Source organism: Caballeronia sp. LZ034LL (assembly GCF_031451215.1).
Taxonomy (GTDB): Bacteria; Pseudomonadota; Gammaproteobacteria; order Burkholderiales; family Burkholderiaceae; genus Caballeronia.
Window position 1 is genome coordinate 982,886 of record NZ_JARUXR010000001.1, and the last position, 56,005, is coordinate 1,038,890.

At 64.5% G+C, this 56,005-nt stretch carries 52 protein-coding genes, 1 tRNA gene, 1 pseudogene and 1 riboswitch (1 of these 55 only partly in view); of the genes and pseudogenes, 29 read left to right on the top strand and 25 right to left on the bottom strand.

Translation table 11 applies throughout. The annotated features are described in order from the left end of the window. Positions 1-154: pseudogene (locus QCE83_RS04500) on the top strand (IS30 family transposase); the annotation flags it as partial. Between the two features lie 197 nt (positions 155-351). On the opposite strand, the gene QCE83_RS04505 reads toward QCE83_RS04500, so the two are convergent. Genes QCE83_RS04505 through QCE83_RS04515 form a run of 3 tightly spaced genes read right to left on the bottom strand, consistent with a single transcriptional unit; the run spans position 352 to position 1,651 of the window. After that, on the bottom strand, positions 352-660 hold the full coding sequence (locus QCE83_RS04505; protein WP_309807865.1) for a hypothetical protein: 309 nt from the start codon (positions 658-660) through the stop codon (positions 352-354). Continuing rightward, the gene (locus QCE83_RS04510) at positions 657-1,139 is read right to left on the bottom strand and encodes a DUF2778 domain-containing protein (protein WP_309807866.1); all 483 of its coding nucleotides are present in this window, start codon (positions 1,137-1,139) and stop codon (positions 657-659) included. Before QCE83_RS04510 ends, QCE83_RS04505 begins: the two co-directional genes overlap by 4 nt. 35 nt (positions 1,140-1,174) lie before the next feature. Further along, positions 1,175-1,651: a type VI secretion system tube protein Hcp gene (locus QCE83_RS04515; protein ID WP_309807867.1), complete on the bottom strand. Its 477-nt coding sequence runs from the start codon at positions 1,649-1,651 to the stop codon at positions 1,175-1,177. Positions 1,652-2,027: 376 nt separating this feature from the next. Between QCE83_RS04515 and arfB the strand changes: the two genes are divergently transcribed. Next, positions 2,028-2,441 carry an alternative ribosome rescue aminoacyl-tRNA hydrolase ArfB gene (gene arfB, locus QCE83_RS04520; RefSeq protein WP_309807868.1) on the top strand — a complete coding sequence of 138 codons (414 nt, stop codon included), beginning with the start codon at positions 2,028-2,030 and terminating at the stop codon, positions 2,439-2,441. A gap of 26 nt (positions 2,442-2,467) precedes the next feature. On the opposite strand, the gene QCE83_RS04525 is transcribed toward arfB, so the two are convergent. The 7 genes from QCE83_RS04525 to thiC form a co-directional block, all read right to left on the bottom strand. After that, on the bottom strand, positions 2,468-2,995 hold the full coding sequence (locus tag QCE83_RS04525) for a hypothetical protein (protein WP_309807869.1): 528 nt from the start codon (positions 2,993-2,995) through the stop codon (positions 2,468-2,470). An 85-nt stretch (positions 2,996-3,080) separates the two neighbouring features. Then, positions 3,081-4,028 carry a DMT family transporter gene (locus QCE83_RS04530; RefSeq protein WP_309807871.1) on the bottom strand — a complete coding sequence of 316 codons (948 nt, stop codon included), beginning with the start codon at positions 4,026-4,028 and terminating at the stop codon, positions 3,081-3,083. A 143-nt stretch (positions 4,029-4,171) separates the two neighbouring features. Then, positions 4,172-5,773: an L-lactate permease gene (locus QCE83_RS04535; protein WP_309807872.1), complete on the bottom strand. Its 1,602-nt coding sequence runs from the start codon at positions 5,771-5,773 to the stop codon at positions 4,172-4,174. 279 nt (positions 5,774-6,052) lie between these two features. Beyond that, positions 6,053-6,178 (bottom strand): hypothetical protein, encoded by a 126-nt coding sequence (locus QCE83_RS04540; RefSeq protein WP_309807874.1) that lies wholly within the window; start codon positions 6,176-6,178, stop codon positions 6,053-6,055. Positions 6,179-6,439: 261 nt separating this feature from the next. Continuing rightward, a complete protein-coding gene (locus tag QCE83_RS04545) occupies positions 6,440-6,958 on the bottom strand; it encodes a hypothetical protein (protein ID WP_309807875.1) in 519 nt (172 codons plus the stop codon). A gap of 206 nt (positions 6,959-7,164) precedes the next feature. Then, positions 7,165-7,377 (bottom strand): glycine zipper 2TM domain-containing protein, encoded by a 213-nt coding sequence (locus QCE83_RS04550; RefSeq protein ID WP_309807876.1) that lies wholly within the window; start codon positions 7,375-7,377, stop codon positions 7,165-7,167. Positions 7,378-7,611: 234 nt separating this feature from the next. Next, the gene (thiC, locus tag QCE83_RS04555; RefSeq protein WP_309807877.1) at positions 7,612-9,543 is read right to left on the bottom strand and encodes a phosphomethylpyrimidine synthase ThiC; all 1,932 of its coding nucleotides are present in this window, start codon (positions 9,541-9,543) and stop codon (positions 7,612-7,614) included. A 180-nt stretch (positions 9,544-9,723) separates the two neighbouring features. Next, positions 9,724-9,865: riboswitch (TPP riboswitch) on the bottom strand. Between the two features lie 262 nt (positions 9,866-10,127). Between thiC and QCE83_RS04560 the strand changes: the two genes are divergently transcribed. The 3 genes from QCE83_RS04560 (at position 10,128) to QCE83_RS04570 (ending at position 13,742) form a co-directional block, all read left to right on the top strand. Next, a complete protein-coding gene (locus QCE83_RS04560) occupies positions 10,128-11,069 on the top strand; it encodes an EamA family transporter (RefSeq protein WP_309807878.1) in 942 nt (313 codons plus the stop codon). A gap of 342 nt (positions 11,070-11,411) precedes the next feature. Further along, a complete protein-coding gene (locus tag QCE83_RS04565) occupies positions 11,412-12,194 on the top strand; it encodes a DUF4397 domain-containing protein (RefSeq protein WP_309807879.1) in 783 nt (260 codons plus the stop codon). Between the two features lie 183 nt (positions 12,195-12,377). Beyond that, a complete protein-coding gene (locus tag QCE83_RS04570; RefSeq protein ID WP_309807880.1) occupies positions 12,378-13,742 on the top strand; it encodes a Fic family protein in 1,365 nt (454 codons plus the stop codon). Positions 13,743-13,879: 137 nt separating this feature from the next. On the opposite strand, the gene QCE83_RS04575 is transcribed toward QCE83_RS04570, so the two are convergent. Both QCE83_RS04575 and QCE83_RS04580 read right to left on the bottom strand, forming a co-directional pair. Beyond that, positions 13,880-14,014, bottom strand: coding sequence for an entericidin A/B family lipoprotein (locus QCE83_RS04575; protein ID WP_309807881.1), 135 nt, complete (start codon positions 14,012-14,014; stop codon positions 13,880-13,882). Positions 14,015-14,251: 237 nt separating this feature from the next. After that, entirely contained in the window at positions 14,252-15,778 is a 1,527-nt protein-coding gene (locus QCE83_RS04580; protein ID WP_309807882.1) for a sensor histidine kinase, read from the bottom strand. A 147-nt stretch (positions 15,779-15,925) separates the two neighbouring features. Between QCE83_RS04580 and QCE83_RS04585 the strand changes: the two genes are divergently transcribed. From QCE83_RS04585 to QCE83_RS04605, 5 genes are all read left to right on the top strand, one after another. Continuing rightward, the gene (locus QCE83_RS04585; RefSeq protein WP_309807883.1) at positions 15,926-16,102 is read left to right on the top strand and encodes a DUF1328 domain-containing protein; all 177 of its coding nucleotides are present in this window, start codon (positions 15,926-15,928) and stop codon (positions 16,100-16,102) included. Between the two features lie 60 nt (positions 16,103-16,162). Then, positions 16,163-16,324 (top strand): DUF1328 family protein, encoded by a 162-nt coding sequence (locus QCE83_RS04590; RefSeq protein WP_016344888.1) that lies wholly within the window; start codon positions 16,163-16,165, stop codon positions 16,322-16,324. A 182-nt stretch (positions 16,325-16,506) separates the two neighbouring features. Then, positions 16,507-17,082 carry a ferritin-like domain-containing protein gene (locus QCE83_RS04595; RefSeq protein ID WP_309807884.1) on the top strand — a complete coding sequence of 192 codons (576 nt, stop codon included), beginning with the start codon at positions 16,507-16,509 and terminating at the stop codon, positions 17,080-17,082. A gap of 136 nt (positions 17,083-17,218) precedes the next feature. After that, positions 17,219-17,851, top strand: coding sequence for a response regulator transcription factor (locus QCE83_RS04600; RefSeq protein ID WP_309807885.1), 633 nt, complete (start codon positions 17,219-17,221; stop codon positions 17,849-17,851). A gap of 90 nt (positions 17,852-17,941) precedes the next feature. Next, positions 17,942-18,388, top strand: a complete 447-nt coding sequence (locus QCE83_RS04605) for a response regulator (RefSeq protein ID WP_309807886.1) — start codon at positions 17,942-17,944, stop codon at positions 18,386-18,388. A gap of 8 nt (positions 18,389-18,396) precedes the next feature. Here the strand turns inward: QCE83_RS04605 and QCE83_RS04610 are convergent, their stop codons facing one another. The 3 genes from QCE83_RS04610 to QCE83_RS04620 all read right to left on the bottom strand — a co-directional run bounded on the left by QCE83_RS04610 (position 18,397) and on the right by QCE83_RS04620 (position 20,892). Next, a complete protein-coding gene (locus QCE83_RS04610; protein WP_309807887.1) occupies positions 18,397-19,590 on the bottom strand; it encodes an MFS transporter in 1,194 nt (397 codons plus the stop codon). 65 nt (positions 19,591-19,655) lie between these two features. Further along, positions 19,656-20,456 carry a phosphodiesterase gene (locus QCE83_RS04615; protein WP_309807888.1) on the bottom strand — a complete coding sequence of 267 codons (801 nt, stop codon included), beginning with the start codon at positions 20,454-20,456 and terminating at the stop codon, positions 19,656-19,658. Positions 20,457-20,526: 70 nt separating this feature from the next. Then, entirely contained in the window at positions 20,527-20,892 is a 366-nt protein-coding gene (locus tag QCE83_RS04620; protein WP_309807890.1) for a hypothetical protein, read from the bottom strand. Positions 20,893-21,124: 232 nt separating this feature from the next. Between QCE83_RS04620 and QCE83_RS04625 the strand changes: the two genes are divergently transcribed. From QCE83_RS04625 to QCE83_RS04635, 3 genes are all read left to right on the top strand, one after another. Next, a complete protein-coding gene (locus QCE83_RS04625; RefSeq protein WP_309807891.1) occupies positions 21,125-21,415 on the top strand; it encodes a hypothetical protein in 291 nt (96 codons plus the stop codon). 123 nt (positions 21,416-21,538) lie between these two features. After that, entirely contained in the window at positions 21,539-21,763 is a 225-nt protein-coding gene (locus tag QCE83_RS04630; RefSeq protein WP_309807892.1) for a hypothetical protein, read from the top strand. A 185-nt stretch (positions 21,764-21,948) separates the two neighbouring features. Beyond that, positions 21,949-23,436, top strand: a complete 1,488-nt coding sequence (locus QCE83_RS04635) for a hypothetical protein (RefSeq protein ID WP_309807893.1) — start codon at positions 21,949-21,951, stop codon at positions 23,434-23,436. A gap of 148 nt (positions 23,437-23,584) precedes the next feature. Here QCE83_RS04635 and QCE83_RS04640 read toward each other — a convergent pair whose 3' ends face one another. From QCE83_RS04640 to QCE83_RS04655, 4 genes are all read right to left on the bottom strand, one after another. Further along, positions 23,585-24,007: a DUF4279 domain-containing protein gene (locus QCE83_RS04640; protein WP_309807894.1), complete on the bottom strand. Its 423-nt coding sequence runs from the start codon at positions 24,005-24,007 to the stop codon at positions 23,585-23,587. Between the two features lie 179 nt (positions 24,008-24,186). Further along, on the bottom strand, positions 24,187-24,645 hold the full coding sequence (locus QCE83_RS04645; protein WP_309807895.1) for a DUF4279 domain-containing protein: 459 nt from the start codon (positions 24,643-24,645) through the stop codon (positions 24,187-24,189). After that, the gene (locus QCE83_RS04650; RefSeq protein WP_309807896.1) at positions 24,617-25,363 is read right to left on the bottom strand and encodes a hypothetical protein; all 747 of its coding nucleotides are present in this window, start codon (positions 25,361-25,363) and stop codon (positions 24,617-24,619) included. The genes QCE83_RS04645 and QCE83_RS04650 overlap by 29 nt, the downstream gene beginning before the upstream one ends. Before the next feature lie 200 nt (positions 25,364-25,563). Continuing rightward, positions 25,564-25,648 (bottom strand) — tRNA-Leu (locus QCE83_RS04655). Positions 25,649-25,811: 163 nt separating this feature from the next. On the opposite strand from QCE83_RS04655, the gene QCE83_RS04660 reads away from it, so the two are divergent. Then, on the top strand, positions 25,812-26,276 hold the full coding sequence (locus QCE83_RS04660) for a metallophosphoesterase family protein (RefSeq protein WP_309807897.1): 465 nt from the start codon (positions 25,812-25,814) through the stop codon (positions 26,274-26,276). A gap of 65 nt (positions 26,277-26,341) precedes the next feature. On the opposite strand, the gene proP is transcribed toward QCE83_RS04660, so the two are convergent. The 3 genes from proP to argA form a co-directional block, all read right to left on the bottom strand. Continuing rightward, the gene (gene proP, locus QCE83_RS04665; protein WP_309807898.1) at positions 26,342-27,817 is read right to left on the bottom strand and encodes a glycine betaine/L-proline transporter ProP; all 1,476 of its coding nucleotides are present in this window, start codon (positions 27,815-27,817) and stop codon (positions 26,342-26,344) included. Positions 27,818-28,534: 717 nt separating this feature from the next. Further along, a complete protein-coding gene (locus QCE83_RS04670; RefSeq protein WP_050327995.1) occupies positions 28,535-28,807 on the bottom strand; it encodes an oxidative damage protection protein in 273 nt (90 codons plus the stop codon). Positions 28,808-28,868: 61 nt separating this feature from the next. Further along, positions 28,869-30,251, bottom strand: coding sequence for an amino-acid N-acetyltransferase (gene argA / locus QCE83_RS04675; protein ID WP_309807899.1), 1,383 nt, complete (start codon positions 30,249-30,251; stop codon positions 28,869-28,871). A gap of 586 nt (positions 30,252-30,837) precedes the next feature. Here argA and hrpA point away from each other — a divergent pair. The 6 genes from hrpA to QCE83_RS04705 all read left to right on the top strand — a co-directional run bounded on the left by hrpA (position 30,838) and on the right by QCE83_RS04705 (position 39,635). Beyond that, positions 30,838-34,908, top strand: a complete 4,071-nt coding sequence (gene hrpA, locus QCE83_RS04680) for an ATP-dependent RNA helicase HrpA (RefSeq protein ID WP_404984723.1) — start codon at positions 30,838-30,840, stop codon at positions 34,906-34,908. A 125-nt stretch (positions 34,909-35,033) separates the two neighbouring features. Further along, on the top strand, positions 35,034-36,059 hold the full coding sequence (locus QCE83_RS04685; RefSeq protein WP_309807901.1) for a beta-propeller fold lactonase family protein: 1,026 nt from the start codon (positions 35,034-35,036) through the stop codon (positions 36,057-36,059). Positions 36,060-36,150: 91 nt separating this feature from the next. Further along, positions 36,151-37,161: a sterol desaturase family protein gene (locus tag QCE83_RS04690; protein ID WP_309807902.1), complete on the top strand. Its 1,011-nt coding sequence runs from the start codon at positions 36,151-36,153 to the stop codon at positions 37,159-37,161. Between the two features lie 80 nt (positions 37,162-37,241). Further along, positions 37,242-38,102, top strand: coding sequence for an EI24 domain-containing protein (locus QCE83_RS04695; protein ID WP_309807903.1), 861 nt, complete (start codon positions 37,242-37,244; stop codon positions 38,100-38,102). Positions 38,103-38,121: 19 nt separating this feature from the next. Next, positions 38,122-38,940, top strand: a complete 819-nt coding sequence (locus QCE83_RS04700; RefSeq protein ID WP_309807904.1) for a molybdopterin-binding protein — start codon at positions 38,122-38,124, stop codon at positions 38,938-38,940. Continuing rightward, positions 38,937-39,635, top strand: coding sequence for a copper homeostasis protein CutC (locus tag QCE83_RS04705; RefSeq protein ID WP_309807905.1), 699 nt, complete (start codon positions 38,937-38,939; stop codon positions 39,633-39,635). Before QCE83_RS04700 ends, QCE83_RS04705 begins: the two co-directional genes overlap by 4 nt. Positions 39,636-39,685: 50 nt before the next feature. Here the strand turns inward: QCE83_RS04705 and QCE83_RS04710 are convergent, their stop codons facing one another. Further along, the gene (locus tag QCE83_RS04710; RefSeq protein WP_309807906.1) at positions 39,686-40,150 is read right to left on the bottom strand and encodes a rhodanese-like domain-containing protein; all 465 of its coding nucleotides are present in this window, start codon (positions 40,148-40,150) and stop codon (positions 39,686-39,688) included. Positions 40,151-40,511: 361 nt separating this feature from the next. Between QCE83_RS04710 and glnA the strand changes: the two genes are divergently transcribed. The 3 genes from glnA (at position 40,512) to ntrC (ending at position 44,863) form a co-directional block, all read left to right on the top strand. After that, a complete protein-coding gene (gene glnA / locus QCE83_RS04715) occupies positions 40,512-41,927 on the top strand; it encodes a type I glutamate--ammonia ligase (protein ID WP_309807907.1) in 1,416 nt (471 codons plus the stop codon). A 161-nt stretch (positions 41,928-42,088) separates the two neighbouring features. After that, the gene (gene glnL / locus QCE83_RS04720) at positions 42,089-43,231 is read left to right on the top strand and encodes a nitrogen regulation protein NR(II) (RefSeq protein WP_309807908.1); all 1,143 of its coding nucleotides are present in this window, start codon (positions 42,089-42,091) and stop codon (positions 43,229-43,231) included. 138 nt (positions 43,232-43,369) lie between these two features. Beyond that, on the top strand, positions 43,370-44,863 hold the full coding sequence (ntrC, locus tag QCE83_RS04725; RefSeq protein WP_309807909.1) for a nitrogen regulation protein NR(I): 1,494 nt from the start codon (positions 43,370-43,372) through the stop codon (positions 44,861-44,863). Positions 44,864-44,885: 22 nt separating this feature from the next. On the opposite strand, the gene xth is transcribed toward ntrC, so the two are convergent. Then, complete coding sequence (gene xth / locus QCE83_RS04730; protein ID WP_309807910.1) at positions 44,886-45,668, bottom strand: exodeoxyribonuclease III; 783 nt, start codon at positions 45,666-45,668, stop codon at positions 44,886-44,888. 89 nt (positions 45,669-45,757) lie between these two features. Beyond that, positions 45,758-47,323, bottom strand: coding sequence for an integrase (locus QCE83_RS04735; RefSeq protein WP_309807911.1), 1,566 nt, complete (start codon positions 47,321-47,323; stop codon positions 45,758-45,760). Between the two features lie 497 nt (positions 47,324-47,820). On the opposite strand from QCE83_RS04735, the gene QCE83_RS04740 reads away from it, so the two are divergent. The 6 genes from QCE83_RS04740 to QCE83_RS04765 form a co-directional block, all read left to right on the top strand. Further along, positions 47,821-48,372 (top strand): glycosyl hydrolase 108 family protein, encoded by a 552-nt coding sequence (locus tag QCE83_RS04740; protein WP_309807912.1) that lies wholly within the window; start codon positions 47,821-47,823, stop codon positions 48,370-48,372. Positions 48,373-48,618: 246 nt separating this feature from the next. Beyond that, on the top strand, positions 48,619-48,714 hold the full coding sequence (locus QCE83_RS04745) for a potassium-transporting ATPase subunit F (RefSeq protein WP_309807913.1): 96 nt from the start codon (positions 48,619-48,621) through the stop codon (positions 48,712-48,714). Next, on the top strand, positions 48,711-50,519 hold the full coding sequence (gene kdpA / locus QCE83_RS04750) for a potassium-transporting ATPase subunit KdpA (protein ID WP_309807914.1): 1,809 nt from the start codon (positions 48,711-48,713) through the stop codon (positions 50,517-50,519). Before QCE83_RS04745 ends, kdpA begins: the two co-directional genes overlap by 4 nt. Positions 50,520-50,604: 85 nt before the next feature. Further along, positions 50,605-52,662, top strand: a complete 2,058-nt coding sequence (gene kdpB / locus QCE83_RS04755; protein ID WP_309811455.1) for a potassium-transporting ATPase subunit KdpB — start codon at positions 50,605-50,607, stop codon at positions 52,660-52,662. 27 nt (positions 52,663-52,689) lie between these two features. Then, positions 52,690-53,286, top strand: coding sequence for a potassium-transporting ATPase subunit KdpC (kdpC, locus tag QCE83_RS04760; RefSeq protein WP_309811457.1), 597 nt, complete (start codon positions 52,690-52,692; stop codon positions 53,284-53,286). 25 nt (positions 53,287-53,311) lie between these two features. Continuing rightward, a protein-coding gene (locus QCE83_RS04765; protein WP_309807915.1) for a sensor histidine kinase KdpD crosses the window boundary here: on the top strand, positions 53,312-56,005 show its 5' portion. Its footprint extends 111 nt past the window's final position; only the first 2,694 of its 2,805 coding nucleotides appear in the window; it begins with the start codon at positions 53,312-53,314; the stop codon falls past the right edge of the window.

Consider the following 56,005-nt stretch of genomic DNA (forward strand, 5'->3'; position numbering starts at 1 on the left):
GTACTTTCCAAAGGGCCAGCCTGTGGATCAATACTCGCAGGCTCAATTGAATGCAGTGGCCAAGCGACTGAATCAACGGCCTCGTCAGACGTTGGGCTTCATGAATCCAGCGGAAAAGCTAGCCGAAACGTTAGGGGTTGCGTTGACCGGTTGAATCCGCCAGCGTTGGGTTGGTGCAGCGAGATGGATGCGTCAGCAAGCGGGCACGGGCAGCCCGATTGACCAATCGGCGCGCGTAGCGCTGCGCGGGAATTTTCAGGGCACCTGTCCGTTCAATGGCGCGGTTGCACAGCGGATCCACGACCCAAGCCCAGTGGGAAGATCCTTCATGCCGGGCGCAAGAATAGGCATTCAGCGGGAATCGGTGGCAGGGCGCGCACAACCGCGCCGAATCAGCACGAATGAAACGATCGCAAAGACAATCAAGCCGAGCCAGCACATCAGAAACAAGCCAAGGAGATATAAGGCTTCGATGTCGTCCGGTTCGACGATCATCGGCGCAAAATGATTGCGAAACCAGAGCACAGCATCAAATAGCCAAGTGATGCTGCCCGGCGCAATCAGAACGTCATTGATCCAGTGCGCCAGGTGGAAGGCGCCATAGTAGGAGCCGATCAGAATTGTCACGATCAGGGCCACACGACGAACGACCCCATTCATTTGACTTCGACCACGCCATAGGACATCAGCGTGGTTCCGGGAACCGGCATTCTCGGTGGGGCAGTGCGAATAAAGCGCTGCAATCGTTCGAATCCGGCGGAATCGGAAACCGTGATGCAGCCTTCGCTTATGCGAGCGGGACCCTCCGGATGCAAGCGAAAATGCCCGCGTTTTACACCATTGATCATCGTGAAGTCGCCCGTGCGCGGATTCCACAACATGAACCATTTCGCTTTGTCCGTCGTGCCGTAACCATTCTGGCTCCACCAGTCACGCACGGAGCCCAGCACTCCGCCAGACTGACGATCGACAAGGTAATAGACGCCACGTGGTATGGGCCCCAATCCTGTTATTGCGACAGCGTCCGGATTGTCCCGTCCGTCGTTGTGCCCTGAGTAGGCCTCCACGTCCCCAAAACCTCCGCAGGAGAGTTTCGAAGTCTTCTCCCGGTTCAACAGGAAAGTACAGTTCACGGGCATGAGAGATCCTGTGCGAATCGGTCGCGCGTTTTCTGCTATGCAGCTCTGTTTTGCCGGATATCGATCAACGCAGTGACCGCGCCCATGTTCCCGCCCATGGCGTTCTGCACAAAATACTCTTGCTTCATGCTCGCAAACGACAGTCCCACAGTTTCGATCGGATTCGCGCCGTCCACGGAAGGCCACACGCGGGTCACCATGACGTCGTTCATCGTGATTCGGTAGTACTGAAACGGCACACCTCCTGCCTTACGCATGATGAGCTTCGCCTCCGGAATATGCCTCCCGGTATGGCAGTACACCGCAAGATTGGGCGAAGCGCGATCCAGGTCATGACGAAACACCAGGTCCGACACGGAGGCCTTGCCCGCGCCACCTCCGGATCCGGAGTGCTGGCTTGAAGCTTGTTTTATCTCGAATTCCCAATGCAGAACCTGGATTGCCTTGGCGAATTCCGAATCCTGAGATTCGCCGTCGATGCCCTGTATCTGAACGAAGATGTCTGATGCCACTGTTATCAGCCTCATCGATGGCTGGATTTGCGATCCAGCATGAATGCGCAATTGACGCTGTCGTCAAAAGCAAAGTAACGACAGCCGCTTCCGCGAAATGAATTGGCTAACGATATCGTTTCCAGATGCCCCAAACGCATCGATTTAAGTCACAAATCGTGACTGTCTGCTGATTGACAGATATGTGCCGATCCAGGTCGACGGGAAGCAAAGAAGCTCGGCGTCGTTACCTCCATGCAGCGATGCCCATCCATCCAGCTTCTCGCCTCAAAGCCTGCTTTGCTATGCTGGCGCTGAACTGCACATCAACTGAATGCGCTATCCGAAACACCCGCCCCCAACCCCGCCCAAACAACCGCCCGACAGGAGCGGACCCATGCCGATGATCGGAAGTCTCGCCGTGCCGCCGAACGAAGTCGAACTCACCGCCGTGCGTGCCCAGGGCGCGGGCGGCCAGAACGTCAACAAGGTATCGAGCGCGATTCACCTGCGCTTCGACATCCGCGCCTCATCGCTGCCGGAACACATCAAAACGCGACTCCTCGCACTCTCCGACAGCCGCATCACGCGTGAAGGCGTCATCGTCATCAAGTCGCAGGAACATCGCACGCAGGACATGAATCGGGCGGCGGCGCTCGCCCGGCTCGACGAACTCATCCACAGTGTCAGCGTCACGCGCCGCACACGCATCGCGACGAAGCCGACGCGCGGGTCGCAACTGCGGCGCGTCGAAGGCAAGGTGAAGCGCGGCGCGATCAAGGCGGGACGCGGACCCGTGCGCGGCGAATAAGACCGTCGATACAGCCCAGGCACATCTCAGCCCCGCCGCAACCCAGGCGGCTGCCCCACGCGCGGACCCAGAAAATAGCGCTTCATCGTGTCGCCGCCCAGCACCCGGGCGAGCTCGGCAAAGACACAGTAATTGCCGATCATCAGCACGAGCAGGATTTGCACCGCCCAGAACTGCGGCCAGTTGATCTGCCCGATCAATTCATGATGCGCAGCGCCCAGACTGTGCGTCTCCTTCCAGAACTCGAACAGACGTTCGAGGTAATGCAGCAGCCCCGCGACGACCGTATAGATGAGCGTCTTCCACGCGGCATTCCAGATCAAGGGCCGCTCCGGATAGCGATTGATGAACGGCAGCATGTTGGCGAGCAACACCGCCTTGCCGAGAATCAGCGACGCAACGATGACCGAGAACGAGGTCGGCAGCGAGATGCCGGTGCCCCTCACCATCAGCGCGCGGACGAGGATCACCACATGCAGCAGCACGAAGAAAAAGACGGTGGGCGGCACCATCTTGAGCATCTCGTGCTTGATTCCGGCGAACGACATTCCCATGGCGGCAGCTCCGGGCGCAAGGCGCGAAGGATGACGCAGGCTCGCACGTATCCCGACGAGCCGCGCGTCACAGGAAAAGTCTAGTTCACCGCGCGAGCTTGCGTCGGCGCAACGGCAAGCGTCCGAGCGCGCCGGTGGCGAGCGCGGTGCCCGCTAGCACAATCCCGCAGCCGGCGATCATCGCGAGCGAGACCGGTTCGCCGAGAAACCATGCGCCCCACAGGATGCCGAAGAGCGGAATCACGAAGGTCACCGTCATCGCGCGGGCGGGACCGGCAACGGCAACCAGATGGAAGTAGATGAAGTACGCGATACCCGTGCAGCCGATGCCCAGCGCCAGCACCGCGCCCCATGCCTGTCCGGATACCGGCGCCGCGGGCCACGTGAGACACGCGAGCGGCGCCAGCGTGAGGGTCGCGCCGAGCATGCTGCCGGCGGCGTTGGTGAGTGCATCGACGTCCATCAGATAGCGCTTGGCGAAGTTGCCCGCCACGCCGTAGAGCGCAGCCGCCGCCAGCGCCGCGCCCGCCGCGAGCAGGCCGGGCACCGGCACCACGGCAGCGATGCCGGCACCCGCGCCGCCCGGCGCCGACGCCGGCGCAATCTGGTTCCACACGAGCACCAGCACGCCCGCGAAACCGATCGCCATGCCGATGGTGCGAACAGGCGTCAGGCGATCCCTGAGCCACAGATAGGCCACCAGCGCGCCCCATAAGGGCGTGGTCGCGTTGATGACGGAAGTCGCGCCGGCCGAGAGCGTCAGTTCGGCATAGGCGAACAGGCAGAACGGCGCGGCAGAGTTGAGAATCCCGACGATCAGCAACGGCAGCCAGCGGCGGCGCAGCGTCGCAAGAGTGGCGTCTAGTGGACGTCGGGCGAGCAGCATCGCCACGAGAAACAGCGCGCCGATGCCGACGCGCAGCGCCATCAGCGGCGCGACACCCAACTCGACGACCCCCACGCGGATAAAGAGAAACGACGCGCCCCACAGGGCGGCCAGCACGATCAGTTGCAGCAGGTTGGCGAGGGACATGGCAGGGCGGACGTCGGGAATGCAACGAAAGTCCGCGCATGCTAACACCGGCTCGTATCGCTCCGGTCATCCTCCGGAAGAGAGCGCAAGAACCGGTAGAATCCGCCCCCGCCGCGCGTCGTCAATCGGCCGTCAATCGGTCGTCAATGCGGCGGAATCATCCACGTCAGCACGTTCTGCTGCAGCCACACGAGCACGCCCAGCAGCACCGTGAGCAGGATCGAATGCCAGAAGGTGCGCGCGAACACGAGACCCTCGCGTCCCTTGAGTTCGGTCGTGGCGACGCCCGTCGCAATGTTCTGCGGCGAGATCATCTTGCCCATCACCCCGCCCGACGAATTGGTCGCCGCCATCAGCACCGGATTGAGATTCAGCTGGTTCGCCGCCACCACCTGCAGGTTGCCGAACAGCGCGTTGCCCGAGGTATCGCTGCCCGACAGGAATACCGCCACCCAGCCGAGGAACGCCGAGACCAGCGGAAAGAACGCACCCACCGACGCCACGCCCAGTCCGAGCGTGTAGTTCATCCCGGAGTAGTTCATCAGGTAAGCCAGTCCGACGATGGTCGCCACCGTAAGGATCGCGATGCGTGTCTGCACCCAGGTATCGCCGATCGCCGCGGTGAAGTCGCGCGCGGGCAGTTTCACCAGCAGCGCGGTGATGATCGCCGCGACGAGGATCGCCGTGCCGGTAGCGAGCGGCTGGAAGTCCCAGATGGCGCCATAGGGCTGGTTGTACAGCGTGATGAACACGGCCTTGTCGAGACCCGGCCAGGGAATCTTGACGTCGCCGATCAGGAAGATCTTGAGCACCGTCCATACGATCACCACCACCGACACGACGATCCACGGCACCCAGCCGTGGCCGCCCGAGAGCGTCGCGCGCGTGTCGGACAGGCGGTCGACGTTGACGGCGAAGCGCTCGTCCGCGACCGGCTTCCACACGCGCAGGAACGCGATCGTCAGGATCAGCGAGACGAGCGAGGACAGCACGTCGGTCAGCGCGTAGCTGATGAAGTTGGAGGTCACGAACTGGGTCAGCGCGAAGCTGCCGCCCGAGACGAGCAGCACCGGCCAGATGCGCAGCATGTTGCGAAAGCCCGCGTACACGCCGATTACATAGAACGGCAGGAACAGCGCGAACAGCGGCAACTGGCGGCCGACCATTTTTGCGAGGGCGTCGGTGGGCAGGTGCGTGACCGCGCCGAGCACCGTGATCGGCACGCCCAGCGCGCCGAAGGCGACCGGCGCGGTGTTGAAGATCAGCGTGAAGGTGAGGGCTTCGAGCGTCGGGAAGCCGAGCAGGATCAGCAGCGAACTCGTGATGGCGATCGGCGTGCCGAAACCGGAGATGCCTTCGAGCAACGCGCCGAACGAGAAGCCGATCACGACGAGGACGATGCGCCGGTCGTTCGGCAGGTTATCGACCATCCACAGGCGGAAGGCCTCGAAGCGTCCCGAGCGTTGCGCGATGTTGTACAGCAGGATGGCGGCGAACACGATCCACATGACCGGCCAGAGCGCGAAGACGGCGCCTGCCGCGACCGAATCGAGCGCGAGCGCGACCGGGAAATGCCAGCCCGCGACCGCGATGATCAGCCCGAGCACGAGACCCGCGAGCGAGGCCTGCCAGGCCGGGCGGCGCGCCCAGCCGAGCAGGACGAGCACGAGGACGATAGGCAGCGCAGCGACGATGAACGATGCGAACAGCGAATGGGCGATCGGCGTGAGGATCTGATGGAACATCGCGTCTCCTTGCGGACATGAGCGGGAGCGGCGAGCTGGCTCGCCGCCGTGCGCGTCCCATCGATGCAGAAGCTGCGGGCGTCCGCGCTGCGGGCGTATCGATGCCGGATTGACGCTGGATCGAAGCCTTAAGCGGACGCATAACGCGCACACTAAGAATAGGGCGCGATCCGTTTGCGTCAAGGCGTGAATGCCCGCGCATTGCGGCGTGGCGGGCATCTGTGTGCCCTGACGCGCGCGCTGGACGATGGCTCAAGCGACGCCAACGACGTCGGGCGTTTAGCCCTCGGCGACGCTTGGCACGGTTTCGTCGCGGCGCACGGCAGGTGTCTGACGGAATACCCAGACGGTCAGCAGGCCGAGCGAAGCCAGCATCCAAAGCAGAAAAAATACGAAGGCCATCATGTCCGACTCCCCGAGAACCGATGTTGTCGCAACGTTGATCCGCGTTGCGCGACGGCAAATGAGGGACACGATTAGCCAGTTTCGTGCCAAAGGTCTGGCGATATCCGCCAAGTCTTTGACGGAAAAGGAAAGTGGTCCAGCGCACGCAGGCGGCTCGTGCGCTCGTGCGAGCTAAACGCCCGGAAAATGTTGCAGGTTTGTTACTGGCCGGCAGAATCGGCACGGCGCGCCAGCGTGTTGCCGGGTCCGGGCGTCCGCGATCTAGTGACCGTGTCCGCCGCCACCGTGCCAACCGCCGCCGCCTTGCCATCCGTGGCCATATCCGCCGCCGCCGTGCCAGCCGCCGCCACCGTGCCAGTCATGGCCGTAGTAGCCGCCGCCACGCCAGCCGCGACCCCAGCAGCAACCGCCGCCGCCCCAGTAGCCGAAGCTGAATGAAACCGGCGCGTAGCCGTAGCCGTAATACGCGGGGTAGCCGCCATAGGCGGGGTAATAGGGGTAGCCGGCGTACGGATAAGGATAGGTCTGGTAGTAGTTCGAGTAGTTCGGATCGGGGGCGCCGACCGCGTATTCATACTGCGGCGGCAAGGTCGCCGAGGGAACGGTGGCCACCGTCGCGCCGGACGCCGGCACGGTGAACTCGCGCTGCGTGTAGGCGGTGTTGACAACCGGGTAGGAAGGGTAGGCCGGGTAACCGTAGTAGCACCCGCCGAGAAGTGTTGCAGCGGCCGTACCCGCGATGACGGCCGACCTGCGGAGAACGAGACGAGCGAATTCCATGATGCTGCTCCTGACGGTGTGTAACGCCCGGTGTAGATCGATGATGAAGCGTTGCTGCCGGGCGGGTCCGTCATGAAACAGCTTACTCGGACGGCGGCGCTGCGGTCGGCCGGCGGTCTTGGGTGAGATGACCGGTGTGGCCGTTTGTGTCAGTTCTGAAACGTGGCGGCGAAACGACTGCGTTTCGCCGTACCGGGCAGGCCGGATTACTTCCCGACCTGATTGCCGATGATGCCGCCGACGGCCGCGCCGCCGAGCGTCGACAGTCCGCTGCCGCCGATGGCGGCGCCACCCGCCGCGCCGACGCCTGCGCCGATCGCGGTATCCCGTTGACGCGTGCTCATGTCGCCGCAGGCAGTGAGGCCCGCAAGCAGTGCCACGACCGTTGCAGCGACGCCGATCTGTTTGATGTTTTTCATGTCGACTCTCCGAATACGATGTTGAGCGAAGCGACGGCGGGGCGGCTTCCAGGCATCCGCAGGAGCCGCGACCGTCCCGACCGCTTCGTCGCTTGATCAGCAGGAAAAGTGCCTGATTCGTCTGGAGAGGCTCAAGCCTTATGGAACAAGGCCGGCGCCGGATGCGTCAGGAAAAACGGCCCGACGCACATGAAGCGCGTCAGGCCGTTGTAAGCGAATGAAAGCCGTCAGGCATCAGGTCGGCTGATAGATCTCCGAACCCTTCTTCACGAATTCGATCGCCTTGGTTTCCATGCCTTTCGCCAGCGCGTCCTGTTCGCTGAGACCCTGTTTCGCCGCGAAGTCGCGCACGTCCTGCGTGATCTTCATCGAGCAGAAATGCGGACCGCACATCGAGCAGAAGTGCGCAACCTTGGCCGAATCCTTCGGCAGGGTTTCATCGTGGAATTCGCGCGCCTTGTCCGGGTCCAGGCCCAGGTTGAACTGGTCTTCCCAGCGGAACTCGAAACGCGCCTTCGACAGCGCGTTGTCGCGCACCTGCGCGCCCGGATGCCCCTTGGCCAGATCGGCCGCGTGCGCCGCGAGCTTGTAGGTGATGATGCCTTCCTTGACGTCGTCCTTGTTCGGCAGGCCGAGATGCTCCTTCGGCGTGACGTAGCACAGCATCGCCGTGCCGAACCAGCCGATCATCGCTGCGCCGATGCCCGATGTGATGTGGTCGTAGCCCGGCGCGATGTCGGTCGTCAGCGGCCCGAGCGTGTAGAACGGCGCTTCGTCGCACCATTGCAGCTGGAGATCCATGTTCTCCTTGATGAGCTGCATCGGCACGTGGCCCGGACCTTCGATCATCACCTGCACGTCGTGCTTCCACGCCACCTGCGTGAGTTCGCCGAGCGTCTTCAGTTCGCCGAGCTGGGCTTCGTCGTTGGCGTCGTAGATCGAGCCGGGACGCAGGCCGTCGCCGAGCGAGAACGAGACGTCGTACTGCTTCATGATTTCGCAGATGTCTTCGAAGTGCTCGTAGATGAAGCTCTCGCGATGATGCGCGAGACACCATTTCGCCATGATCGAGCCGCCGCGCGACACGATGCCCGTCATCCGGTTCGCGGTCAGCGGCACGTATTGCAGGCGCACGCCGGCGTGGATCGTGAAATAGTCGACGCCCTGTTCCGCCTGCTCGATGAGCGTGTCGCGGAAGATTTCCCAGGTCAGGTCCTCGGCCTTGCCGTTGACCTTTTCGAGCGCCTGGTAGATGGGCACCGTGCCGATCGGCACCGGCGAATTGCGGATGATCCACTCGCGCGTTTCGTGAATGTGCTTGCCGGTGGAGAGGTCCATCACCGTGTCGCCGCCCCAGCGGATCGCCCAGGTCATCTTGTCGACTTCTTCGCCGATCGACGACGTCACCGCCGAATTGCCGATATTCGCGTTGATCTTCACGAGGAAGTTGCGGCCGATGATCATCGGCTCGCTTTCCGGGTGGTTGATGTTCGCCGGGATGATGGCGCGCCCGCGGGCCACTTCGTCACGCACGAACTCGGGCGTGATCGCCTTCAGCGCGTCCTTGCCGAACGCCGCTGCACCGAAGGCCTGGCCCGGATGCTGGCGGCCCATCATGGCGGCGAGCTTCTCGCCGTTCGGGCCGCTCTGCTTCAGGCTTTCGAGGTATTCGGCGCGCCGCTGGTTTTCGCGGATCGCGATGTATTCCATCTCCGGCGTGATGATGCCGGCGCGCGCGTAGTGCATCTGCGACACGTTCTTGCCGGCGAGCGCGCGGCGCGGCTTGCGATGCAGGCCGGGGAAACGCAGTTCGGCGGTCTTGGCGTCGGCGGCGCGCTCGCGGCCGAAGTCGCTGGAGAGGCCGGTGAGTTCCTCAGTGTCGCCGCGCTCTTCGATCCATGCGCCGCGCAGCGCGGGCAAGCCCGAACGGATGTCGATCTTCGCATCCGGATCCGTGTACGGGCCGGACGTGTCGTACACGTAGACCGGCGGATTCTTCTCGCCGCCGAAGCCGTCGGGGGTATCGGACTGGGTGATTTCGCGCATCGGGACGCGGATGTCAGGCGTCGAGCCGGTGACGTAGACCTTGCGCGAGTTCGGCAGCGGCGCGATGGCGGCGGCGTCGACGACGGCGTTTTCGGACAGGAACTTGGGATTGGCATTCATGTGCTGTTTCTCCTTGCGACAGAAGTGAGCGCGTGGGCGCTTGCTTCCGTCCCATGCGAAGCAATAGGGACGATATTTTTTCAGCACGAGCGATGACGCCGCCCGAACTGACTCAGGAGCTAAACAGGAGGAACGAGATGGAAAGGTACGGGCTCGGAAGAGGTGGCCGGATGCGGCAGGCCATGGAGCCCGAACGCTTCCCTGCGCTGGCATTATCCAGATCAGGTTCAAAGGGTATTTCTCACCCACGCCGCACGAAGCGGTTCGGCCATGTCAGGCCGGCCAAACCGCGATGCGCAACGCAGGACCCCCGCGTTAGCAGCCGTGACATTACACCGCGGCGTGGCGTCTTGGCAACCATCGGCGAAATCCTTCGAATGCGCAGGGCGCTTACTGCATAATGGCGGGCGCCGCGAATTCCGGGTTTTCCCGGGGCGCTTGCGGCTCACCTTGCAGCCCCTCCCGCGTACCCCGTTTATCCCGCATTTCCTCGTTCCGCCATGCCGTTGAGTCTGGTTTTTGCCGCAGCGTTTTCGCCTGTTCTTGTCTCATCGATCCGGCGCGCAGCCGTCGCGGAGTAATGCATGTCCGCACTCCCGCCGCCGCGCCTGCCATTCAGTTTTCCCGATCGTTTTCCGTTTCGTGCACCGCGTTCCTTCAAGGGACAGGTGGCGCTCGCGCTCGCCGTCGTCTACCTCGTCTGGGGTTCGACGTATCTCGGCATTCATCTCGCGCTCGAATCGTTTCCGCCGCTGCTGCTCGGCGGCCTGCGTAATTTGTGCGCGGGCATCGGGCTGTTCGCGCTCGCCGTGCATCGCAAGGCCGTGTGGCCGAGCGCGCGGGAAGTGCGCAATGCGGCGATTGTCGGCACCCTGCTCGAAGGGTTGTCGAGCGGAATGATGGCCTACGGTATGGGCACCGTCGGCACCGGCACGGCCGCCGTGATGGTCGCCACCGTGCCGCTCTTTGCGACCATCTTCACCGCGCTGTCGGGCCGGGGCGTCGCGCGCGGCGAATGGTTCGCGGTGGCGCTCGGGTTGATCGGCATCGTGTTGCTGAACCACGGCGATCCGTCGCCGAGTTCAACGGTCGGCACGCTCGCCATCCTGTGCGCCGCGATCTTCTGGGCAGGCGGCGCGCATCTGGCGGGGCGTCTGCTGCAGCCGTCCGATTTGCTGATGTCCACGGCGCTGCAGATCGGACTGGGCGGGCTCATTGCGACGGGCATCGCATTCGCCGCCGGTGAACGCCTGACGCAAGTCAGCCTCGGCGCGGGCGTGTCGTTCCTGTACCTGATGCTGATCGGTTCGATGGCCGCCTATGTCGCCTACAACTTCCTGATCCGCCATACCAGCACGATCGTCGCAACGAGTTGCCTGTATGTGAATCCGGTGGTCGCCGTGCTGCTCGGTGCGCTGCTGCTGGGCGAGATCGTCACGCGCTGGACCGTCATCGCGACGGTCGTGATCCTGCTGTCTGTCGGCCTGTCTTTCTGGTTCGATCACCGCCGGCGCGGGCTGCTCTGAGCGCTTTCCTTTTGTAAAAATCTCCGTTTTGCGCGCGGCGACAGCGGTATGCAGTCGGTGCGCGTCGGTTCTCTTCCGGCTTCCTTGAGCAATTCCTCTAACTAATTCAGAAGCCCTGCTGCATAAGGCTTCGCGACGTGCGGGCCGGTCGTGCGCACCGGCGCGGGGCATGTGCATTGCTCAATGCAGGCACCGGAATCCACGGCTTCGCTTGCGGGGCCGAAACCGGCAAGGAAGGAAAACAGAAGGTCGGTCCGCGAGCTGGAAGGGGTAGACATCTGGACGTTCGCGCGTACCGGTCCGCGTAACGAGGTGGTCGAATACAACAAGGAAGGTGGAAACATGAAGCTCATCCGCACCGCAGCCGCGCTCGCCGCTGTTGCCTCCGTGCTGTCCGCTTGCGGCGGCAGTTCGGACGATCTGGGCAAGGAGATCGGCGTCACGCAGCCCCAGGTCCATTTCGTTCACGCGCTCCCTGGCGGGCCGAACGTCGACTTCTACGACAACGGCAAGATCCTCCAGTCGAATCTCGCCTATCCGACGGCGACCAACTTCGCCAACATCGACACGGGCCAGCACAACTTCTCGTATGCGGCCATCAACACGACGACGCAGCTCGCCACCGACACCAGCATCAACAACGCGGCAAAGGGTCACGAATACACGGTGATCGCGCTGCCGGACGCGGGCTTCCTGCCGTCGATCGCGGTAATCGACGATCCCTTCGACAAGGGTCTGCTCTCGGGCAGCGCGCGCGTGCGGGCCTTCAACGCATCGACGAACGCGCCGAACCTGGACCTCTATCTGATTGCGCCGGGCGCGAGCATCGCGAACGTCAGCCCGACCATGGCAGGCGTGTCCTACAAGAACGCCGTGCCGGCGACGAAGCAGGACTCGATCTACGTGTCGGGCGGCACGTACCAGCTGATCGCGACGCTGCCGGGTTCGAAGACGCCGGTTTATACGTCGGCTTCGTTCGATCTGGTCAACAACGCGGACTGGCTGATCACGACGCTTCCTTCGGGCAATGCGGCTTCGCAGCTCATTCCGGAGAAGATCCGTTTGCTGGTGGCGCAGGGCGGGAATACGCAGCAGCCGGTGCGGGAGTTGCCGGATACGCAGTAAGGCGCTTCGTGGCAGCTATCGAAAACCGGCCTTTGGGCCGGTTTTCTTTTGGTTAAAGAAATCTGCTCAAGAAAAGCCGAAATCTGCTCAAGTTCGGGGAATCTGCTCAGTATCTGCTCAAATCCGGTGAATCTGCTCATTTTTCGCTAGAATCTGCTCAAGTGAGCAGATTCTGGATTGGACATGGACAAGTTGATCGAGACAGCAGTGCTGGACGCCGTTCGTGATCTGGCTCGAGCGGGCCATGCCGAAGTGACTTCAACCGAGATATTCGAGACCGCGAAGGGCAGTTACGCCAGCATTCGCCGCGCGCTGGACACGCTGTGCGCCGATGGCCGTCTCATCCGCAGCGGCCGAGCCCGGGCAACGCGATATCGCTTGACGGAAGCCGCCGCGAACGACACCAGCCGGGACACGGGCTCCGCGGAACAGACTCATTCCGATGCCCATCCGCTGTGGTCTCACGCGGCCGTCGAACTGGGTCGCAAGCTGGAACTGCCGCTTGCGGCGCGCGATCCCGTGACTTATCAGCGCGCGTTCGTCGACGACTACGTTCCCAACGAAAGCTGGCTCATGCCGCAGGAAGTTGCCGAGGCGCTTTATCGCGACGGCAGGTTGCGTGACCAGCAGCCTGTGGCAACCTACGCGCGCAAGGTGCTGGAGCAACTCCTCATTGACCTGTCGTGGTCGTCCTCGCGCCTGGAAGGCAACCGCTATAGCCTGCTGGCGACGGAGCAATTGTTCAAACGCGGAACGGCAGATGGCGATGCGGACGCGGTGATGCTGCTCAATCACAGGGCGGCCATCGAGTTTCTGGTTGAAGCGGTACCGATGCAAGGGCTCTCCACGGCGCTCGTGCGCAATCTGCATGCGGTGTTGATGCAGGATCTGCTCGCAGATACCGATTCGCTGGGCGCGATACGCACCAAGCTAGTCCATATCAGCGACACGGTATATGTGCCGACCCAGGTTCCGGCCTTGCTCGAGGACATGCTGGTCACCATTCTCGGCAAGGCAAGACTGATCAAGAACCCTGTCGAGAGCGCCTTCTTTCTGTGGGTCAATCTGGCTTATCTGCAACCGTTCGAAGACGGCAACAAACGAACCAGCCGCCTGGCGGCGAACATCCCATTGATGCTCTACAACTGCTCGCCTTTGTCGTTTCTGGACGTCGATCCTCACGACTACGCTTGCGCGATGCTGGGCGTATATGAGTTTCTGGATGTCTCGCGCGCCGTGGATCTTTTCGTGTGGACGTATCGGCGTTCGATGAAGAAATATGCGGTCGTGGTGGAATCGTTGGGAGCGCCTGATCCGCTCAGACTGCGCTACCGGGAGCATCTGACTGAGGCCGTGGGACTCGTGGTCCGGGACGGACGCACGGCGCAGCAGGCCATTGATGAACTGGGCCTCACCGAGGAGCAGGCGCCTGGCTTCCGTGCGATGTTGCTCGACGAACTGAAGAAGCTGGAAGTCTATAACTGCGCGCGTTACCGGCTGACAATGGCGGCGACGCAGACATGGATCCATGCTGGCAGACCACACTGAGCGGCTCGCGCGCGTTCATTAGCGCCCAGAAAAAATCCCGCCACGACAACGCGGCGGGAAGACAGGGAACACGATCAACGCTATGGAACCTGCTGAGGCGGGCGCCGCACTGCGGCGGCGCTCCGCGCGTCTTGCATTTACTTGTGTTCTTCGGCGGAATTGCTGATGGCCTGGCCGCCCTTGGAGATGTCCTGGCCAGCGCCCGAAACCGTGTTGCAGCCCGCGAGCAGCGCCGTGCCGGCGAGCAGAAAAAGTGCGATAAGTCGAGTCATGTGTATTCCCCTTGAAGTTGAAATGCGTGACAGGAATCGCAATCGCGCATCGTGTCGGGTGGTAAGGCGCCCGTCTGGCCAGTGGCAATCCTCACAAGTTCGTGAGGCAGGTGCACCCAGCAATTTCAGCGCCCGACCCGCCGGTACAAACAATCATAAAAAAGGCGCAGCAGACCGGCTGTAGGCAGAGCCGGGATTCTCCTGTAGTCCCGTTCCGCATTTCGCGTGGGAATCGTCCTACGCGAGCGGCGTCATGCCGATGGCCGGATCCACCGCCCCCGCACTCCGTTCACGCGGCATCGACACGCTGATGATCGTGCCGCGCGGACTCGCGCGCTCAATCTCCAGGCGCCCGCCGCGCGCCGACACGCGCTGACGCATGCCCACCAGCCCATGAGTCTGGGTGCGCTTCAGGTCTTGCGGCCGGATGCCGATGCCGTCGTCGCCGATCGAGAGCGACACCGTCTCTTCGTCGAGCGCGAGCGCCACGCGGATGCCGCTGGCATGCGCGTACTTGGCGGCATTGGTGAGACTTTCCTGCGCGACGCGGAACAGCGCGATCTCGACTGCTTCGCCGAGCTTCACGTCCTCGCCGGGCAGCGCCAGTTCGAGGCTCCAGCCGTTGCGTTGCGCGGCTTCGTCGGCGAGCGAGCGCAGGGCGGTCACGAGCCCGAAGTTGGCCAGCACGGTCGGCCGCATGTCCTCGATGATGCGACGCTTCAGCGCAATGCCCTGATCCAGATTGCCGAGCGCGCGCGTGAGCTTGTCGGCCATCGCGGGCTCGGCGTCGCGGAGCTTGCCGCGCACCCAGGCCACGTCCATCTTGCTGGCCGTGAGGATCGAGCCGAGTTCGTCGTGCAGTTCGCGCGCGAGCTCGGTCTTTTCGTTTTCGCTGACGGATTGCAAATGCCACGCCAGCGCTTCCAGCTGTCGCGTGCGCGCGAAGACCAGCTGATCGAGTTCTTCCTGCTGCGTGATGAGCGCTTTCTGCACGCGCGCCTGCTTGTCGAGCTGGATGCCGAGATTGCGGAACAGCAACAGGAACAACACGATGTTCAGCGCGCAGAGCGCCCCGACGCACAGCGTGGAGATGCGCTGGTCGGCGCGGCTGGCATCGAGCGCGTGCTGCGCCCGCTGGTCCTCGTTGAGACGCAGCAGGGCCAGCGCGGCGTCGAGTGTCGCGCTGGTGTCGGGCGGCGGCAGCGCGAGCGTGTTCGCGCGCGCCGCGTCTTTCGACGAATCGGCGAGCCGCGCGCTGCCTTGTGCGATCTCATCGACGGCGGCGGCGCGGACTTGCGCGAAGCTCGCGAGCGCGGTGTCGTCGCCGATGCGCCGGTAGTACGCGTCCAGCGAGGCGAGCGTGCGCTGCATGCGGCCGGCGGTTTCCCGGAAATGCGTCTGGAAGACGGCGGCCGGATCGAGGGCGAAGCCGCGTTCGTCGGCGACGAGCGTCGCGATATCGGCGGCCAGCGTCGATAGTTGCGCTGTCGCGCCCTTCGCGTCGAGCGCCGTCTCGTATTCGGCGGCAATGCGCATGCGTCCCGACTCGAGGATCACGAGGCCGCCTACGGTGATGACGATCGCCACCGTCATCGCCACCGCCCAGCTGTAGCGGCGCATCCATTCATTGACGCGCGCGGCGCGGCGCGCCAGTCCGACGGGCGCAGTCTTGTCGGGCGCACCGGATGCGTCGGACCGGGCGGTGGCGAGCGGCGCCTTGTCTTCCAGAACTTCGGACGGCAGGGCGGGCGGGACTTGGCTCATGGCGTAATCAAAAAAATCGGGACGAATACGAAGACCGTTGAAAGCGTGTGTCGGTGGATTCCCACAGCAAAAAAGGAGCCAGCCCGAGTGCGCGGCCCCGGCGCCGCGACTAGCATGGTCCGGTCATCACTCATACGGGGAACGATCATGCTGAAGTGGGCCTTGTTTTTCGCGATCGTGGCCGTGATTGCCGGTTTGCTCGGTTTCACGGGCGTCGCCGCCGGCGCTGCCGCCATCGCCAAATTTATCTTCGTGTTGTTCCTGATCCTCTGCGTCGTGTTCCTGGTGCTGGGGTTCGTCGTCACGAAAAAAGTCGTCGACTAGCGGCGCGGCTAGTTGAGCCGCTGAACCCGTTCACGCTGAACCATTCGTGGAGGAGGTCCCATGCTTCATTACGCAGCCGTCTTCTTCGTCATTGCGATCATCGCCGCCGTGTTCGGCTTCACGGGCATCGCGGCGGGTGCGGCGGAGATTGCCAAGATCCTGTTCTTCATTTTCCTGGTGGTGTTCGTCGTCACCTTGCTGCTCGGCGTCTTCCGGACCTGACGACCCGCGCGAACGCCGCGCCGGATGGCGTTTTCGAACGTCGTCCGGCGAGTCCAACAGAGCGGGCATGCAGCATGCATCGGCGTATGTGTTTGGATAGCAGGGCGCTATGCGGTCTTTCATGAAGAAGGCCTTCCTGCTCCAGCCATCGACACCTCAACTCATTCACAGGAGCGAACCACATGTCCAACTCGTCTGCTGTTAAAACTGCGCCCCAAACGTCGTCCGATCCGTTCGTGCTGGATCTGGACAAGATCCGCGCCGACGCCCGTCAGCACATGGACGAAGGCCCCGTGACGGCAAGCTATGGCGCCGATCGCGAAACCGTGCTGAAGCTGCTTAACGATTCGCTGGCCACCGAGATCGTCTGCGTGCTGCGCTACAAGCGGCACTATTTCATGGCGAAGGGCATCCATTCGGAAGCCGTCGCGCAGGAGTTCCTCGAACACGCGAACGAAGAGCAGGAGCATGCCGATACGCTCGCCGAGCGCATCGTGCAACTGGGCGGCGAACCGAATTTCGCACCTGACGGCCTGGCCTCGCGCTCGCACTCGCAGTACAGCGAAGGCAAGGACCTGATCGACATGATCCGCGAGAACCTGATTGCCGAGCGGATCGCCATCGATACGTATCGGGAGATCATTCGCTATCTCGGCGACAAGGACGTCACGACGCGCCGTCTCTTCGAAGACATTCTCGCCGTCGAGGAAGAACACGCCGACGACATGGCGGACCTGCTGGAAGGCCGCAACGGTTGATGCCGGCAATGCCCGCGTTGGCTGCACGCCGCGCCGGATGGTTCATCCTGCGCGGTGTGCGCCGTCGCGTGTGCATGGCATGCGTACAATGAGCCTCCACCTTCACACAGAGCGTCCGGCAGCACGGATGGCGCGCATGATTCGAGTTCTCATAGCCGACGACCACGCGATCGTCCGCAGCGGTTTTCGCCAGTTCGTCGCGGACGAGCCCGACATGGAAGTTGCCGCCGAGGCCGCGAGCGGCGACGAGGCCATTGCGCTCGTGCGCGCGCAGGCATTCGATGTCGTCTTGCTCGACATCGCGATGCCCGACAAGAACGGCGTGGATACCTTGCGTGTCATCAAGCAAATCCGGCCGGAGCAGGGCGTGCTGATGCTGTCGGGTTATCCGGAGAGCCAGTACGCGATCAATCTGCTCAAGGCGGGCGCGAACGGTTATCTGAACAAGGACGCCGCGCCCGACGAGATCGTCCGGGCGATCCGCACGGTGGCGCGCGGGCATCGCTACCTGTCGGAGTTCATCGCCGACGCGCTGGCCGACAAGCTCGACAAGCCCGCCGCGGAACGGCCGCACGAACTGCTTTCGGAGCGCGAATTCCAGATCTTCTGCAAGCTCGCGGGCGGCCAGATTCCGACGGAAATCGCGCAGGAACTGCATCTCTCGGTGAAGACCGTGAGCACCTACCGGGCGCGGGTTCTGGAAAAAATGCGGCTGGCGAACAACGCCGACCTCACGTATTACGCGATCAAGAACGGCCTGATCGAATAGCGGCGCTGCATCCGGGATCCGGGCGCGGCGCGAAGCAATCGCACGCCTTGCGCCCCGAGTGCAGCGCGCATCAGCCGGAGGACGCCCGACGTGGGCAATCACATCACCACCGACGACCGGGCACGCCACGCAGCGCCGCATCAGGCGCCGCTCGCCGTGCTGCTGATCGAGGATTCGCCGCTGATCCGCCGCAGCCTCACCGAGGCCATCGATGCGCTCGGACCGTGGCGCGTGGCCGCCTGCGCCGATGCGCCCGAGGACGCCATCGCACTGCTGTCGGCGCAGCGCTTCGACGCGGTGATCGTCGACCTGCAGCTGAAGCGCGGCTCCGGCATCGACGTGCTTGCGTGGCTCAGGCAGACCGGCACGGATTATCTGCAGGACGCCTTCGTCGCGGTGCTCACCAATCACGCGCTGCCCGCCTATCGCGAACGATGCTTGCAATACGGCGTGCATCGCTTCTTCGACAAATCACTCGAATTCGATCGCGTGCTCGACGCGCTGCACGACTACGCGCGCGAACGCGCACGCGGCTGAAGCGTCATTCATTGCGGCGTGCGTCCGCGCCTGCGCCAGTGACTCAGCCCCGCGAGGCTGGTGGCCGCGAGCCCTGCCAGACATACACCGGTCCAGCCGAACGCATGCCAGGCGAGCGACGCGAACGCGGAACCCAGCGACCCGCCGATGAAATACGCCACCATGTAGACCGTGTTGACGCGGCTGCGTGCTTCGGGCCTGAGCGCGTAGATGCGCGACTGGTTCGAGATCTGCGCGGCCTGCACGCCGACATCAAGCACGATCACGCCGATCACGAGCCCGATGATGCTGCGCCCCGACAACGCGAACACGACGAACGACAGCGCAGTCAGCACGATGCACAGCGAGATCACGGCGCGCGGCCCGCGCCGGTCGGCCGACTTGCCCGCGAGCGGCGCCGCGAGCGCGCCCGCCGCGCCGACGATGCCGAACAGGCCGGCCGCCTGCGGTCCCATGTGGAACGGCTCGCCGGCCAGCAGCAGCGTCAGCACCGACCAGAACATGCTGAACGCGGCGAACAGCGCGCCGCCGGTGAGCGCCGCCTCGCGCAGCGCGGGGCTTTCCCGCGTCAGATGCCACATCGAGCCGAGCAGCTTGCTGTAGGGAAGCGTCGAGGTGGGACGGCTGCGCGGCAGGCGCGCTATCACGACGCCCGCCAGCGCGACGCACGCGAACACCGACGCCCCGAACACCGCGCGCCAGCCGAAGTACTGCGCGACGAAGCCGGACACGGTGCGCGCGAGCAGGATGCCGAGCAGCAGGCCGCTCATCACGGTGCCGACCGCGTGGCCGCGCTCGGCGGCGGGTGCGAGTTCGGCGGCGAAGGGCACGGCTTGTTGAGCGATGGTCGAGGCCACGCCGATCGCGAGGCTTGCCGCTATCAGCACGGCAAGCGTGCCCGCGAAGCACGCGACGACGAGCGCGGCGCCGAGCGCCGCGAGTTGCAGCAGGATCAGCAGACGCCGGTCGAAGCGGTCGCCGAGCGGCGCGAGCACGAGCATGCCGAGCGCATAGCCGAGCTGGGTCGCGGCCGGCACTGCGCCGATCAGCCACGCGCTGTGCGGGAACGCGGCGCGGAAGTCGTCGAGCAGCGGCTGGTTGAAATAGATGTTGGCGACCGAGACGCCGGCGATGGTCGCGAGCAGCCACAGCGTGGCGCGCGAATAGGATGAATCGTGAGGCTGCGGTGGCGGAGTCGACATGGCGGGCGGGCGCGGGAAACCAGCCGCCGATGATACTGAAGCCCTGCGCCTGCCGCTTGCCGCGGCTAGAACGGCTGCGGCCCGCCGTCCTGATCGACGCTCATGCAATGCGTGACGAGTCCCGTCTCCTTGCGCCAGAGATGCAGGCCGAAGGCGGGCGGCTCCATGACGAACGCGTCGGGCGCGCCGGGGTTGAGTTGCAGCGCGACCTGGTGCGCCGTGGACGGTGCGCACCATGCCAGCGTGCCGCCGAAGCGCACACTGATCGCGCGATGCACATGACCGCACACGATGCGCTCCACGTTCGGATGGCGGCGCAGCAGCGCGTCGAGCGCGCGGCTGTCGTCGGGGGCGAGCCGGATCTCGTCCATGAACCCGATGCCGCAGGCGAACGGCGGATGATGCATGCCGATCAGCACGGGCCGCTCCGGGCAGGCGTCGAGTTGCGCTTCGAGCCACGCCAGGCGGGCAGGGCACAGCCGTCCGGAACCGTGGCCGGGATCGAGCGTATCGAGCGCGATCACGCGCACCTCGGCGACATCGAATGCGTAATGAATGAAGCCGGCGGGATCCGCCGGCGGCAGGCGGTCGCCGAACACGGCGCGCAGGTTGTCGCGCGCATCGTGGTTGCCGGCCATCGGATACCACGGCATTGCCAGGCGGTCGAGCAGCGTGCGCAAGTGCCGGTATTCGTCGAGACCGCCCGCATCCACGAGATCGCCGGTGATGAGCACGGCATCGGGGCGCGGGTCGAGCGCGTTGAGGGCGTCGATCGCGCGGACCAGACAGGCGGCCGTATCGACCTGGCCGTAGGCGTGCGTGCCTGGCGGCGTGATGTGCAGATCGGTGATCTGGGCTAGCAGCATGACTCGATCTCCTCGATGCGGCCGCGCAGCCGGGCGGGCTGCACGGGGCGGGCGGTGCTTCGGGGTGAGCTTACTCGCTGTCGGTGTCGTCGGCGGCCGGCGGCTTGGGGGCGAGCTTCGCGGGCAACAGCCACTGGAAGTTCGTCATGGACTGCTCGGTGAAGGTGCATTCGGCCGCGGCGTAGTTCGTGACCTTCTTGGCCTTGCTGGCGGCAGGCGGCAGGTTCCGGTCGTCGATGGTCGCGTGCACGATCACCCGCGATCCATGATAAGCGGCGTTGGAGCCGGTGATCTTGAGCGGCGCGCTGGCGGCGTCGGGGTAGTCCGCGAGCATCTTCCCCTTGCAGGCTTCGACGTTCTTGTAATAAGACGTGCAGCCGGCAAGCGTGACGAGCGGAAGGGCGAGCAGCAACAGCAGGGAGGACATGCGATTCATCGATGAATCCGGTCGATGCCCGGCGCCGCCAGCGGCGTCCGGGCGTGATGAGAGTCGGGGCGGTGCTTTATAACATGCGCGAACCTGCGCGCGGCCGTGCATTACTGTAGTGCATCGCGGCGGATCGGGCCGCTTGTCTCGCCGCGCGATGCGGTAGCACAATCGGCACAGCATGCTTCCCGTGCGTATCTGGCGCGCTCAGACTGCGTTTCTCACGATGGAGACGACCGTCATGGAAAAGGACATCGAAGTCGGCGACTACTTGCTCGCCATGCAGGCCGTGCCGCGGCCGCGCCCGGCCGTCGATGGCGCGGAGGCCGACGCCGCGCCGTCCGAAGGCTATGCGATCCGCGTGCGCGTCACGCGCCTCGACCGTCAACCGGTCCACGGCAGCCGCGTGGCCGACGATTCCGGCGAGATGACCGGCGACCATGGTCCGTTCGAGACCGTCGCCGAGGCCATTGCGCACGGCGAGGCCTGGGGCCGTCACTACGTGGCGCGCGTGCTGGGTCATTCGGTGTAGGGAGGCGGGCGAAAGCGGGGTGCGCGTCCCCGCATGATGCGGGGTGCGTGGCCCGTGCGGTCCTCGCTAGACTGGCCTCGTCGACCGGATGCCGGCCGGCATCACCGAGCCGCGGAGGCCGCCATGACGTCCCTGACCCTGCCAATGGCGCTGTATGTCATGCCGAACTACATTGCATCGGTACGGCGCGGCAAGGCGCGCGAATCGTTCAGCGGGACGGTGCGTTTCATCGGCGTGGAGGCGCTGCCGTTCGATATCGAGCACCTGTGCGTGTTCGATCGCGATACGCCGATCGAAGCGCTGTTCGACGCCGTGAGGGACGCCGAGCGATTGCTCAACGCAGTGTGACTTCGGCGGCAGGTTCTGCGTGTGCGCTGGACTCTGCATCTGACCCGTTTCGCGCGCGCCACACCCCGCGTAATAATTTTTTAGCGTCTTCTTAAGAACAGTAGAATCCGCGCATAAAAAAACAACGAGAACGACGGATGTTCGGGGCTGTGCGAAGAGTAGTCGCCTGGAGATGGACGGCTGTGATGTACTTGGCCGTGTTGTGGACCGTGTCGATGCTGCATGTTTTCACGGGATGGGCCGATAACGGCGACTTTGCGCGCACCTTCGGCTTTCTGATCGACAAGCCGTTCGGCTGGAACACCGACGTGCCGGACGCGGGCTCGGCGGACTGGCAGCAACGCTACTTTCATGTCTGGATGGACAGCTGGCAGGTCTGCTCGCATCCTCCCTGCATCCAGCATCTTTACTCGTTTTCCACGCACAAGATCTGGATGATCATCCAGCTTCTCAGTTCCATCGCGCTGACGGGGAGCGCGTCGGCATATTCGGTGATCGCGGGCTCCATTCCCGGACGACTCGTCTATGCCGCGGCCTATACGTGGCTGTTTTTAGCGCTGCGGCGTCATGCGGGCCATCGCGCCGCATGGGCCTATCTCATCCTGATTACGCCGGTCGCGCTGTCTTCGTCGTTCATCGCGTTCCTGAATTCGTTCTTCGAAGAGCAGACAATGATCGTCGGCCTGCCGATGCTCGGCGCCTGTCTTCTCATGTTCCGCGCGCGCGGACGGCGTCGCGATGCGCTGGCCGCGTTCGGGCTGGGATGCTTCATCGCGCTGTCGAAGACGGCTTACTTCGCGCTGCCGCTGGTGCTTGCGCCGTTCATTGCGAGCGCGTTCGGACGGCGCTGGACAGCGTGCGCGGCCGTGCTGGCGACGGTCGCCGCGCTGTTGCCTTCGGTGTTCGGACCCAACACCGACATCAACAAATATCATGCGCTGTACTTCGGCATTCTCGGCCACCTGAAGACTCACGACGGCATCGAACTGGCTACGATCGGCAATAAGCCGGTGCTTGCCGCGTGCGTGAGCAACATGGGTTACGACGAAGCCGGCATGCAATGCGTGCGCGATGCGCAGGCGACTTATCTGGACACGGTGCGCGTCGCGCTCGCGCATCCGGGCATTCTGCCGGTGATGGCCTGGCACGTGCTCGAAAAGGGCAGCCAGATCGAACTACCCGGCCTCGGGATGAGCCTGCGGGACGCGCCGAGCTTCGCGAACGCGCCGCTGTTCCGGCTCTGGTCACGCATGTATGCGCATCGGCTGAACGTGCTGATCCTGGGGGCGGCGCTGGTCGTGGCGTGGCTCGCGCAGGCGCGGCGGATCAGCGCGGCGGCGGCGACGGGCTTGTTCTTCGCGGCCTGGGGCGCGCTGCAATACGTGCTCGTGCTCGCGGACGGCTTCATGGAAATCGAAAAGCATCTGATCGGGGCGAACTACTGTTTGTCTTTTGCGGGCGTGCTGTTCGCCGCTGCGTTGTGCGCGAGCACGGCGAGGGTCGCGGTGCGCGGAACGAGGGGCTGGCGGTCGTCGTCGGCGGGGATCGATGCGGGTGCTGGATGGGCAGCTACTTTGCCTGGAAAGGCGGGGCGCGCGTTTGACGCGGGGGGCATGGTTGTAGATGAGCGCGGCGTGGCGGCTGCGCGGGTGGAGGAGAGCGTGAGCGCTTGAAGGGGGGCGTTCGAGTGGAATGTGCGGCGTGGGGAAGCAAACCTTGACTGCCTTTTATGCTTGCCGTCTTCGCCGGCTGCGCGCAGCGGCGGCGAGAAAGTTTCTTCCCTGTCAAAACGACGGCGGGTAGAAGGAACCGTCGCGCCGCTTACCACCGATACTCGTCAATCTCGATGGTCCCGCCCATTCCCTCCATCATGGTGCGGATCGGCTCTGGAATGTCCGGAATGCGGTTGCCTGACTCGTTGACCCAGTAGCAGAAGAAGCGCATTTTCGCGTTCGCCTGCTCCAGCAATTCGGGTAGGTCACGGCGCGGTAACGCAAGTGAGGTTTTCAAATACCACAGGTGCAGCGCAAGCAGATCACTTCGCACGCGCCCCTTGGTTCGAACGCCCCAAAAGCCGATCGGTCGTTCCGCGTAGAGCTTTCCCGCAGGCGGACGCATCCGCTCTCCCTTCATCCTGGCAACGTCCGGCTGTTGCTGAAAATACTTTGTCCAGAATGCGGGGTCCACGCCATCGCCGGAAATGGTGAAGCTGGCGTAAGCGAGTTGCTCGTCGTGCGTTGCCATCTCAGTCTTTATAGCCGTGAAAGTTGTCGAGGAACGGCGCGCCTGGCGCGTGAGCAAAGATCCGTCTGATCGCGGCAAATCGGTCGGGGGAAAACGTGCGGCGCCCGCCCGCGTCGGGCATCTGGACCTCACGACGCAAGGGGCGCGAGGGAAACAACTTCAGCCGCCTGACCGCTCCATTACCGGTATTCGTCAATTTCGATCGTGCCTCCCATTGCTTCCATCATCTCGCGTGCAAACGGCGGAATGTCCGGGACCCGATCGCCGGAAGGGTTGCACCAGTAGCACCACAGCGCGATCGTAGCGCCTTGGGCTTCCAGCAATGCGCGCGCGTCCCTACGCGGCAGCGAGAGGCGGCTTTGAAGGAAAATCAGATGCGGCGCAAGAAAATCGGACCTGGTACCGGGTCCGCTTGAAAACGCCCATAGACCTAGCTGTGCAGGGCGGGGGCTCATTCGACCAGACGGCAGTTCGAATCGCTCTCCTTTCGTGGACGTGCGACTTGGCTTGACGCCGAAAAACGCTGTCCAGAACGCGGGCAGCACGGTGGGACCGGAGACAATCAGCGTTGCGTTAGCAAGGGCGTTCGGTCTGTCCGCAGGGGCGTTTTCAGGGCGCATAGTTGTGGATGTTGTCATCGAGAATCTGCTTCTTGAACTCCACGCTTCCATCGTCGTAGAAAATCAGATTGTCATTCCTCCTTAGCCCGTTCTGTGGTTTGAAGACGTGCAGCATGGCGCCGAAGGTATCGCGGTCGTATCCGAGCATTTTGGCGGCGTGGTCCGGATTGTTTGTCTTGGCCGCCAGCGCCATCGCTTCTGCGCTGAGTGTATGCGGCACGTAGACGAATGGCTCTGTCTCGAGCGCTGTCGCAATAGTACCGTCAGGCAGCACATCGCCTGGATTGGCCGCCAAGATTGCGAAGAAGTCGTTGCGCGGCTTCGGTAGCCGGGCAGGAATCTTGAACGATCTGACGCGGGCCGCCGCCTCGGACGCGCGCTGAAAGAGCGGCAGCGCCGCAACGGCTTCCCGTGACTTCGGAACAGGCCGGACATCGCCGCCACCCGTCCGGATGAAGGTCGTCGTACGCGGCGGAAGGTCCGGAATCGTCACCAGTTCGCCGGTCTCGATCGCGCGTTTGATCTTGCGAAGACGCTCGTCGTCCCCGTCTTTCACGCCAATCAGCGCGCCCAGTTCGGTCAGCAAGCGGCGATCGTTCAACCACGACATAGAATCAGTGAGAAATCTGCGTGCCTCCTGGGCGGCGCGTGTCTCATCGTCGCGGTTCATATAACGCACGTCGCAGCGCCGCTGCACGGCTATCCCCGCATTGGAAATTTTGACTTCCCTGCTCAAGCGCGTCTCCCTGCTGTGAGGACGCATTAGTAGCATGGCGAAGCATCGGGTCGGTCGCCGGCACGGGCGAAGGATCGTCAAGCGCCGGCGCAGTCAGGCGCGGTCGCTGAATGTGAATGAGTCGACGGTGGAGGAGCGGTGCGCGCGTGCCAGAAAGATGGGCATCGCATCGACCGGCCGCAGTGCGCCTGCGGACTACTTGGTACCGGGGACCGGACTTGAACCGGCAAGCCGTTAGGCGGCGGATTTTAAGTCCGCTATGTTTACCAATTTCATCACCCCGGCAGGGCGGACGCGATTCTACCATTGCGCCTGCATCGGCCAAAACCCGCGCATGCGGTTCGACACCGGTTTCGCCGTCGCGCATAATCGGCGGCACCGTTCCCGCGACACGCACCTCCCAATAAAACCCACGCCGCCCGAAAGACATCGACGTCAGGAGAGCACCATGCGCATCGGCCTGATCTCCGATACCCACAACCTCGTGCGCCCTGAAGCGCTCGATGCCTTGCGCGGCTGCGCGCACATCATCCACGCGGGCGACATCTGCCGGCGCGACGTCCTCGACAGTCTGGCGCCGCTCGCGCCGCTGACGGTCGTGCGCGGCAACAACGATACGGGTGCAGACGTCGCTCATCTGCCGGAGCACGCGCGCATCGAACTCGGCGGCGTGTCGATCCATGTCGTACACGACATCGCAGACATTCCGAAGCAGCTCTCGGGTATCGACGTCGTCGTTACCGGGCATTCGCACAAGCCCTTGATCGAGCGGCGTGGCGCGACGCTGTTCGTGAATCCCGGCAGCGCGGGGCCGCGCCGCTTCAAGCTGCCGATCACGCTCGGGTGGCTCGACATCGACACGGATACCAACGGCAGCGCACCCGAAGCGCGCATCGTCACGCTTACGCCATAGCGCCATAAAAAAAGGCCGATGCGGGAAGCATCGGCCTTCGACAACTCACACCACGACAACCTCGATCAGGCGCGCGCCGTGCCTTCCGGGAACGCGTCGTCCATCTCGCCCGCTTCGCGATGACCGCGCAGGATCGCATGCGCTTCCGAGTGCGAGGCGACGGCCGGCGGCGAGCCCTTCAACGGCTTCTTCGCCGATTCGTGCAGCGCGATCACCGACACGATGCCGATCACCGAAGCGCCCATCAGATAGTACGCGGGCATCATCAGCATGCCGGTCTTGTCGACGAGCCACGCCGTGACGAGCGGCGTCGTGCCGCCGAACAGCGACACCGACACGTTGAAGCCGATGGCGAGCGCGCCATAGCGGATCTTCGTCGGGAACAGCGCCGGCAGCGACGACGGCATCACGCCCGTGAAGGTCGAAAGCAGCGTGCCGAGAATCATCATGCCAGCGAAGATCGACGGAATCGTGCCCATGCGGATCAGCGAGAGCGCCGGGATCGACAGCAGCAGCAAGCCGACGCAGCCCGCCAGCATCACCGGCTTGCGGCCGACGACATCGGACAGACGGCCGAACAGCAGCGTCAGCGGCATCATCAGCACCATCACGACCAGCACGATGAACAGGCCATGCGTCTCGTTGAACTTGAGCGTCGCGGACAGATAGCTCGGCAGGTACGAGAGCGCCATGTAGTCAGTGACGTTGAAGATCAGCACGAGGCCCACGCATTGCAGCAGCGGCCGCCATTGCTGCACCAGCGTCTCGCGGAACTGCTGCTTGGTGGTTTCGTGCGAGACGGCTTCCGCCTTTTCGGCTTCACGCTGGAACGCCGGGGTTTCTTCCAGCTTCATCCGGATATACAGGCCGATCAGACCGAGCGGTCCCGCGATCATGAACGGAATGCGCCAGCCCCACGACAGCAGCGCGTGCTCCGACATCACCGCCGTCAGCACCGCCACCACGCCCGCGCCGAGCACATAGCCCACCAGCGTGCCGAATTCGAGGAAGCTCGCCATGAAGCCGCGTTTCTTGTCCGGCGAGAACTCGGCGATGAAGGTCGCCGCGCCGCCGTACTCGCCGCCCGTCGAGAAGCCCTGCACCAGACGCGCAACCAGCAGCAGCACCGGCGCCAGCACGCCGATGCTGTCATAGCTCGGAATCAGGCCGATCGCGAACGTGCCGAGGGCCATCATGATCATCGTCATCGCGAGCACGCGCTTGCGGCCGATGCGGTCGCCGAGCGGGCCGAACACCATGCCGCCGATCGGCCGCACCAGGAACGCGGCCGCGAACGTGCCGAAGGTCGCGAGCAGCTGTGCGGCGGGACTGCTCGACGGAAAGAACACCTTGCCGAGCGTCACGGCGATGTAGCTGTACACGCCGAAGTCGAACCACTCCATCGCGTTACCGATGGCCATGGCGCCGACGGCGCGCTTCAGCAGGGACTGATCGACGATCGTGATGTCGTCGAGGGTGAGGTCGGATTTCTGGCTCGATGAATCGCGTTCGCGCCAAAGGCCCTCGTGATGGGATGACATGTTTCGAAGACTCCGTATTCGATCCCGAGCACTCCGGGGAGTGGCTTCGGGTGCGCCATCGAAAGCATCGATGACGCGAATTGCCGGGAGAGTGCAGTTTCGCGACGGCGCCGCCATGCAGGGCAGCGCAAAACGATCGCCAATGGCTCCGCGCAGCGTCGAATGGAGCGGACGCTGAGAAATCAGTAGCAAACGCGGTGCCGGTGCATCGCGGTGGGTCGCGAAATTGCACTCGGGGGTAACGCAACGAGTTTGACGTGCGGACGGTCAACCCCGGCGATGTGCCTGGGTTGCCGCGGGTGGGCCGCGACGTCGGCGAAAAAACAGCTTGAGACGAAAAAGGCCGGCGTGTTTTTGCTGAACCAAGGGGTTCATCTGGTCAATCTGGCAAAAGCAGCTTAAAAACCGACGCGCCTCTTTGTATGAAAAACAGTCACTACCGCGTTGAGTTGGACAGCTTTGACGCTGAACTACGCCGCGTGAATGATGGTGAATTGCTGTTGATAAGAAGGAGATGATATCACGATGACAGACGATCTGCAAACCGGCCCGTCCAGCGGAGGCTGCTGGAGGCCCGCAAGCCCTTATCCCGTCTGGGATAGCGCGAAGTCATCGCGGTGTGTCCGGGTGTACCGTCCGGACCAATCTCACGGGTTTCGCGGGCAATAAAAAACCGGCCCAGGGGCCGGTTTTCGCCGAACGGATGATGCGCCGATTTCAGCCTTGCGGCGGCACGTAGCCGGACGCGGTATCGGCGCCTTCGCCGAAGAAATACTTCTCCGTCTGCTTGATCAGGTACTGGCGCGCGCGCGGATCGGCCATGTTCAGGCGATTCTCGTTGATGAGCATCGTCTGCTGCTTGAGCCAGCCCTGCCAGGCTTCCTTGGAGATCGTTTCGTAGATGCGCTTGCCGAGTTCGCCCGGCAGCGGCGGGAAGTCCAGTCCTTCGGCTTCCTTGCCGAGCTTCGCGCATTGAATCATTCGGGCCATTGTGTCTTTCTCCTCTGTATCGGGGGGAGAGGCGCCGTCCCGCGCCTCTCGAATCAGTTCTTCAAAGCTGTTTCATCAGCACGAGCGACTTGCGCTGCCAGTTGTAGAGGCGGCGGCGGTCTTCCGGCAGGTCGTCGACGGTGACCTTGACGAAGCCGCGCTTCAGGAACCAGTGCTCGGTGCGCGTCGTCAGGACGAAGATGCGCGTGAGGCCGCGCGCGCGGGCGCGCTGCTCGATGCGTTTCAGGAGCCGCTCGCCGTCGCCGGAACCTTGCGCTTCGGGCGCGACCGTCAGGCAGGCCATTTCGCCGATACGCTCCTGCGTGTACGGATACAGCGCCGCGCAGCCGAACAGCACGCCATCGTGCTCGATGACCGAGAAATGGTCGATGTCGCGTTCGATCTGGTGGCGACCGCGGCGCACCAGCGTGCCGTCGGACTCGAGCGGTTCGATCAGCGTGAGAATGCCGCCGACGTCGTCCGGCGTGGCCTCGCGCAGGCTCTCCAGATTCTCGTACGAGATCATCGTGCCGACGCCGTCGTGCAGGAACAGTTCGAGCAGCACGCTGCCGTCGAGCGCGTACGGAATGATGTGGCCCCGCGCCACGCCGCCGCGGCAGGCGCGAATCGTATGCTTCAGGTAGAACGCGGTGTCGCCCTGCAACTCGCCGCTTTCCTGCAGGCGATAGGCGTCGTCGAGCGACATTTCGCGCACCAGTTCGCCTTCCGCGTCGGCAAGACCGGGGATCTCCGTGACGAAGATGATCTTGTCGGCGCGCAGTGCGATGGCGGCGGCCGAGGCGACGTCTTCCATCGACAGATTGAAGGCTTCGCCGGTGGGCGAGAAACCGAGCGGGGAGAGCAGCACGAGCTTGTTGCTGGCGAGCGACTGGCGCACGGAATCGCCGTCGATCTTGCGTACGACGCCGGTGTGCTGGAAATCGACGCCGTCGAGAATGCCGACCGGCCGCGCCGTCACAAAGTTGCCCGACACGACGCTGATGTGCGCGTGCGCCATCGGCGTGTTGGGCAGGCCCTGGCTGATCGCGGCCTCGATGTCGAGGCGCACTTCGCCGGCGGCTTCCTTGGCGGATTCGAGCGCGCGGGCGTCGGTGATGCGCAGGCCGTGCGAGAACGACGATTCGACGCCGTGCAGGCTCAGCTGTTCATCGAGCTGCGGCCGCGAGCCGTGCACCAGCACGACGTGGATGCCCATCGCGTGAAGCAGGCCGACGTCCTGCACGAGCGCATTCAGGCGTCCTTCCTGCACCAGTTCCCCGCCGAACGCCACGACGAACGTCTTGTTCCGGAACGCGTGGATATACGGCGCGACGGAGCGCATCCAGTCGACGAACTGGGCATGGGGATCGGGCGCTTCCGGCTCGGCCGCGGCCAGTGGCGATGCCGCTTGAGGAGTCATCGTGAGGTCGGTTTGAGAATTCATCCCGGGATTATAATGCGACGCTATGTCGAATGTTTCTCGTCCCTCGCGTCCCGCGCGCCCTTCAAGTTCTCAGCAGGCAGACACGTCCCGGTCCGCCGACTCCTCCACCGATCCCCTGGCGCAGTTGCGGCAACTGCGGGAAAGTCTGCGGCGTGACGCGCAGGAAGCGTCGGATCCCTCCGGCGATGCTGCGACGCTGAGCAAGAAGGAACTGGCCGCCCGGCGTTTTGCCGGCACGGCGGGCGCGCAGCAGCAGAAGAGACAGGAGGGACCGGAGGGACCGGAGCGGAGGAACGCGCCGCGTGAGGCGGCGGTTACGGGGGCGCAGAAGCAGGCCGCGGTCGTTCGGCCGCAGTCCACGCAGGATTCGCGCAAACCGCAAGGGGTGCAGGCGCCGCGTCAGCCGATGCAGGCGCAAACCGCGCCGACGCCGCGACCCGATGGCCGCGAGCGTACGCCTCAGACTGAACGGCCGGAGACGGGTCGGTTAGTCGGGACGAAGCCGGCTGCACCGCGCGTCGAACGCCGGGGCGCGGTGTCTTCAGTGGAAGCCGACCACGTTGGTGAAGGCCGCCGCGCCGGTCACATGCGCGAAGTGCAGGGCGCGGAATCGCGCGAGGCGCGTCAGGTTCGCGAACACCGCAAGCCCGCCGAACCCCGCGAGCCGCATCAAACTCGCGAACCACGCGGACCTGCTCAACCGCGCGAGCCACGCCCGGCGCGCGAAGCCGCTCAATCCCGCGAACCACGCGAACCCCGCGCCTCCCGCCCGCCGCGACAGGCCATCACCCCCAACCCCGTCCCGCCGATCACCTTCCCGGAAGCTTTACCCGTTTCCGGCCGGCGCGAGGAAATCGCCCGGGCGATCGCCGGCCATCAGGTCGTGATCGTCAGCGGCGAAACCGGCTCCGGCAAGACCACGCAGTTGCCCAAGATCTGCCTCGCGCTCCGGCGCGGGCTGGGCGCGGGCGGCAGCGGCCTGATCGGCCATACGCAGCCGCGCCGGATCGCGGCATCCGCGACGGGACGGCGCATCGCCGAGGAACTGGGCACGCCGTTCGGCGAAGTGGTCGGCTACAAGGTGCGCTTCACGGACAATCTCGCGCCCGGCGCCTCCGTCAAGCTGATGACCGACGGCATTCTGCTCGCCGAGACGCAAACCGATCCGCTGCTCACGGCCTACGACACGATCATCATCGACGAGGCGCACGAGCGCAGTCTCAACATCGACTTCCTGCTGGGCTATCTGAAAGAGATCCTGCCGAAGCGCCCGGACCTGAAGTTGATTGTGACGTCCGCGACCATCGACGCCCAACGCTTCGCGCGCCACTTCGGCAGCGACGAGCATCCGGCGCCGGTGATCGAGGTGAGCGGCCGTCTGTATCCGGTGGAAGTGCGCTATCGGCCGATTGAGGAAGACAGCGTCGCGGTGAAATCCGCGCAGGGCACCTTGCCCAAACGAGGCGAGCGCAACGACCGCAAGAGCGATCGCGACCTGATGGAAGCCATCGTCGATGCTGTCGATGAACTCTGCCGCGTCGGTCCCGGCGACGTGCTCGTATTCCTTCCCGGCGAGCGCGAAATCCGCGACGCCGCCGAGGCCTTGAGAAAGCATCATCCGCCGCACACCGAAATCCTGCCGCTGTTCGCCCGGCTCTCGGCGCAGGAGCAGGAACGGGTGTTCCGGCCGTCGAACGCGCGGCGCATCGTGCTCGCCACCAATGTCGCCGAAACCTCGCTGACGGTGCCGGGCATCCGCTATGTGGTCGATACCGGCATGGCGCGCGTGAAGCGCTATTCGTATCGCAACAAGGTGGAGCAGCTGCAGATCGAGCCGGTGTCGCAGGCGGCGGCGAACCAGCGCGCCGGGCGGTGCGGCCGCGTCGCGGACGGCGTGTGCATCCGTCTCTACGACGAAGCCGACTTCCAGATGCGCCCGCGCTTCACCGATCCCGAGATCCTGCGCTCGTCGCTCGCGGCGGTCATCCTGCGGATGAAGTCGCTGCATCTGACGGCGATCGAAACCTTCCCGTTCATCGAGCCGCCGCCGGGACGCGCGATCGCCGACGGCTATCAGCTGCTGAACGAACTCGGCGCCGTCGATGACGACAACGCCCTCACGCCGCTCGGCCGCGAGCTCGCGCGTTTGCCGCTCGATCCGCGCGTCGGCCGGATGATCCTCGCCGCGCGCGATCATCACGCGCTGAAAGAGGTGCTGATCATCGCATCGGCGCTCTCGGTGCAGGACCCGCGCGACCGGCCCATCGAGGCGCAGGAGCAGGCGGATCAGGCGCACCGCCAGTTCGTCGACGAGCGCTCCGAATTCCTGCAATGGACGCGCATCTGGAAGTGGTTCGAGGAAGCGGTCGCGCACAAGAAGTCGAACCGCCAGCTCACCGATGCCTGCCGTGCCGCCTTCCTGTCGCATCTGCGGCTGCGCGAATGGCGCGACGTGCATTCGCAACTGCTCACGGTCGTGCGCGAACACGGCTGGCGTCTGAACGAGTCGGACGCCACCTTCGAACAGGTGCATCTGTCGCTGCTGACCGGCCTGCTCGGCAACGTAGGCCTGAAGGCCGACGACGAACCGCATTATCTCGGCGCGCGCGGCATCAAGTTCCATCTGTGGCCGGGTTCGGCGCTGCTGAAGAAGGCCGGGCGCTGGGTGATGGCCGGCGAACTCGTCGAGACCAGCCGGCTGTATGCGCGCACCATCGCGAAGATCGAGCCGGAATGGCTCGAAACCGTCGGCGGGCATCTGCTGAAGAAATCGCTCTCGGACGCCCATTGGGAGAAAAAGGCCGCGCAGGTCGTCGCGTTCGAGCGCGCGGTGCTCTATGGCCTGACGGTCTATGCGCGGCGGCGCGTGAGCTTCGGCCAGCAGGATCAGAAATACGCGCGCGAGCTGTTCATTCGCGGCGCGCTGGTCGAGGGCGAGTTCGACACGCGCCTGCCGTTCTTCGCGCACAACCGCAAGCTGGTGGCGGATATCGAGCAGCTCGAACACAAGTCGCGCCGCCAGGACGTGCTGGTCGACGACGAACTGATCTACGGCTTCTACGATGCGTCGCTGCCGGAAGGCATGTGGACCGGCGCGGCCTTCGAGCGCTGGTATCGCGACGAGCAGAAGAAGCCGGGCAACGACAAGTTGCTGTTCCTGTCGCGCGACGACCTGATGCGCCACGAGGCGGCCGGCGTCACCACCGACCTGTTCCCGAAGCGCATGACGATGTCGGGCATCGAGATGGCGCTGACCTATCACTTCGAGCCCGGCTCGCCGCGCGACGGCGTCACGCTCGCGGTGCCGCTCTACGGCCTGAATCAGGTCGATGCGCGGCGCGTCGAGTGGCTCGTGCCGGGCATGATCAAGGAGAAGGCGCAGCTGCTGCTGAAGTCGCTGCCGCAGAAGCTGCGCCGGCACGTCGTGCCGCTGCCGGAGTACGCGGCGGGCTTCGCGCAGCGGCACGCCGGACCCGCGTTCGGCGCGGGCGCGCTGGTCGAGGCGCTGATCGCGGATATCCGCGGCGAAACGCAGGTTGCCGTCAAGAGCGCGGACTTCAAGCTCGAAACGCTGCCGGCGCATTTGTTCATGAACTTCAAGGTCATCGACGAGCACGGCCGTCAGCTTGCGATGGGCCGCAATCTCGCGCAACTGCGCGCGGAACTCGGCGGCCAGGCGCAGCAGCAGTTCCAGAAACTGACGTCGGCGGCGGCCAGCGTGGCGCTCGACGCGCTCTCCGGCGAATCCGGCGCGCCCGTGACGCCGCCGGCCGGAGCCGGAGTCGGCGCCAGCACCGGCACCGCGCTGTACGAGAACCTGACCACCTGGAACTTCGGCAAGCTGCCCGAGCTGCTCGAAATCCGCCGGCGCGGCCAGACGCTGTTCGGCTATCCGGCGCTGGTGGATCGCGGTACGCATTGCGATGTCGAAGTGTTCGATTCGCCCGAGGAAGCGGCGCGCATTCATCGCGCGGGACTGCGGCGGCTGTTCGCGTTGCAGCTGCGCGAGCCGATCCGCTATCTGGAGAAGAACCTGCCGGGCCTGCGCGAGATGTCGCTGCATTTCATGGCGCTCGGCACGGCCGATGAGTTGCGCGACCAGATCGTCGGGACGGCGCTGGATCGGGCATGCCTGCAAGACCCGCTGCCCGACGACGACGCCAGCTTCCACGCCCGCCGCGACGCCGCGAAAGGGCGCCTGACGCTGCTGGCGCAGGAGATCGCGCGTCTGGTCGGCGCGATCCTGACCGAATACGCGACGCTCGCGAAAAAGCTCGCGCAGGCGAAGCCGTTCGCACAGGCTTATGCCGACATCCAGGCGCAACTGGCCGCGCTGATCGGCAAGCGTTTCGTGATCGACACGCCTTATGCGCAGCTCGCCCACTTTCCGCGCTATTTGAAGGCGATCGGCCTGCGCATCGACAAGCTCAAGGCCGAGCCCGCCCGCGACGCGCGCCAGTTCGCCGACTTGCAGCCGCTCGCGCAGCACTATCAGCGCGCGGTGTCGCAGCGCGGCGGCGTGGCGGATGCGCGGCTCGCGGAATATCGCTGGCTGCTGGAGGAACTGCGCGTGTCGCTGTTTGCGCAGGAGTTGCGCACGCCGATGCCCGTGTCCGTCAAGCGCCTGCACAAAGTGTGGGAGTCGATGCAGCGCTGAACTTGGCGCTGCCCGGATTGTTGCGCCGGGCGGCGCCCGTTATCTCGCAAAATGCCGCGTTCGGTCAACGTGCCGGCCGGGGCAAACGTTCTACAATGACGCCTGCCTTCCGAAGCCAATCTTTCATGCGCAATCTTTTTCGTTCTGGCCGCCCGTCCGGCCGCTTCCGCGCGACCGCCGCGCGTGCAGTGCTCGCGACCGGCGCGGCGCTCGTCGCCACCGCCGCGTTTGCCAACAATGTCATCGTCCTGAATTCCGCCGAAGCCACGCTCAGTCTCATCGACGAGAACACGCGCCAGGTCGTCGGCACCGTGCCGACCGGCAAGGAACCGCACCATCTGATGGTGACGCCCGACAACGCGTCGCTGATCGTCGCGAACTCGGTGTCGAACAACCTGATGTTCGTCGACCCGAAAACCGGCGCGTTCCAGCGCTGGGTGCAGGACATCGAGGATCCCTACCAGATCGGCTTCTCGCCGGACAAGAAGTGGTTCGTGTCCACCGGCCTGCGCCTCGACCGCCTCGACATCTATCATTTCGACGGCAAGAACCTGTCAGTGGCGAAGCGTCTGCCGCTCGCGACCATGCCGAGCCACATCGCCTTCACGAAGGACAGCGCCACCGCGTTCATCTCGCTGCAGGTGTCCGGCGAGATCGCGGCCATCGACCTGGCGACGCAGACGGTCAAATGGAAGATGAAGGTCGGCAAGGTGCCGGCCGGCGTCTGGCTCACGCCGGGCGACAAATACCTGCTGGTCGGCATGACGGGCGCAGATTATGTTGCCGTCGTGGACTGGCGCAACCAGAAGATCGTCAAGACCATCACGACGGGCAAGGGCGCGCACAACTTCCGTTCGATGGTGGACGGCAAGCACGTGCTGGTGTCGAACCGCGTGGCGAACACCATCAGCATCATCGACGAGGACTCGCTCACGAATGTCGGCGACATCACCGGACTGCTGCCCGGCCCGGACGACATGGAACTTTCCGCCGACAAAAAGTATCTCTGGGTGACGTTCCGCTTTGCGAAGCATGTCGGCGTGATCGACATGGCGAGCCGTAAGCTGATCGAAACCATCAAGGTCGGACGCTCGCCGCACGGCATCTACTTCTACAACCGCGCGCCCGTCACGGCGCCGAACGGGGCGTAGGCGTCGGAGTGAAAGGGCGCTTTGCCGAGCCCTGTACTACGATTGAGGAATGGCCCGCCGCACCGGGCCGCCGCCAGCACCACGGAGCATCATGTTTCATTCCATCGTTTCGCTGCTAGACACCTTCGTTTCGTCGCTGCAGACGCTGCTGTATGTCGACGTGGTTCAGCCGGTGCTGTTCAAGATCGGCATGATGGACTACGACGAGGACACCTACGATGCGCTGTACTGGGTGATCGTCGGCGTGCTGGAAGTGCTCGCGATGTACGCGGTCCTGCGCCCGCTCGAGGCCTTCCGTCCGGCAGAAAACTGGCAAGACCGCAAGGGCGTGCGCGTGGACGTGCTGTACACGTGGATCGTCAAGCTGGGCATTCTCAACCTGTTTTTCTTCTTCACCTTCCAGCCGATCTTCGATTCGCTGCAAAGCTGGCTGCGGCTGAACGGCGTGCCCAATCTCGAGATCGACAATCTGTGGCCCGGCGTCACCACGCAGCCGCTCGTCACCTTCGTCATCTACCTGCTGATCCTCGACGTCGCCGGCTACTGGTATCACCGGCTGGAGCATCGCATCGGCATCTGGTGGGAACTGCACGCGGTGCATCACAGCCAGCAGAAGATGTCGCTGTGGAGCGACGACCGCAATCATCTGCTCGACGACATCCTGCAAGCGAGCGTCTTCGCGCTCGTCGCGCTGGTGATCGGCGTTGAGCCCTCGCAGTTCGTCGTGCTCGTCGCCATCACCAATTTCATGCAGAGCGTGCAGCACGCCAACATCCGCCTGCATTTCGGCTGGTTGGGCGAACGCATCGTCGTCAGCCCGGCGTTTCACCGGCGTCATCATGCGATCGGCTACGGCCACGAAGGCACCACTTACGGCTGCAACTTCGGCGTGCTGTTCTCGTTCTGGGACATCCTGTTCCGCTCGGCGTCGTTCGACCGCACCGTCGAGCCGACCGGCATCCGCGACCAGCTCGGCGCGCCGGGCGTGATGCCCGTGCATTACGGCGACGGCTTCTTCGAACAGCACTGGCTCGCGTTCAAGCGCATCGGCGCGCGTCTTTCGAACCGCCGCGGCCGCGCGTCCGATTCCGCCACCATCTGAGCTTTCCGCCTCGCCCATACCAGCGCCCGCACGCGGCGTTGGTTTATCCTGTTGTTTCTACTTTTCCCTGACGATCACGCATGAATGACTTGCTGCGTTCGTTCGTGCGCGCGGTGGCGAACGTCTTCCATCCGCGCATGCTGTGGCTCACGCTGATGCCTTTCGGCGTCGCGACGGTGGTATGGGGCGGCCTGCTGTGGTTCTTCTGGCAGACGCTCACCGGCGCCGCCAACGGCTGGCTCGAGGGCTGGGCGCTCACCTCCGCGATGTACCGGCTGTTCGACGCAGTCGGCTTCTCGTCGCTGCATGCGGTCATCGCGCCGTTCCTGGTCGTCATCATGACGATTCCGCTGATCGTCGTGACGGTGTTGCTGCTGATCGCGACGCTCTCCATGCCGGGCGTCGTCAAGCTGCTCACGCGCCGGCCGCGCGGACATTATTCGTCGCTGGAAGAGCGGCGCGGCGGTTCGTGGTACGGCAGTCTCGGACATTCGGTGGTGACCACCGTGGTCTGTCTCGTGTTGCTCGCCGTCACGCTGCCGCTGTGGCTGATCCCGCCGTTCTTCGCGCTGATTCCGCCGCTGCTGTGGGGCTGGCTGACGTATCGCGTGATGACTTACGACGCGCTTGCGCTGCATGCGAGCGTCGAGGAACGCCGGGCGATCGTGCGGGACGGGCGCTGGCCGCTGCTGGCGATCGGCATCGTGAGCGGCCTGTTCAGTTCCGTCCCGACGATGCTCTGGGCCTGGTCCGTCTGGCTGCTGCCGCTGTTCCCGGTGGTCGCGGCGGTGACGATCTGGGCGTATGCATTCATCCTGGTGTTCTCGGCGCTGTGGTTCGCGCACTACTGCCTGCACGCGCTGGAGCGCCTGCGCGCCGGGGAGCCGCAGTATCCGGCGATCACGGTCGAGTCCCGTGAAGTCTCCGTAAAGGAACAATGAAACGATAAAGGGGGTTCCCATGGGCATTGGCGTCATCATCATCGGCGATGAAATCCTGTCGGGCCGACGCACCGACAAGCATCTGCCGAAAATCATCGAATTGCTGGGCGCGCGCGGGCTGTCGCTGGACTGGGCCGAGTATGTCGGCGACGATCCGGCGCGCATCACGGCGACGCTCAAGCGCACCTTCGCGTCCGGCGACATCGTGTTCTCGACGGGCGGCATCGGCGCGACGCCCGACGATCACACCCGCCAGTGCGCGGCCGAAGCACTCGGGCGTCCGCTCGAACTGCAGCCGGAGGCGGCGGAGCTGATCCGCGCGCGCATCCGCGACACGGCCGAACAGGCCGGCAAGCCGGTCGAACTCGACTCGCCCGAGAACCTGCATCGCCTGAACATGGGCACGTTTCCGCAGGGCGCGGCCATCATCCCGAACAGCTACAACAAGATCCCGGGCTTTTCGGTCGGCGATCATCACTTCGTGCCGGGCTTTCCGGTGATGGCCTGGCCGATGATCGAGTGGGTGCTCGACAACCGTTATGCCCACCTGCATCACGCGGTGCCGCACGTCGAGCGTTCGCTGCTCGTGTTCGGCCTGCCGGAGTCGCGCATCACGCCGCTGATGGTGGCGATCGAACGCGACTTTGAAGGCGTGCGCGCGTTCAGCCTGCCGAGCGTCGGCGATTCGGCGCGTGGCGCGCTGTACGCGCGGTCGCACATCGATCTGGGCGTGAAGGGCGATCCGCAGCAGGCGAATGCGGCGTTCGACGTCCTGCGCGAGGGCGTGCGGGCGCTGGGCGGCGAGATCGTGGAAGTGCCGCCGGAGCAGGCGAAGTGACGGTGCTGGAAGTCATTGCGACGACGGTGGCCGACGCACGCGCCGCCGAGCGCGGCGGCGCGGACCGGATCGAACTGGTCACGGCGATGGGCGAGGGCGGCCTGACGCCGGGCATCGGGCTGGTGGAGGCGGTCGTGGAGGCGGTGGCGATTCCGGTGAACGTGATGGTGCGGCCGCACAGCCGCTCGTTCGTCTACGATGCCGACGATTACAGCGTGATGCAACGCGAGGCGCGCGCGATCGCGAAGACGGGTGCGCATGCGCTCGTGGTCGGGATGCTGCGGGCGGACGGCTGTATCGATACGGAAGGGTTGAAGTGTGTGGTGGAGGCGGCGGGAGCATTGCCGCTTACGTTCCACCGCGCGTTCGATGAAACACACGATCTGTTTGTGGCCTTCGAAACGCTCTCGGCCTTCGAGACGGTCACGAACGTACTGACGTCGGGCGGCAAGGCATCGGTGCTCGATGCCGGTGAGACGATCACGCGACTGGTCGGCATGGCGGCCGGATCGCACTGTACGGTGCTGGCGGGCGCGGGCCTCGGTGTGGAGACCGTCGCGCCCTTCGTGGCATCGACGGGCGTGCGCGCCGTGCATCTGGGTTCGGGCGTGCGCGTCGGCGGACAGGCCTTGGCGCCGGTCGATGAAGCCAGGGTCAGGCGCGTGCGGGCGTTACTGGACGGGCTGGCTTCCTGAGTGCGGTGCGAAGCGGTTCGATCCGCGTCATTCCATAAATAGATGACAGCTCAAGCTCCAATCCAAGGCAATCCCCGGAAGCACCACCCGCCCATCGTCTTCCGGTGCCCGTTCGCGTCCTTGTCGCCCTCGAAGCCTTCCAGCAGGTCATAGGCCTTCGCAAACCCCTGTTTCTGCGCGGCGACGGCCGCAAGCTTGGAGCGCGCCGCGCTGCGGCACAGGAAAATCACTGTCGTATCCGGGGTGGCGACCTGTCGCAATTGTTCGATAAACTCAGCGTTCGGTACCGAGCCGGGGTAGCGGATCCATTCGATATGCGCGTACTGCGCGCCATCGATCGCCGGGCGGCCCACCCAGTCGAGCTCGGCACGGGTGCGGACGTCGACGAGCCGCACGGCCGGATCGAGTTGCAGCAGTTCGAACGCCTCGGCGGGCGAGAAGGCGCCCGCGTAGGTCAGTTGGTTGTCGGCGGCGCGGCGTCCCGCCTGATCAAAGAGTTGTTCCAGCGTGCTCATGGCGTGTTTGTCTCCGGTCAAACGCAAACAATGATTCTAGCGAACGTAACGGCGCTGCCGGCGTCGTTACGGTAAATGGTCCAGATTGGTGCATTCCTGCATCAATGCACCACGAACTATCATATTTCAGACCGGTCATGCGGTTGCGCACCATAAGTGTGCGTAAAGGCTGTAGGACGGCTGCGAGGTCATCATGAACCCCTCGGTCGTCTCACAAAAAATGCGCGCCGCTTCAGGCGCTTAGCGCAAAGTTGGTGCGCTTGGCACGGAAGCTGCTTTTTTATCCTCGATTGAATTGATGTACAGGATTGGTCGGGGCGGCGGAGCGATTCGCCGACTTTTGTTAATCAGGAGATAGGTAATGAGTAAATCCGTGGCCGACGTCATGCAACTCGTCAAGGACGAGGACGTCAAGTTCGTCGACTTCCGTTTCACCGACACGCGCGGCAAGGAACAGCACGTCTCCGTGCCGGTCTCGGCCTTCGACGAAGACAAGTTTGAAAGCGGCCACGCTTTCGACGGTTCGTCCATCGCCGGCTGGAAGGGCATCGAGGCATCGGACATGCTGCTCGTGCCGGACGCGAACACCGCCTTCATCGACCCGTTCTTCGAAGAAGCGACGCTCGTGCTGAGCTGCGACGTCGTCGAGCCCGCCGACGGCAAGGGCTACGAACGCGACCCGCGTTCGCTCGCGAAGCGCGCGGAAGCCTATCTCAAGAGCTCGGGCCTGGGCGACACCGCCTACTTCGGTCCGGAGCCGGAATTCTTCATCTTCGACAGCGTCCAGTGGAACACCGACCAGTCGGGCACCTTCGTCAAGATCGGCTCGGAAGAAGCACCGTGGTCGTCGGCCAAGGAATTCGAAGGCGGCAACACGGGCCACCGTCCGGGCACCAAGGGCGGCTACTTCCCGGTCGCGCCGGTCGACACGTTCCAGGACATCCGCTCGGAAATGTGCCTGCTGCTCGAGCAGATCGGCATTCCGGTCGAAGTGCACCACCACGAAGTGGCGGGCCAGGGCCAGAACGAAATCGGCACCAAGTTCTCGACGCTGGTTCAGCGCGCAGACTGGCTGCAGCAGATGAAGTACATCATCCACAACGTCGCGCACACGTACGGCAAGACGGCGACGTTCATGCCGAAGCCGATCGTCGGCGACAACGGTTCGGGCATGCACGTTCACCAGTCCATCTGGAAGGACGGTCAGAACCTGTTCGCGGGTAACGGCTACGCCGGTCTGTCGGAATTCGCGCTGTTCTACATCGGCGGCATCATCAAGCACGCCCGCGCGCTGAACGCGATCACGAACCCGGGTACGAACTCGTACAAGCGTCTCGTGCCGCACTTCGAAGCGCCGGTCAAGCTGGCTTACTCGGCTCGCAACCGTTCGGCATCGATCCGTATTCCGCACGTGAGCAACCCGAAGGGCCGCCGTATCGAAACGCGCTTCCCGGATCCGCTCGCGAATCCGTACCTGTGCTTCTCGGCACTGATGATGGCCGGTCTCGACGGCGTGCAGAACAAGATTCATCCGGGCGAAGCCGCGGACAAGAATCTGTACGACCTGCCGCCGGAAGAAGACAAGAAGATCCCGACCGTGTGCGCGGGCCTCGACCAGGCACTCGACGCGCTCGACGCGGATCGCGAGTTCCTGACGCGCGGCGGCGTGTTCACGGATTCGATGCTCGACGCCTACATCGAACTGAAGACGAACGAGCTGCAACGTTATCGTCAGGCGGTGCATCCGATCGAGTTCGAGATGTACTACTCGCTGTAAGCATGACGGCAGCGCGCTTCTCTGCTGATAGTCCGGCGAAGCGCGCGGCACATGCGATGCGATGACACGAAGGGACGGCGCGCCGTCCCTTTTTTCATCGCCGCGGTTTTCCGAAATCCAACCACAAGATCGGTTTCACGAACGGCCTCAATCATTGCCCGATGGTGCTCAAGAATCTGATCAAGGCGCGCCGTGGCCACGCCGACGCGCTCTCCGACGATGCCCAGCTCGCCAGCAGCGGTTTGCTGGCCGGTTTCGAGGCGCTCCCGACGACCGTGCTCGTGCTGGACATGCGGCATGTGCGCATCGCGTACGCGAATCCTTCGGCGGAAGCGATGCTGGAGATGTCGCGCAAGCAGCTGACGCAGATGAACTGGACCGAACTGTTCGCGAACGCCGATGAGCTCGCGGGCACGATCGCGTCGATCGGCGAGAACCGGTTCAATGCAACGCGTCTCGACGCCGTGCTCGACCGTCCGAACCGCGAGCCGGTGCATGTGCATGCGATCGTCGGCTATCTCGAAGCGGCCAGCGACTACGTGCTGCTCGAACTCTTCGAGAATGAGCGCCACCTGCGCACGGACCGCGAAGAGCGCATCCACGACCTGACCGCGGTCAACAAGCAGCTGATCCGCAACCTGGCGCACGAGATCAAGAATCCGCTCGGCGGCATCCGGGGCGCGGCGCAGTTGCTCGAGTTCGAACTGAGTACGCTCGAACGCGACGAACTGCGTGAATACACGCAGGTCATCATCAAGGAATCGGACCGGCTGCAGACGCTGGTCGATCGCCTGCTGGAGCCGCACCGGCATCCGCATATCGTCGGCGACGTGAACATTCATGAAGTATGCGAACGCGTGCGGGCAGTGATCCTCGCCGAGTTCCCGCGCGGGCTCACGATCGAACGCGACTACGACGTCAGCGTGCCCGACCTGCGCGGCGACAAGGAACAACTGATCCAGGCGCTGCTCAACATCGTGCGCAATGCGGCAGAAGCATTGCGCGAACGCATTTCTCAAGGCGATGCAAAAATCGAATTGCGTACGCGCATCGCACGCAAGGTGACGATCGGCAAGAAGCTGCACAAACTGGCACTGGACTTGCATATCACTGACAACGGTCCCGGAATCCCCAGTGAGATTCGCGACCGGATCTTCTTTCCGCTCGTATCGGGCAGGGAAGACGGCAGCGGCCTGGGCCTCACGCTCGCGCAATCGTTCGTGCAGCAGCACGATGGATTGATCGAAGTGGAGAGCAAACCGGGCTGCACCGAGTTCATCATCCTGTTGCCATTCGGGAGCTGAAGCCGGCTTGACCATCGACATCACGTGCCATCACGTCACAGGCCGTCATCCACCCAGGCCACGTCCGCATCACGCTTTGAAGCCGCACCGTTTCGACGGGCTCACACCGAACCATACGAAGACTTCTCGCCGAACGATATGAAGCCGATCTGGATAGTAGACGACGACCAATCCATCCGCTGGGTGCTGGAAAAAGCGCTGGCCCGCGAGAATTTCTCGACACGCAGTTTCTCCGGCGTGCGCGATGCGCTCGCCGCACTCGAGCACGAAAGCCCGCAGGTGCTCGTGTCCGACATCCGCATGCCGGGCGGCTCGGGGCTCGAATTGTTGCAGACAGTGCGCGACCGTCTGCCGGGCTTGCCGGTCATCATCATGACGGCGTTCTCGGATCTCGACAGCGCCGTGGCTGCGTTCCAGGGCGGCGCCTTCGAATATCTCGCCAAGCCGTTCGACGTGGACAAGGCGGTCGAACTGATTCGCCGCGCGGTGGACGAAAGCATGCGCGGCGAAGCGGCCTATGACGAGCGCGTGACGGAGACGCCCGAGATGCTCGGCCAGGCGCCCGCGATGCAGGACATGTTCCGCGCGATCGGGCGTTTGTCTCACTCGGCGGCGACCGTGCTCATCACGGGCGAATCAGGCACCGGAAAGGAGCTTGTCGCGCGCGCCTTGCACCGACATAGCCCACGCGCGAGCGGGCCGTTCATCGCGCTGAACACGGCGGCGATTCCGAAGGATCTGCTGGAATCCGAACTGTTCGGTCATGAGCGCGGCGCGTTCACGGGCGCGCAGGCGATGCGCCAGGGCCGTTTTGAGCAGGCCGAGAACGGCACGCTGTTTCTGGACGAAATCGGCGACATGCCGTTCGACTTGCAGACGCGGTTGTTGCGCGTGCTGTCGGACGGGCAGTTCTATCGCGTGGGCGGGCACAACCCGTTGAAGGCCAACGTGCGCGTGATCGCGGCGACGCACCAGAATCTCGATGCGCGCGTGCGGCAAGGCCTGTTCCGCGAGGACTTGTATCACCGGCTGAACGTGATCCGGCTGCGCCTGCCCGCGTTGCGCGAACGCAGCGAGGACATTCCCTTGCTCGCGCGGCATTTCCTGCAGAAGAGCGCGCGCGATCTCGGCGTGGAGCCGAAGCGCGTGTCGGATGAGGCGTTGGCGTATCTCGCGTCGCTGCCGTTTCCCGGCAACGTGCGGCAGCTCGAAAACCTGTGCAACTGGCTGACGGTGATGGCGCCGGCGCAGGTGATCGAGCAGAAGGATCTGCCGCCCGATCTCACGCCGCGTCAGGACTATGCGGCCGAGGCCATCGCGGTCTCGACCGACGGCGCCGTGGCCGCGGCGCCGCTCGCGCAGAACGGCGCGGGCGCGCCGGCTATTGCGGCGCCGCTGGCGGCCGGGGTGGCGGCGAGCGTGTGGGAGAACGGCTTGCGTACTGAAGTCGCACGGCTGTTGCGCGAGAATTCCGCCGACGTGATGGACGAACTCGCGCGCCGGTTCGAGGCGGCCGTGATCCGCGAGGCGCTCGACTTCACGCGCGGCCGCAAGGTGGAAGCGGCCGAGCGCCTGGGCATCGGGCGCAACACGATCACGCGCAAGATCCAGGAGCTGCACCTGGACGCGTGATGCCGATGCCCGCGAGACGGGATCAGCCGAGCGTCGCGATCACGGGCGCGTGGTCCGACGGCTGGTCCCACTTGCGCGGCACCTTGTCGACTTCGCACGCGGTGCAGGTCGCGGCCAGTTCCTTCGACAACAGGATGTGGTCGATGCGCAGCCCCGCGTTGCGCCGGAACGCCATCATCCTGTAGTCCCACCACGTGAAGAGCTTGTCCGCCTGTTCGAACTGGCGGAAGGCATCGGTGAGGCCGAGTTCGAGCAGTTGCGTGAAGTGCGCGCGCTCTTCCGGCGACACCAGATTCTGGCCTTCCCACGCTTTCGGGTCGTGCACGTCGCGGTCGTCGGGGGCGATGTTGTAGTCGCCGAGCAGGGCGAGCTTCGGATGCCGGGCCAGGTCTTCACGCAGCCATTCGCGCAGTGCGTCGAGCCAGCGCATCTTGTAGGCGAACTTCTCGGTGCCGGGCGCCTGGCCGTTCGGGAAATAGGCCGAGATGATGCGCACGCCGTTGATGGTCGCGGCGATCACGCGCTGCTGCAAATCCTCGAAGCCGGGGATGTTGCGCACGACGCTGATCTCGTCCACTTCGAAGTTCGCCTCGGCGCGCACCAGGATGCCGACGCCGTTGTAGGTCTTCTGTCCCGCGAACCAGCTTTTGTAGCCGGCGGCTTCGAGGTCCGCGCGCGGAAACTTCTCGTCGGGCATTTTCAGTTCCTGCAGGCACAGCACGTCGACGCCCGACAGCGCGAGCCAGTCGATGACGTGTTGCTGGCGGACTTTGAGGGAGTTGACGTTCCAGGTAGCTATCTTCACGAGATGTCCAGAATGTTGATGCTTCGGCGGTGTGACATTTTACTTGGCCAGCAACATGAGGATGGATGTATAGTCAGCCCGAATCCGTATCACGTCGCTTCGAGCAAGTCGACACATCCGAGCGGCGCAGCTTTATCGATGACCGCGAGCGCCATATTCGCCTTGGCGACGAGTTCGAGTGGCCTGAGTCCCTGCTCGTAATGACCGTGGGTAATCCGGTCCATGCCCGCCCCAGCGAGCTTGGCGACCGTGCGCAGGCTCGCGTGCAGGGCAACACTGTCCAGCCGGCCGCCGTGGAGGATGAGGTTGCGTTGCCGGTACAGGCGATGAAACGATTCCGCGATCAGCTCCTTGATCGTCTGCAATTCCGGTTGCGGGTTCAGCAGCAACTTTCTCATCCGTGCGACGGCTGCTTGATCCGCGACAGAGGGCATCACGGGCATGCGGTCTTCGAGGATCATTCTGGCCAGCACGCGCGACCGTTCCCGGTTTGCCTCGATGCCGGCCAGTTCGGCACACTCGACGGGAAAAATGCGTTCTGCCCGTCGAGATAGTGACGTAAGCTCCGCGCGCGGAAAGGAGCAGGTGACGAGCGTCGCCAGATTGTCCGCTGCCGAAGCCCTGTCGTTGGGATCGGCAAGCAGGCCTTCGATCGCCCCCCAGCCTCCCGCGATCGCGGCAGGCGGCGAACTGTCTTCGAGGTGCGCAAGCAGTTCCAATGCAGCGTCAACGTCCTGGCTTCCATCGCTTGCGAAAATGCGATCGCTTCGAAACAACTCGCTCACCGCAACGCCGCGCGAATTAGCTTTCGTAAAGAACTCCACTGTGCTACCGCTCACCCAGACATTGGGCAGGAGGTCGAGTGGCTTGCCCGTGGCCAGCAGAGCTCGAGCCGAATACCGGTCGGACTCGTTGCGGGCAGCGTTGGCTGCGCCGATTTCATCTCTGGCCGTCACCGTAATGGTCATCGCTGCGGCTGCTCGCACGCCGGTCGTGTCGAAACCATGCTGTCTCAGCCATTCGGTGACCGCTGCCGCTCTCAACCATCGCGTGTTCGCGACTTCATTCAGCTTCGGCATGCTCTTGACGGCAATCAACACTTCGAACGCGCGGGGCGGGTTCGATCGGATCAGGCCCTGAAGTTCTTCGGCGAGCTCGGCAAGCGTGATGGGTTGAGGTGAGTCACGTCGGTCTGCAATCCAGTCGTGCAGAAATTGAGCGGAGAAGCCGGCATCGAGCAGATGGGCGCCGACGTGACGCGCAAAGTGCTCGGGCCGAAAGTCACCTCTTGCGACCGCGTCTGCCCACCGCGACACATAATTCGAGGACACCCGCTGGCACAGCTCGCGGATGGTGAAATGAGCAACGCCCTCCGGCCGTGGGACCTGCCGAACGTGTTCAGTGAGAAGTTGCTTTTCAGCAGGAGAGAAGGCCGGATGCGTGCCAACGCGTTTCTGCAATGACGAGGCGATACGCTTGACCGATCCCTCGCTGAGATGCCCCTGTTTCAAGACCGTGCATGCTTCGAACAGTTCGTCCATGGCGAGCACGGTGCCGATTCCCCAGAGTGACCGGTACCAGCGTTTTTGTTCGGAGAAGAACTCGTGCAAGCGTGCAAATGCGATCTGCTGAGCTGGATTGACAAGGTTGAGCATGCAAATTACGATGACGGTCCGGTCAGCAGAAGTGTTGATCTACAGTCTAGTGGGGCGCGACCCAATCGAAAGCGACAATCATAGATTGTTTAACTCGAACGGCTCAAGCCCCCAGTTGTTGAAAGCCCCGCCATTGGCGGGGCTTTTTTTCGACTGCCGACAAAATGATTCACATCCGCCGTGACAAATGCGGCTTGCACTGCATGGTTCGTCCTGCGCGTTGCAGGTTCCGAAGCCATCCCGCACGATGCTGCGCGCCGCGGCCGCATTTCACTCCACACGGGCGATTCTTGCCCAGAACGGGCGTTCAGTTCCTCCTGAAGTTGCTGATACTGGCTCCGCATCGCCGGACCCGCGGCCGTGCCGCTCGATCAGGCAAACCAAAACCGATCGAGCGCGTGAAATAGTTGGTGATCCTACTCATAAAAGCGAACGCAGCCGACCATCGCAAGGACGGCTCGCGCTCGTCTTTCACACTCACACGCATCCTTGTTCAAATGAATCCGATCGACCTCATCGAAGAAACCATTGGCCTCGAAGGCGGCTATTCGAATCATCCCGACGACGCGGGCGGCGAAACCATGTGGGGCATCACCGAAGCGACCGCTCGCGCGTACGGCTATACCGGCCCGATGGACGAGATGCCGCGCGAAGTGGCCATCGACATCTATCTGCAAAGCTATTGGGAGGAACCGCATTTCGACGAGGTCAACGCCATCGACGAGGACATTGCCGGCAAGCTGTTCGACATCGGCGTGAACATGGGGCCCGCCACCGGCGTCCGGTTCCTGCAACGCGCGCTCAACGTGCTGAACGACCAGGAGTCCGCCTACGACGATATCTCGGCTGACGGACTCATCGGCCCGATGACGCTTTCCGCGATGCAGTCCTTCATCGATCAACGCGGTAACGACGGTCGCCGTGTGCTGCTCGGCATGATCGCGGCCCAGCAGTCGGTGCGCTATGTGGAGATCGCGGAGGACGATCCGTCGCAGGAGAGCTTCGAGTACGGCTGGCAGTTGAACCGGGCGTTCAGCATTGCGGGATAGGCGAGCCACAAACATCACGCGGGGCCGCGTCGTATACACGATTTTTATACGCCGTCTCCCACTCTTGTCGCGCCCTTTACGCGGCTTTCCCTAATCTCCCCTTGTCCCGATCGCACTGATCGAACAAGGGGAGAACCACACAATGGACCTGTTTTATCTCGCCGGCATCGTCCTGTTCCTGGGACTCTGCATGGCGCTTGCGAGCGGCTGCGAGACGTTGCGCCGCCATCCGCCGGGAGGCCGCCCATGAACGGCTGGATGATCGCACTGGCTTCCGCCGCCACGCTGCTGCTCCTCGTCTACCTCGTGTACGCCCTGTTGCGCGCGGAGGAGCTCGAATGAACGCCAGCAGTCTCATGCAGACGGCGCTCTTCATCGCCGTGCTGATTGCGCTCGCGCTGCCGCTCGGGCGCTATATGTCGAACGTCTTCGAGGGCACGTCGGTCGTCGTGCGCAGGATCGGACGTCCGGTCGAGCAGATGCTCTATCGCCTCGCGGGCATCGATCCGGAAGCGGAGATGTCCTGGAAGCACTATGCGCTCGCCGTGCTGCTCTTCAACGGGCTCGGCGCGCTGGTGCTGTACGCGATCCTGCGTCTGCAAGCGGTGCTGCCGCTCAATCCGCAGGGCATGGCCGGCATGACACCCGACGCCGCCTTCAACACCGCTGTCAGCTTCGTCGCCAACACCAACTGGCAGGACTACGGCGGCGAAAGCACGCTCGGCTATCTCGCGCAGATGCTGGGCCTGACCGTGCAGAACTTCCTCTCGGCGGCGACCGGCATCGCGGTGGTCATTGCGCTGGTGCGCGGCTTCAAGCGTCATGGTGCGCAGACCATCGGCAACTTCTGGGTCGATCTGACGCGCGCGACGCTCTATGTGCTGATGCCGCTCGCCGTCGTGTTGGCGCTGGCGTTCGTGAGCCAGGGCGCGATCCAGAACTTCAGGCCGTATGCCGAGGTGCCCACGCTGCAAGTCACGACTTATCAGGCGCCACGCCTCGACGCGCAAGGCAAGCCGATGAAGGACGCGCAGGGCAAGCCGGTGATGCAGGACCAGCAAGCCAGCACGCAGACGCTGGCCATGGGCCCGGTGGCTTCGCAGGAAGCGATCAAGATGCTTGGCACCAACGGCGGCGGCTTCTTCAACGCCAACTCGGCGCATCCGTACGAGAACCCGACGCCGTTCTCCAACTTCCTCCAGATGCTGGCTATCCTGCTGATCCCCGCCGCGCTGTGCGTGACGTTCGGGCGCATGGTCGGCGACGGACGGCAGGGTCACGCGGTGCTCGCGGCGATGACCATCGCGCTCGCGGTGGCCTGCGTCGGCGAGATCTCGGCGGAGCAGGCGGGCAATCCGCTCGTGACGAAGCTGCACGTGGATGCCCAGGCTTCGGCGTTGCAGCCGGGCGGCAACATGGAGGGCAAGGAAACGCGCCTCGGCATCGCGCAATCCGGCCTCTTCACCGTGGTGACGACGGCCGCCTCGTGCGGCGCGGTGAACACCATGCACGACTCGCTGACGCCGCTCGGCGGTCTCGTGCCGATGCTGCTGATCCAGCTCGGCGAGGTCATCTTCGGCGGCGTCGGCTCGGGTCTCTACGGGATGCTGGCGTTCGCGCTGCTGGCGGTGTTCGTCGCGGGGCTGATGATCGGCCGCACGCCCGAATACATCGGCAAGAAGATCGAGGCCTTCGACATGAAGATGGTCTCCATCGTGATCCTGCTCACGCCGATGCTGGTCCTCGCGGGCGCCTCGATCGCCGTGCTGGCCTCGGCGGGCAAGGCGGGGATAGCCAACCCGGGCGCGCACGGCTTCTCCGAAATCCTCTACGCGTTCAGCTCCGCCGCCAACAACAACGGCAGCGCGTTCGCGGGACTCTCGGTCAACACGCCGTTCTACAACCAGATGCTCGCTGTCGCGATGTGGTTCGGCCGCTTCGGGACCATCGTGCCGATCCTGGCGATCGCCGGCTCGCTGGCCGCGAAGAAGCGTCTTGCCGCCAATGCCGGCACCTTGCCCACCCACGGACCGCTGTTCGTCGTGCTGCTGCTCGGCACGCTGCTGCTGGTCGGCGCGCTCACCTACGTGCCCGCGCTCGCGCTGGGACCGGTGGTCGAGCATCTCGCCATGATCGCTGGACAATGATTTCGAGGACTGCATGAATCACGAAAAACAAGCGTCTGCGCATCTCCCGGGCAATCTCGGCCAGGCGCGCACGGCGGCACGCTCAATGTTCGATCCGGCGCTCGTCCGCCCCGCGGTCATCGATGCCTTCAGGAAGCTCGCGCCGCGCACGCAGCTGCGCAATCCGGTGATGTTCTGTGTCTACGTCGGCAGCGTGCTCGCGACCATCCTGTGGATCGCCGCGCTCGCCGGTCAGGCCGAGGCGCCCGCCGGCTTCATCCTGGCCATCGCACTGTGGCTGTGGTTCACCGTGCTGTTCGCGAACTTCGCCGAAGCGCTGGCTGAAGGCCGCTCGAAGGCGCAGGCGGCCGCGCTGCGCCAGGCCAAGCACAACGTGATGGCGAAGAAGCTCAACGAGCCGCATCCGAAATCGCCGATCCGCATCACCACGTCCACCGACCTGCGCCGCGACGACGTCGTGCTCGTCGAGGCCGGCGACGTGATCCCCGCCGACGGCGAAGTGATCGACGGTGTCGCGTCCGTCGACGAATCCGCCATCACCGGCGAATCCGCGCCGGTGATCCGCGAGTCGGGCGGCGATTTCTCGTCGGTCACGGGCGGCACGCGGGTGCTGTCGGACTGGATCGTGGTGCGGGTCTCGGTGAATCCGGGCGAAGCGTTTCTGGACCGCATGATCGCGATGGTCGAAGGCGCGAAGCGGCGCAAGACGCCCAACGAAATCGCGCTGACCATCCTGCTGGTGGCCTTGACGCTCGTGCTGCTGTTCGCGACCGCCACGCTGCTGCCGTTCTCGATGTTCGCCGTTGAAGCGGCGGGGCAGGGCCAGGTCGTGACGATCACCGTGCTGGTCGCGCTGCTCGTGTGCCTGATTCCGACGACCATCGGCGGGCTGCTGTCCGCCATCGGCGTGGCCGGCATGAGCCGCATGATGCAGGCGAACGTGATCGCGACCTCGGGGCGCGCGGTGGAAGCCGCGGGCGACGTCGACGTGCTGCTGCTCGACAAGACCGGCACGATCACGCTGGGCAACCGGCAGGCGTCGTCGTTCAGCGCGGCGCCCGGTATCGACGAACGCGATCTGGCCGATGCCGCGCAACTCGCCTCGCTCGCCGACGAGACGCCCGAGGGCCGCAGCATCGTCGTGCTGGCGAAGCAGCGTTTCGACATCCGCGCCCGCGACATGGCGGCGCTGCACGCGAACTTCCTGTCGTTCAGCGCGCAGACGCGCATGAGCGGCGTCGACCTGCCGGGCCGCGAGATTCGCAAGGGCGCGGCGACGGCGCTGAAACAGTACGTCGAGGCGCGCGGCGGGCGCTTTCCGCAGGAAGTGCAGCACGCGGTCGACGAGATCGCGCGGCGCGGCGGCACGCCGCTCGTCGTGGCGGAGTGTGTGAACGGCCGAGCGCGCGCGCTGGGCGTGATCGAGCTGAAGGATATCGTCAAGGGCGGCATTCGCGAGCGCTTCGCGGAGCTGCGCAAGATGGGCATCAAGACGGTGATGGTGACGGGCGACAACCGGCTCACGGCGGCGGCGATCGCGGCCGAAGCAGGCGTCGACGACTTTCTCGCCGAAGCGACGCCCGAAGCCAAGCTGACGATCATTCGCGAGCATCAGGCGCAAGGCCGGCTCGTTGCGATGACCGGCGACGGCACCAACGACGCCCCCGCGCTCGCCCAGGCCGATGTCGCCGTGGCGATGAACACCGGCACCCAGGCGGCGAAGGAAGCCGGCAACATGGTCGATCTCGATTCGAATCCGACCAAGCTGATCGAGATCGTGGAGATCGGCAAGCAGATGCTGATGACGCGCGGCTCGCTGACGACGTTCTCCATCGCCAACGACGTCGCCAAGTACTTCGCGATCATCCCTGCCGCGTTCGCGACCACGTATCCGCAGTTGCGCGTGCTGGACGTGATGCACCTGGCTTCGCCGTCGTCGGCCATCTTGTCGGCGGTGATTTTCAACGCGCTGATCATCGTGTTCCTGATTCCGCTCGCGCTGAAAGGCGTCAAGTATCGCGCGCTTGGCGCCGCCGCGCTGTTGCGGCGCAATCTGCTCGTGTACGGGCTGGGCGGCATCGTGTTGCCGTTTCCGTTCATCAAGCTGATCGACATGGCGATCACCGCGCTCGGCTGGCACTGAGCCCATCTTTTCAAAGGCAGAATCATGATGAAAACTTCATTGCGTCCGATGCTCGTGCTGTTCGTCGCGCTGACGGTGCTGACCGGCGTGCTCTATCCGTTGGCGGTCACCGCGATCGGCCAGGCCGTGTTTCCACATCAGGCCAACGGCAGCCTGATCGAGCGCGACGGCAAGGTGGTCGGCTCGGCGCTGATCGGGCAGCAGTTCGATGCGCCGCGCTATTTTTGGGGCCGTCTCTCGGCCACGACGCCGAATCCGTACAACGCAGGCAGCTCGGGCGGTTCCAACCTCGGGCCGACCAACCCCGCGCTCGTCGACGAAGTGAAGGCGCACATCGCCGCCTTGCAGGCCGCCGATCCGGACAATCACGATGCCGTGCCGGTGGATCTGGTGACGTCGTCGGCGAGCGGGCTCGATCCTGAAATCAGTCCGGCCGCCGCCGCGTATCAGGTGGCACGCGTGGCCCGCGCGCGCGGCCTGCCGGTTGCACGGGTCGAGGCACTGGTGGCGCAGGCCACGTCCGGACGTCAGTTCGGCTTGCTCGGGGAGCCGCGGGTGAATGTGCTTAAATTGAACCTCGCGCTGGACCAGCAAGCAGAACCGGCACGCACAAGCGGAACCTGAAGCGCCAGCCCACCCGACACAGCGAATGCCCCGCCCAACTCCAGACGAGCTTCTCGACAAACTTCATCGCGAGGAAGAAAAACGCCAGCGCGGCCGGCTGAAGATCTTCTTCGGGGCGTCCGCGGGCGTCGGCAAGACTTTTGCGATGCTGCAGGCCGCGCGCCGGCGCCGCGACGAAGGCGGCGAGGTGCTGGTGGGCGTGGTCGAGACGCATGGCCGCAAGGAAACGCTCGCGCTCGCGCAGGGGCTCGACAGCTTGCCGCCCGCGCAGATCGACTATCGCGGCCGCGCGCTCGCCGAGTTCGATCTCGACGCCGCGCTGCATCGCAAGCCGCAACTGATCCTCGTCGACGAACTCGCGCACGCCAACGTGCAGGGCGCGCGCCACGTGAAGCGCTGGCAGGACGTGCAGGCGTTGCTGGATGCGGGCATCGATGTCTACACGACCGTCAACGTCCAGCATCTCGAAAGCCTCAACGACATCGTCGGGCGGATTACCGGCATCCGGGTCCGCGAGACGATCCCCGACCGCATCTTCGATCTCGCCGACGAAGTCACGCTCGTCGATCTGCCGCCCGAAGAACTGCTCGACCGCCTGCGCGACGGCAAGGTGTACGTGCCGCAGCAGGCCGCGCATGCGGTGCGCAACTTCTTCCGCAAGGGCAACCTGATCGCGCTGCGCGAACTGGCCTTGCGCCGTACCGCCGACCGCGTCGATGCCCAGATGCGCGAGTATCGTGCCGACCAGTCCATCGAACACATCTGGCGCGCGCGCGAGCGGCTGATCGCGTGCATCGGGCCCGGACCGGAAAGCGCGACGCTGGTGCGCGCGGCGGCGCGTCTTGCCGCGGCGCTGAAGGCGGACTGGCTTGCCGTCTATGTCGAGACGCCCAAGCTGCAGCGTCTCTCCGACGAACGCCGCACGCGCACGCTCGACGCGCTCAAGCTCGCGGCCGAACTCGGCGCGGAAACGGTCACGCTCGATGGCGCCGATGCCGCCGCGACGCTCATCGACTATGCGCGGCTGCGCAATGTCTCGAAACTGGTCGCGGGGGCGTCGGCGGCGCGCGGCTGGCGGCGGCTCTTCGATGCCCCGGTGAGCGAACGCATCGTCCAGCGCGGCCCGGACATCGACGTGACATTGGTGGCGACCGGCGCCCGCGACGAACCGGGCGGCACGCAGGCGCCGCGCCCGGGCGCGCTCGCCGCGTGGTGCGACGGGGCGCATTCGCCGCCGCGCGCGTACGGCATTGCGTTGGCGATCGGCGCGGGCATCACGCTGCTGGCGGACCTGCTTGCCGCGCGCCAGTTCGCGATCACCAATCTCGTGATGCTCTATCTGCTCGGCGTGGTCTTCACGGCGGTGCGGCTCGGGCGCGGGCCGGGCGTGATGCTGTCGTTTCTCTCGGTCGCGGCCGTCGACTTCTTCTTCGTGCCGCCGCAACTGTCGTTCTCGGTCACGGACACGCAGTATCTGCTGACCTTCGGCGTGATGTTGCTGACCTCGCTCACCATCAGTCATCTCACGTCGAGCCTCAGGCGCCAGGCGCGCATCGCGTCGCTGCGCGAACGCCGGACCGGCGCCATGTATGCGATGACCAAGGAGCTCGGCGCGGCGTTGATGACCGGGCAGATCGTCGAGATCGGCGTGCGCCATGTCGCCGAGGTCTTCCAGGCGAAAGCCGCGATCCTGCTGCCCGACGCGGCGGACAAGGTGCGCCGGAACGTGGGCGAGGAGGGCGGCATCGGGCTGGATGAAACCTCCCTCGATGCCGATGTCGCGCAATGGGTCTACGACCAGCAGCGTCCGGCGGGCCGCGGCACCGACACCTTGCCAGCGGGCCGTGCGCTGTATCTGCCGCTGAAGGCGCCGATGCGCACGCGCGGCGTGCTCGCGCTCGTCACCGGACGCGAAGGCGAGTTCGCGGTGCCCGAGCAGCGCCGCATGATCGAGACCTTCGCGGCGCAGATCGCGCTTGCGCTCGAACGCGTGCATTACGTCGAGATCGCGCAGGATGCGCTCGTCAACATGGAGTCGGAGCGGCTGCGCAACTCGCTGCTGTCGGCGATCTCGCACGACTTGCGCACGCCGCTGACGTCGATCGTCGGCTTCGCGTCGGTGCTGGAAGAGCAGGCGCGCGAGGCGGGCGGCGGCAATCCGGAGACCTCGCGCGAACTGGTGCAGGCAATCCACGAGGAAGCGCTGCGCATGAGCGGGCTCGTGATCAATCTGCTCGACATGGCGCGGCTGCAAGCCGGGTCGGTGCGGCTGAACCGGCAGTGGTCGATGCTCGAGGAAACGGTCGGCGCGGCGCTCGCCGCGTCGCGCCGCGTGCTCGCGGGCCGGGCGGTGCGCACGGACGTGCCGGCGGACCTGCCCTTGCTCGAACTCGACGCGGTGCTGATGGAGCGGCTCTTCGCCAATCTGCTGGAGAACGCGGCGAAGTACACGCCGGCGGGTACGCCGGTGGCGATCGGCGCCGCGCTGGTCGAGTCGGATGACAACGGCGATGGGGGGAATGCCCGCGTCGTGCGCGTGCATCTCGACGACGACGGCCCGGGCGTGCCCGAGGCCTTGCGGGCGCGTCTGTTCGACAAGTTCACGCGCGGCGAGAAGGAATCGGCGCAGGCGGGAATCGGGCTGGGCCTCGCGATCTGCCGTGCGATCGTCGAGGCGCACGGCGGGAAGATCGGTGTCGAGAATCGGCGGGATGGCGAA

What these genes read in the sequence shown, in the direction of transcription:
- QCE83_RS04505 (WP_309807865.1), bottom strand. Translation starts at nt 660, where the DNA reads ATGAATGGGGTCGTTCGTCGTGTGGCCCTGATCGTGACAATTCTGATC.
- QCE83_RS04510 (WP_309807866.1), bottom strand. Translation starts at nt 1,139, where the DNA reads ATGCCCGTGAACTGTACTTTCCTGTTGAACCGGGAGAAGACTTCGAAA.
- arfB (WP_309807868.1), top strand. Translation starts at nt 2,028, where the DNA reads ATGCCGATGATCGGAAGTCTCGCCGTGCCGCCGAACGAAGTCGAACTC.
- QCE83_RS04525 (WP_309807869.1), bottom strand. Translation starts at nt 2,995, where the DNA reads ATGGGAATGTCGTTCGCCGGAATCAAGCACGAGATGCTCAAGATGGTG.
- QCE83_RS04530 (WP_309807871.1), bottom strand. Translation starts at nt 4,028, where the DNA reads ATGTCCCTCGCCAACCTGCTGCAACTGATCGTGCTGGCCGCCCTGTGG.
- QCE83_RS04535 (WP_309807872.1), bottom strand. Translation starts at nt 5,773, where the DNA reads ATGTTCCATCAGATCCTCACGCCGATCGCCCATTCGCTGTTCGCATCG.
- QCE83_RS04540 (WP_309807874.1), bottom strand. Translation starts at nt 6,178, where the DNA reads ATGATGGCCTTCGTATTTTTTCTGCTTTGGATGCTGGCTTCGCTCGGC.
- QCE83_RS04545 (WP_309807875.1), bottom strand. Translation starts at nt 6,958, where the DNA reads ATGGAATTCGCTCGTCTCGTTCTCCGCAGGTCGGCCGTCATCGCGGGT.
- QCE83_RS04550 (WP_309807876.1), bottom strand. Translation starts at nt 7,377, where the DNA reads ATGAAAAACATCAAACAGATCGGCGTCGCTGCAACGGTCGTGGCACTG.
- thiC (WP_309807877.1), bottom strand. Translation starts at nt 9,543, where the DNA reads ATGAATGCCAATCCCAAGTTCCTGTCCGAAAACGCCGTCGTCGACGCC.
- QCE83_RS04560 (WP_309807878.1), top strand. Translation starts at nt 10,128, where the DNA reads ATGTCCGCACTCCCGCCGCCGCGCCTGCCATTCAGTTTTCCCGATCGT.
- QCE83_RS04565 (WP_309807879.1), top strand. Translation starts at nt 11,412, where the DNA reads ATGAAGCTCATCCGCACCGCAGCCGCGCTCGCCGCTGTTGCCTCCGTG.
- QCE83_RS04570 (WP_309807880.1), top strand. Translation starts at nt 12,378, where the DNA reads ATGGACAAGTTGATCGAGACAGCAGTGCTGGACGCCGTTCGTGATCTG.
- QCE83_RS04575 (WP_309807881.1), bottom strand. Translation starts at nt 14,014, where the DNA reads ATGACTCGACTTATCGCACTTTTTCTGCTCGCCGGCACGGCGCTGCTC.
- QCE83_RS04580 (WP_309807882.1), bottom strand. Translation starts at nt 15,778, where the DNA reads ATGAGCCAAGTCCCGCCCGCCCTGCCGTCCGAAGTTCTGGAAGACAAG.
- QCE83_RS04585 (WP_309807883.1), top strand. Translation starts at nt 15,926, where the DNA reads ATGCTGAAGTGGGCCTTGTTTTTCGCGATCGTGGCCGTGATTGCCGGT.
- QCE83_RS04590 (WP_016344888.1), top strand. Translation starts at nt 16,163, where the DNA reads ATGCTTCATTACGCAGCCGTCTTCTTCGTCATTGCGATCATCGCCGCC.
- QCE83_RS04595 (WP_309807884.1), top strand. Translation starts at nt 16,507, where the DNA reads ATGTCCAACTCGTCTGCTGTTAAAACTGCGCCCCAAACGTCGTCCGAT.
- QCE83_RS04600 (WP_309807885.1), top strand. Translation starts at nt 17,219, where the DNA reads ATGATTCGAGTTCTCATAGCCGACGACCACGCGATCGTCCGCAGCGGT.
- QCE83_RS04610 (WP_309807887.1), bottom strand. Translation starts at nt 19,590, where the DNA reads ATGTCGACTCCGCCACCGCAGCCTCACGATTCATCCTATTCGCGCGCC.
- QCE83_RS04615 (WP_309807888.1), bottom strand. Translation starts at nt 20,456, where the DNA reads ATGCTGCTAGCCCAGATCACCGATCTGCACATCACGCCGCCAGGCACG.
- QCE83_RS04620 (WP_309807890.1), bottom strand. Translation starts at nt 20,892, where the DNA reads ATGAATCGCATGTCCTCCCTGCTGTTGCTGCTCGCCCTTCCGCTCGTC.
- QCE83_RS04625 (WP_309807891.1), top strand. Translation starts at nt 21,125, where the DNA reads ATGGAAAAGGACATCGAAGTCGGCGACTACTTGCTCGCCATGCAGGCC.
- QCE83_RS04630 (WP_309807892.1), top strand. Translation starts at nt 21,539, where the DNA reads ATGACGTCCCTGACCCTGCCAATGGCGCTGTATGTCATGCCGAACTAC.
- QCE83_RS04635 (WP_309807893.1), top strand. Translation starts at nt 21,949, where the DNA reads ATGTACTTGGCCGTGTTGTGGACCGTGTCGATGCTGCATGTTTTCACG.
- QCE83_RS04640 (WP_309807894.1), bottom strand. Translation starts at nt 24,007, where the DNA reads ATGGCAACGCACGACGAGCAACTCGCTTACGCCAGCTTCACCATTTCC.
- QCE83_RS04645 (WP_309807895.1), bottom strand. Translation starts at nt 24,645, where the DNA reads ATGACAACATCCACAACTATGCGCCCTGAAAACGCCCCTGCGGACAGA.
- QCE83_RS04660 (WP_309807897.1), top strand. Translation starts at nt 25,812, where the DNA reads ATGCGCATCGGCCTGATCTCCGATACCCACAACCTCGTGCGCCCTGAA.
- proP (WP_309807898.1), bottom strand. Translation starts at nt 27,817, where the DNA reads ATGTCATCCCATCACGAGGGCCTTTGGCGCGAACGCGATTCATCGAGC.
- QCE83_RS04670 (WP_050327995.1), bottom strand. Translation starts at nt 28,807, where the DNA reads ATGGCCCGAATGATTCAATGCGCGAAGCTCGGCAAGGAAGCCGAAGGA.
- argA (WP_309807899.1), bottom strand. Translation starts at nt 30,251, where the DNA reads ATGAATTCTCAAACCGACCTCACGATGACTCCTCAAGCGGCATCGCCA.
- hrpA (WP_404984723.1), top strand. Translation starts at nt 30,838, where the DNA reads ATGCGCGAAGTGCAGGGCGCGGAATCGCGCGAGGCGCGTCAGGTTCGC.
- QCE83_RS04685 (WP_309807901.1), top strand. Translation starts at nt 35,034, where the DNA reads ATGCGCAATCTTTTTCGTTCTGGCCGCCCGTCCGGCCGCTTCCGCGCG.
- QCE83_RS04690 (WP_309807902.1), top strand. Translation starts at nt 36,151, where the DNA reads ATGTTTCATTCCATCGTTTCGCTGCTAGACACCTTCGTTTCGTCGCTG.
- QCE83_RS04695 (WP_309807903.1), top strand. Translation starts at nt 37,242, where the DNA reads ATGAATGACTTGCTGCGTTCGTTCGTGCGCGCGGTGGCGAACGTCTTC.
- QCE83_RS04700 (WP_309807904.1), top strand. Translation starts at nt 38,122, where the DNA reads ATGGGCATTGGCGTCATCATCATCGGCGATGAAATCCTGTCGGGCCGA.
- QCE83_RS04710 (WP_309807906.1), bottom strand. Translation starts at nt 40,150, where the DNA reads ATGAGCACGCTGGAACAACTCTTTGATCAGGCGGGACGCCGCGCCGCC.
- glnA (WP_309807907.1), top strand. Translation starts at nt 40,512, where the DNA reads ATGAGTAAATCCGTGGCCGACGTCATGCAACTCGTCAAGGACGAGGAC.
- glnL (WP_309807908.1), top strand. Translation starts at nt 42,089, where the DNA reads ATGGTGCTCAAGAATCTGATCAAGGCGCGCCGTGGCCACGCCGACGCG.
- ntrC (WP_309807909.1), top strand. Translation starts at nt 43,370, where the DNA reads ATGAAGCCGATCTGGATAGTAGACGACGACCAATCCATCCGCTGGGTG.
- QCE83_RS04735 (WP_309807911.1), bottom strand. Translation starts at nt 47,323, where the DNA reads ATGCTCAACCTTGTCAATCCAGCTCAGCAGATCGCATTTGCACGCTTG.
- QCE83_RS04740 (WP_309807912.1), top strand. Translation starts at nt 47,821, where the DNA reads ATGAATCCGATCGACCTCATCGAAGAAACCATTGGCCTCGAAGGCGGC.
- QCE83_RS04745 (WP_309807913.1), top strand. Translation starts at nt 48,619, where the DNA reads ATGAACGGCTGGATGATCGCACTGGCTTCCGCCGCCACGCTGCTGCTC.
- kdpA (WP_309807914.1), top strand. Translation starts at nt 48,711, where the DNA reads ATGAACGCCAGCAGTCTCATGCAGACGGCGCTCTTCATCGCCGTGCTG.
- kdpB (WP_309811455.1), top strand. Translation starts at nt 50,605, where the DNA reads ATGTTCGATCCGGCGCTCGTCCGCCCCGCGGTCATCGATGCCTTCAGG.
- kdpC (WP_309811457.1), top strand. Translation starts at nt 52,690, where the DNA reads ATGAAAACTTCATTGCGTCCGATGCTCGTGCTGTTCGTCGCGCTGACG.